This window comes from Embleya sp. L77, assembly GCF_055557415.1.
Genome location: NZ_CM145709.1, coordinates 5773940 through 5829664, shown reverse-complemented (window position 1 = coordinate 5829664; position 55725 = coordinate 5773940). Strand labels below are relative to the sequence as shown.

Below are 55725 nucleotides of genomic sequence, written 5' to 3'. Positions count from 1 at the left end.
ACCAAGTCCCGCACGCAGCAGGCAAATTCGATCCCACTACGCAACCGCAGGTGAACCTGCCGCCCCTGCACGTCCATAAGCACACCCTCGCGACCCGAATAGGCGTCGCGACACCACGCGTGCCGATAGCGCTCGAAAAACGCCCGCCCCCGATCGCGATCCCCCTGCGTACTCCCCGAAGCCCGCTGCCGCGTGCTCATCGGGCGTACCGTCCGTCCTGATACGGCCTGCACAACCATGCCGAGAACCCGCGCGCCCGCCGAAACCAACGCCAACCCAGGCGAAACCACGCGCGCCGAAGCGGCACCGGGGATGGAGCGAATGAGGGAGTCTCGGCGTCTCGCCCACCGAGCCACTCTCGGACCAGCAGGCACAACCGCTCGTCCTGCTCCTCGCGCTCCCCGCCGTTCGGCATACGCACCCGACCACGTTGCGTCCATCCGATTTGATCTGTCACAGGAACTCCCGAACCTTTCGGGCGAATTGGTGTACCTGTGAACCTAGAAACCGCGGGCTGGCAAGACCAGGGACGCCATGGGCCACCTTGCTCGCCGGGTAGGGCGCCACGTCCTACCCGGCACCGATCTGTAGGCGGTCGGCTAGGGAAAGGATTGGGGCCGTGCGGCGACGCTCGCGGGAAGCGAGGTCTGCGACTACTCGGCGAGACGTCGCGTGATAGCGCATCCATTCGGGGGCGGTGTGTTCTGCCTTGAGCATGGCGCGGGTTGCCCGGTCGTCGTTGGCGAGGTCGATGTGGGCGAGGGCGCGGTCGACGTAGTAACGCGCCTGCCACGTGGGCGGCAGGCTGGTCAGGTCGGTAATGCGCCGTGCTTCGACCAACGCCTGCTCGGGCCGGTCCATTTCGACGAAGGCGTTGACCGTGGCGACGCCGGCATTGGTGGGGCCGAATGGCGTGGCGTAGTCGATGCGGTCGGTGCCGATCCGGGCGGCGGCGGCATTCGCGAGCCGCAGGAGTTCGGCGGCGGTGTCCTTGCGCTCCGCGCGTACGGCGGCCGAGGCGGCGCGTAGGAGCAGAATGCCCCACAGCGCCACGTCGATCAGCGGTGTCTTCGTCCACGACGGCTCGATCTTCTCCGCGGTTGCCTCGGCCACCCGCTGCGCGTCGTCTATCCGCCCCTGCTTGCTGAAGATCCACGACAGCGTCGACATGCCCATCACTTCGAGTCGGGGGTCGTCGGAGCGCCCGGCCGCGATCCTGGCCCGCTCCATCGCCGTGTATGCGGCGTCCTCCTTGCCGAGCGCGGCCAGAGTCGTCGCCGCGACCTGGTATGCCTCCGCCAGGACGGCGAACGAGGCGGCGCGGTCGGCCCCGGAGTGTTCGCGCGTCGCGGAGCGAGCATCCGAGATGAGGCGCGGCAATACGGCGGCGATCTCCGACAATCTCCCTTCACGCCGGATCGCCTCCGTGGACCTCAGCGACGCCCGCAGATCGAGGACGGACGGCGATTCCCCGTCTGCGACCTCCATTTCGTCTTCGATCAACTCGGAGACCGGGGTCACAGCCCGCCGAAGCGCCAACAGGCTGGGTAGTGGATCCCGGTGCGCCGCGCCCTCGAACGTGGTCGGCTGCCCGATCAGGATCGACGTCTCCACATCGAGCGCGCTCGCGAGTGCGTTGAGCGTGGAGAGCCGGGCCGTGAGTCGTTGGTTCTGTTCCAGCTTGCGAACGACGTCGACCGAGACCCCCGCAACAGCGGCAAGCGACTCCTGGGTGTGGTCCCTACGCACACGCAACCGCGCGACGCGATCCCCGATGCTGTCTTGCATGGTTCCGACTCCCGGCAAGGTAGGCGCTCACCCCACGATACGCCCGCAGATCGGCCAAAAATTGCGGGAACCGACCACCGGTTCGCGTCCTACGATCGGTTACGCGCCCATGCCCTTTCCCCGCGGGAGTCGGCAGCGATGATCCGGGCAGTCATCAAGGAGTTGGAAGCATGCAAGGGACCCGAGACGCAAGCATCACAACGTGGCGCAAGAGCACGTACAGCAACGGAGATCAAGGTGAATGCGTCGAGGTCCGCGACGATCTCCCTGGCCTCGTCCCGATACGCGACTCGAAGGGCCCGAGCATCGGGCACCTGACAATCGGCACGGCATCCTGGACAGCACTGATCAACGCCCTCCGGAACTGACTCGACCCCGGCCGCACCCGCGTACTACGCGATGCGCAAGCGGTCGGCGAGCGCGAGGAGCGGCGTCGGCTCGTGGCGCTCGCGGGAGGCGAGGTCTGCGACTACTCGGCGGGATGTGGCGTGGTAGCCGCATCCCTTCCTGCCGGATGACCTCAGTCGGCCTCGACGACACCCGGAAATCCAGTGCCGCGTCAGGCGACGTTCGCCGTGCCGGCGTACCGAATCACGCGCATGGCTGCTTCCGGGTGATCGCGCACGCAGTCACGGCGCGCCTGGGACGTCGTGCCATGGCTGGACGGTCATGCTTTCGGCGTTATGCCGGTTCCGGCGGTACAAAACGCGCGCGTAGGAGTCCCGTGTCGAGCGAAGAGAACAAGAGATTGGTGCGCCGCTTCTACGCGGAGATCGACAAGGGCAACATCGAGGCCATGGACGACCTCGTGGCCGAGGATTACCAGGATCATTCACCGCCACCGTTTCCGGGGCTCGGGTCCGGTCGCGAGGGGCTCAAGCAGGCGTTCCGTCTCTTCTGGAAGGCCACGCCCGGGACCCACGAGATCGAGGACCAGATCGCGGAGGGCGACAAGGTGGTGACCAGACTGACGGCCTACGGAGTGCACGAGAGAGACCTTCCCGGCATTCCCGCCACCGGTAACCGGCTCACGATGACGGCGACGGTGATTCACCGCATCGAAAACGGCAGGCTCGCGGAGAAGTGGTCGGACAAGGATGTATTCGGTTTCCTCCAGCAGCTCGGCGTCATCCCGGCGCCCGGCGGTACGCCGGAGTAGACCGGGCGACACCGGGACCTCGGACCCGGCGGACGGAATGCCGGACGAGTGGGGTCCGCCCACGGCGGCGTACGTTCTTCGCCGCGACCGCTACCACGAAATCCAGCCCGCGGGAATCGAGTTCGTGCGGGAATCGCCGACCTGCCCGTAGCCCACGTCCCACGTCCCACGTCCGCCATGAACGGGCGGGAACCGCGGCCCACCCGAGATGGCGCTGTCAGCTGTTGCTCGGCCACAGGACGGGGGCGGCGCACTCGTCGTACTGCTGGTTGCAGGCGATGTTGCAGTCCTGCCACTGCGGATACTCCGTGAAGACCGCGCACTCGCTCTCGCAGGAGTCGTAGCGTTGGCCGCACATGATCAGCAGTTGCCTCTCCTCCTCGGTCCACATCGGAACGATCCGGTCGTCGGCGGCTGCGTGCGGTGGGCGCGACGTGTACCGGCCGGTGCTGCGGTAGACGGATGCTTCGGCGTGGAACCCGGGCGTGGTCATAGTGGTGCTCCCGTCTGCGTGGCCGGGCACCGAAGCCCTCGGCCACCGGTCGGCCGGCGGCGACGCGCCGAACGCCCCGAGTGCCGTCCGCGCGACCGGCCCCTCCCTGTCAAGATTACGCTCGCCGGGCCTGCCCGTCTGCCGCCCGCGGCGGCGTCACCCGGCCGTCCCGGGCAGCGGCCCGCGGTCCCGCCCGAACTGTCGATCGGAAAACTCGCCGCGAGGATCGACCGAGGCTCCGAGGTGCGTACCGGGGCGAAGCGGAGCAGGCTGAAAGTACGAGCGACCCGGAAAGTGTGGGCGACTCACCACCGCGTGACGTCCGGTCCGTCGCCCACTGTGACCGCGTACCCATCGAGGAGCGCGTACCCACTGAGGAGTGCGGGAGATGAGCAAGGACGAGCCGCAGGGCGGCCCCGTCCGCAGCGGCGAGGCTCGGCCCCGCCGAGTGCGGATCCCCGGGTTCATCCAGGACGAGGAGATCGGCCTCGGCGACGCCGTCAAGCGCGTGACGTACGCGATGGGGGTCAGGCCCTGCGGTGGTTGCGAGCGGCGCGCGGCCGCACTCAACCGCCGGGTGGTGCTGGGGCGTAATCCGGGTCCACGGTCCGGGAGTTACTGAGTTCGGTTACCGGCTGCCGAGTCACCCAGTTCCAGGAGTCACCCAGTTCCAGGAGTCACTGATGGAGCAGGAATACCAGGACCAGGAATACCAGGACCCAGTGGACGACGAAAGGACAGGCGAGCCCGACCGGTTCCGACCTGCCGAGGCAGCCGAGGCTGCGGCCCCCGCGCCCGACTGTGGTTGCCGAGGCGAACTGCGGGCCTGTGGCGAGAGACCGGGGCGGGACGCTCCGGGGCTCGACCCTCCGACGCCCTCCTACGTCTACGTGCTGGGCCAGATCGACTTCCGGTTCCCGAGCCTGTCGGTCGAGAAGGAGGTCGCTCAGAATGTAGGGCGGGCCGAAACCGAGAGGCTGACCGACCGACAGGCGGTCCGTGCCGTCATCTCGCAGCCCGAGAACCGGTACCTGGCACGGCAGTTGTGCTATGTGCTGAGCGTTCAGGGGATCGACACGTACCTGCTGCGTCCGCGCGATCCGGTGGAACTCGATCTGCTGATCGAGGCCGTTCGCCCGGAGCCCCGCGCCTCCGATCTGGACCTCGTCATCGGAATTCGCGGGCCGCTGGCACCACCCGGTCTCTGCAACGGTCTGACGATCCCCGTCGTGACCTTCGACCAGATCTACTCGTTCGACACCGGGGAGTTGGTGAAGGCGATCGAGCGGCCCGAGCAGATGAGCCCCGAGGACTTCGAGCCGGCCTCCCACGACCTGCTGCGGCGGGTCATGCAGTTGGGCGACAACGCCGGCGACACCGACGAGCATCGCGCCCTGAACTACCTGGCGGTCCGCTATCCGCGGATCTACCAGAAGACCGTGGAAGCACACGCGGCGGACGCTTCCCTGAGTGCGGTCGGCTTCTGCGACTCCCGGCTGAGCGGCACCCGACGGATCATCGACGTCCTGTTCTCGTACACGAGTCGCCGAACGGACGTCACGGAGAAGTGCTTCGTACGCGTGGACGTCACCGAGGAGTTCCCCTTCCTGGTGACCAAGCTGTCGCCGTACTACGACCGCTGAACGGCGTACGAGGCGAGCAACGAAAGCAGAGGTGAGCAGACGTGCGAATTCCAGGCTTCAACGCCCAGTCGGCGCTCTACCGAACAGGCGGACACTATCGATCGGGTCGGTACGGTTTCGCAACGAGCCATCCTGCCGTCGGACCGCAGGGTGAGGCTCTCTTGTCGATCTGCGAGCTGGAGTGCCGGCAGATCTGCCGGAGCATCTGCATGCGGCACCCCGGAAGCAGGGCCTGCCGGGACTGCCGGAAGGACTGCGTGAACGAGTGCGAGTCCCCGTTCCTCGGCTGATCAGGCGGCGGAGCGGGTCGGATCAGGCCGGGGCGGATCGCACCGGCGGGGATGGCAGCGGGTCGGATCGCGGCGGACCGGATTCGGATCGGAGCGATCATTCGGATCACCTCACAGGGACGGTGCACCGGTGGAACCGTTGGATCTGATCAGGCTCGCTCCCTTGATGGCGCGCACCTCGGGCCGGCCGGACGTCGGGGTGGGGATGATCGACGGATCGGTGGCCGCCGAGCATCCGGGGCTCGCCGGCCGGAGGATCCTCGTGCTGCACCGGGCCGGTGGCGGCCGCCGCGGCGAAGACTGCGGTGCGGCGGGAGGCGGTTCCTCATGCCGGCACGGCACCTTCGTCGCCGGCGTCCTCAGCGCCGGGCGGTCCTCGGTGGCGCCCGGCATCTGCCCGGGCTGCACGCTGCTGGTCCGCCCGATCTTCGCGGCGGACCGGCCGGGCCGCCGGGTGGCGCCCAGCGCGGGGTTGGACGAGTTGGCGGCCGCCATCGTGGAGACCGTCGACGCGGGTGCCCGGGTGCTGAATCTGAGCGTCGCTCCGGAGCGGCCCTCCGGCACGGGGCACCGCGCGTTGGAGGAGGCCCTGGACCACGCGGCGAATCGGGGTGTCATCACGGTCGTCGCCGCCGGGAACCAAGGCAGGCTCGGCACGTCCGCGATCACTCGGCACCCGTGGACGATTCCGGTCGTCGCGTACGACCGGCGGGGACGGCCGATGAACCTGTCCAACCTGGGGGGATCGATCGGCGGCGGCGTCGGCGCACCCGGCGAGGGCATCGTGAGTCTCGGCGCCGACGGCCGTCCGCTCACGCTCACGGGTACCAGTGCGGCCACCCCGTTCGTCGCCGGCACGGTCGCCCTGCTGTTGTCGGAGTTCCCGGCCGCGTCGGCCGCCGAGGTGCGCGCGGCCGTGCTCCGGGGCGGCTCGGCGTCGCGGCGCACGGTGGTGCCGCCCCTGCTGGACGCCTGGGCTGCCTACACCTCCCTGGGTGCCGTCCGCCGCCACCGGGCGTGACCGTCGTCGTTCGGTTCGCGCTCGTTGCCGTGCACAGGCCCCACGGGCCACTCTTGCGTTCGCAGCCGAAGGGGACTCGTGCCACCCGGCGAGCCCCGCCAACGCACTTGATCGCCGTGGCGCGCGGCATAGCGGGGATGTACATCGAGTGGCGGCGCATGGAGCGGTCCGGACTGCGCCAGGCGCAGGAGTCGGTCCTGCCGCTGTGGGAGCGAACGCGGCGATTTCGCGCGTACTCGTCGTGGCTGATCCCTGGCCCCCTCCAGACTCGCGCCTACACCCGCGCTCTGCTCTCGGCGATTCGGGACCGACGTGTGGTGCCCGACGACCTGGAGGCCGCCGTGGCGGTCCGCATGGACAAGCAACGGGTGATCCACGAAGGCGGGCGCCGCTTCGCGATCGTCATGGAGGAGAGCGTCCTGCGGCATCGGATCGGCGGGGCGGACACGATGGCCGGACAGCTCGGCCACCTCCTCTCCCTCGCGTCGTTGCCCTCCGTCAGCCTCGGCATCGTCCCGCTGTCGGCGGATCGGACGGCGCTGTGGCCGGTGGAGGATTTCTGGATCTTCGACGGCGAACAGGTCAACGTCGAATTGGTGTCCGCCTTCCTGACCATCACCCAGCCGCACGAAATCGGCATGTACGCGAGGACGTTCGCCGAACTCGCCGAATTGGCGGTGTACGGCGTGTCCGCCCGTTCGCTGATCACCGCCGCCGTCGACGCGCTCCGGTGAATCCGCGCAAGTCCGTGCACGTTCGTTGAGCGCGGGCGCTGCCCTTCCTACCGTCGAAGTCATGGCGGCAGGCAGCGAACACACGGGACGGCCCCAGGCGGCCGTACGCGCGTTGCGGGCCTACGTCATCCGAAAGGCCCGCCGGCAGTACGCACCACGGAGTACACAGGAGGCAAGCACATGACCAGGTACGAGTACCGCACATCGAGCCGTTGCGACTACAACAACAATCCCCGCTGCGTCGAGGTGGCGACCAACGTACGTGGTGTCGTGGCTGTCCGGCACAGCGCCACGGGTAGCGTTCAGGAGTACACCCCTGCCGAGTGGAACGCGTTCATCGAGGGCGCCAAGGCGGGAGAGTTCGACCTGACGGCGTAGTTCGCCGGACAGCGAGAGGAGCGCCCGCGTGACGAGATGCCCCGTGTGCGGTGCCGAGACCATCCCGGATCCGGAATGGCCGACCGCGCTGTTCTGTCTCGTCTGTACGAAGGTGACGAACACACTTCGGCGACGACACCCGATGAACGAGGTGCCACGCTACAGCGGGGCTGCGCGAGCACTCCGGGAACTACGCCGACTCACCTGATCCGGTCCAGCGCAAGGCCCCCCGCTTCCGAACGGAAGCGGGGTTTCAATCGACGCCGAACATCTCCCGGCACCGGTCCAGGCCCTCGATCCCGGTGCGGATGGTGCGGTGTTCTCGCCATGCCTCTCGGGTCAGGCGGAGGCGGCGGAGTGGGCGTGGGGGGCCGGATTCGTCGGCCGGGAGGATCTCGATGCCGTCGTCGGCGTAGCCGAGGCGTCGGGAGACCGCGAGGGACGGGGCGTTGTCCGGGAAGGCGGAGGAGATCGCCCAGCGGGCGTCGAGGCCGGTGAAGGCCAACTCCAGCATCGCGGCGCGCATCTCCGTGCCGAAGCCGTGGCCCTGGTGGGCCAGGCCCAGCCAGGAGCCCGAGCCGACTTCCCGCCGACGGGCGAAGTCCTTGGCGCCGCAGTCCTGCGTACCGACGATCACGCCCTCGTACACGACCGCGAGGATCAGTCGCCAGTCGTCCGGCTCCCAGTTCGCCCACGAGGCCCAGTAGTGCTTGAGGCCGTTGCGGGCGAAGGCCGGTTGCGGTTGACGTGTCCACGGCTCGTTGAACGGCATCCGGTCCGGGGCGTGGATGCCGCGCGCGGCCAGTTCCACGAGCGCCACCAGGTCGTCCTGGCTCGCCGGTCGAAGCTCCAGTCGAGGCGTGATCAACCGTAGGCCGAACACCGGCCAATGGTCAGTGAGCATGGTCGATTCTCGACGGAACGCCCGGCCCGCCGCGAGCGAATTCCGTCGCCGTAGCCGCCGCGCCCACCCGCTACCGCTCCCCCGTCGTCGGCGCCAGCCCGTGCAGCAGCAAGTCCGCGAACACGTCGCCCACCTCGCGCGGCGACATCGGTCCGTCGAGCTGGTACCAGCTGTTCAGGTGGTGTACGCCGCCGAAGAAGTTGTGCGTGGCGATGTCGGCCGACACGTCCGCGCGCAACAGACCCTCCCGCTGGCCCTGTTCGATCAGCGCGCGGAAGCGCTCGTGGTAGCGCCGCCGTTCGGCCCGGATCTCGTTTCGCTTGTCCGGTGCGAGCAGGTGCATCGAGCGGAAGTAGACGACCGCGTCGTCGATGTTGTCCAGCGTGGTGACCACCACGTCCGCCGCCGCCTCGCGCAGTCGGTCCACGACCGGCTCGGGGCCGTCGGCGATGGTGTTCAGCCGCTCCGTCTGCATCGCGAGCATCCGGTGATAGATCTCCACCAGGAGGTCGTCCTTGGACGCGTAGTAGTGGTACATCGCCCCCTTGGTCACCCCGGCGGCGGCCACGATCTCCTGGACCGAGGTGCTCTCGAAGCCGCGCTCGGCGAACATCCGCGAGGCGATCCGCAGCAGCCGCTGCGGCAGGGGTGTCCCATCGGCCTCGGACAGAACCGGTGTCGCGTTGTCGCGACCTCTAGCCGCCATGATGTCCAACCTTTCGAGGGAGCGTTCGACGCTACCCTAGCCAAGATACCGACCGGTCGGTACCGTATTTCGCGCACGGCACGTTTCGCGCACCCTACGGCCACGAAACCCGAGGCCACGAAACGTCCCCGCCGTCCGCGACCAGGGAGAGGAAGGCGTCGGTGGACTTCAGCTACGACGCACGGACCGAGGAACTGCGCGAGCGACTGCTCGCGTTCATGGCCGAGCACGTGTACCCCGCCGAAGCCGTGTTCACCGAGCAGGTGGCCGAGCCGGGTGCGGATCCGTGGGGCCGGCCGCCGGTGATCGAGGAACTCAAGGTCGAGGCCCGCAAACGCGGCCTGTGGAACCTGTTCCTGCCGGGCGCCGAGGGCGCGGGTCTGACCAATCTCCGGTACGCGCCGCTGGCCGAGATCGCCGGCCGCAGTCCACACCTGGGCCCGGAGGCGCTCAACTGCGCCGCGCCCGACACCGGCAACATGGAGCTGCTGCACGACTTCGGCACGCCCGAGCAGCAGGAGCGGTGGCTGAAGCCGCTGCTGGAGGGCACCATCCGCTCGGCGTTCTGCATGACCGAGCCCGACGTCGCCTCCTCCGACGCCACCAACATCACCACGCGCATCGTCCGCGACGGCGACGAGTACGTTATCGACGGCCGCAAGTGGTGGTCCTCCGGGGCGATGGCGCCCACCTGCGAGATCCTGGTCGTGATGGGCAAGACCGACCCGGACGCGCCGCGCCACCGCCGGCAGAGCATGATCCTGGTGCCGCGCGACACCCCGGGCGTGCGGATCCGCCGCGGGATGCACGTCTTCGGCTACACCGACGGGCCGCACGGCGGCCACGCCGAGGTGGTCTTCGACAACGTACGGGTGCCCGCCGCGAACCTGGTCGGCAACGCCGGCGACGGCTTCGCCATCGCCCAGGCCCGGCTGGGCCCCGGCCGGATCCACCACTGCATGCGGCTGATCGGGATGGCCGAGCGCGGCCTGGAGCTGATGTGCCGCCGGGTGGTCGCCCGCGAGGCGTTCGGCGGGCCGCTCGCCGATCAGGGCGTGATCCAGGAATGGATCGCCGAATCCCGGGTGCGCATCGAGCAGTTGCGCCTGCTCGTGCTCAAGACCGCGTGGCTGATGGACACCGTCGGCAACCGCGGCGCGCACCGCGAGATCCAGTCGATCAAGATCGCCACGCCGCTCACCGTCGAGTGGATCCTGGACAAGGCCATCCAGGCGCACGGCGCGGGCGGCCTGTCCCAGGACTTCGTGCTCGCGTCGTTGTGGACCCACGCCCGCACGCTGCGTCTGGCCGACGGCCCGGACGAGGTACACCGCCGTTCGCTCGCCCACCGCGAGCTCAAGTCCTACCGAGAGGCAGCCGCCCAGTGAGCGACTCGTCCCGTCCCGTAGCCATCGTCACCGGCGCGAGCCGAGGCATCGGCCTGGGCATCGCCCAGGCCCTGGTCGCGCGCGGCGACCGGGTCTGCGTGACCGCGCGCGGCGCGGACACGCTCGCCGAGGTGGTCGCCTCGCTCGGCGGCCCCGAACATGCGATCGGCGTCGCCGGCAAGGCGCACGACCCGGTCCACCAGGACGCCGCGGTGACCGCGACCCTGGAGGCGTTCGGCCGGATCGACATGCTGGTCAACAACGCCGGCATCAACCCGGTGTACGGCCCGCTGGTGGAACTCGACCTGGACGCGGGGCGCAAGATCCTGGAGGTCAACCTGCTCGCCGCGCTCGCCTGGACCCAGCGCGTGCACAAGGCGTGGCTGGGCGAGCACGGCGGCGCGATCGTCAACGTGTCCTCGCTCGCCGGCGCGCGGCCCGCGCACGGAATCGGCTTCTACGGCGTCAGCAAGGCCGCGCTGACCCACCTGACCGCCCAGCTCGCGAGCGAACTCGGGCCGCGGGTGAGGGTGAACGCGGTGGCCCCGGCCGTGGTCAAGACGGTCTTCGCGACGGCGCTGTACGAGGGCCGCGAGGAAGAGGTCGCGGCGGCGTACCCGATGGCCCGGCTCGGCGTACCCGAGGACGTGGCCGGCGCGGTGGCGTTCCTGCTGTCCGAGCAGGCGAGTTGGATCACCGGCCAGACACTGCTGGTCGACGGCGGCGTGAGCCTGTCCGGCGGTGTCGGATGACCACGCTCACCGGCGCCAATGTGGTGATCACCGGCTCCGGTGCCGGGATCGGCGCGGCGCTGGCCCGGCGCTTCGCCGCCGACGGGGCACGGGTGGTGGTCAACGACCTGGACGCGGACGCGTGCCGCGCGGTCGCCGCCGAGATCGACGGGATCGCGCTGCCCGGCGACGCGGCGGGCGAGGAGGGCGTCGCGGCGCTGATCACCGGTGCCCGCAAGGCGCTCGGCGGCGAGATCGACATCTACTGCGCCAACGCCGGCATCGGCGAGGGCATGGGCCTGGACGCCTCCGAGGATGCCTGGGGCCGCTCGTGGGACGTCAACGTGATGGCGCACGTGCGCGCGGCGCGGCTGCTCACCCCGGCCTGGCTGGCCCGGGGCCGCGGCCACCTGGTCACCACGGTCTCCGCCGCCGGCGTGCTCACCATGCTGGACGCGTCGGCGTACTCGGTCACCAAGCACGCGGCGTACGCGTTCGCCGAGTGGATGGCGATCACCTACGGCGCCAAGGGCATCACGGTCCAGGCGGTCTGCCCGCAGGGCGTACGCACGCGGCTGCTCGGCGCGACCGGGGAGGCCGCCCGGGTGATTCTCGACGACGGCGCGATCGAGCCGGCGGAGGTCGCCGACGTGGTCGCCGAGGCGGTCACGAACGGCACGCCGTTCCTGGTCCTGCCGCATCCCGAGGTGGCCCGGATGTACGCGGCCCGGGCCGCCGATCCGGACCGCTGGCTGGCCGGAATGCGCAAACTCCAGACCCGTCTGGAGTTTGCGAAGGAGGGCCGAGCGCAGGAAGGCTGACCACCCGGTCCGAGCCGGCGCCGCCGTGCCGCCGGCTCGGACCGGCGCGACGCAGCCGCCGCAGCCGAAGGAGTCGCAGGTGCCGGTGAACGAGATCGAGACGGTGCTCGAGCCGGTGCCCTCCGCCGCGCTCGGGACGACCCTGATGCACGAGCACATCTTCGTGCTGACTCCGGACAGCCAGGCCAACTGGTCCTCGGACTGGGACGAGAAGGCCCGGGTCGCGGACGCGGTCGAGCGGTTGCGAGCGCTGCGCGCGGCCGGTGTGACGTGCTGAACGACGTGCTTCCGGCGCTGCGGGCGCACGGCGTGCCCGAAGAGGAATTGACCACGATGCTGGTGGACAATCCGCGCCGGTGGTTCGAACGGGCGTGACGCGGGCGTCGATCGTGGACCCGGGCGCCGAAGTGGAGCTTCGGCGCCCGGGCGGCCGTCCCGGCTACGGCGTCCTCGTTCGAGGAGCCCCCCTCCGCGGTGTCCTCATCCGCGGCGCAGCGCGGCCAACTGCTCGGCGAACGGGACCACTTCCTCGTATTCCGCAGCGGGCACGGATGCCGCCCGAGGCAGTCCGGCCGCCAGGTCGGCGAGTTCGCCGCCCGCGCGGGCGATCCTCGCGGCCAGGTCGTCGCCGCCGGACCCCGCCGCCGCGCCCCAGTCGTCGGTCGCCGCGTACACCGAGGTCGGTACGACCGTGGCCCGCAGGTAGGCGAACAGCGGGCGCAGCGCGTGCTCCAGGGCCAGCGAGTGCCGCGCGGTACCGCCGGTCGCCGCGATCAGCACCGGCTTCCCGGCGAGCGCGGTGTTGTCCAGCACGTCGAAGAAGGACTTGAACAGCCCGCTGTAGGAGGCGGTGAAGATCGGCGTGACCGCGATCAGGGCATCGGCGCGGGTGACCGTCTCGATCGCGGCGCGCAGGCCCGGCGGCGGGAAGCCGGTGACCAGGTTGTGTGCGATGTCCACCGCGACGTCGCGCAGTTCGACCGTGTGCACGTCGACCTCGACGCCCCGATCGACCAGCTGTCGTCGGGCCGCCTCGGCCAGTCGGTCGCCGAGCATGCGGGTGGACGAGGGCTTGCCCAGTCCGGCCGAAACGACCACGAGCTTGACCGGTTGCGCCATGGTGACCTCTTCTTCCTTTCTCTCGCGGGTACGGCCGGTCAGAGCGCCGGCGCGCCCTCGTTCGCCGCGGCCTGTGCCGCCGTCTCGTCCCGCCGGGCAACCAGCGCCGCGTGGGTCGGGCCCGCGGGCACATCGGCTCCGCGTCGGGCCGCGAACTCCTCGCGCAGCACCGGGAGTACCTCCTCGCCGAGCAGGTCGAGCTGCTCCAGCACGGTCTTCAACGGGAGTCCCGCGTGGTCCATCAGGAACAACTGGCGCTGGTAGTCGCCGAACGAGTCGCGGAAGGTCAGCGTCTTGTCGATGACCTCCTGCGGGCTGCCCACGGTCAGCGGCGTCTGGTCGGTGAACTCCTCCAGCGACGGACCGTGGCCGTACACCGGCGCGTTGTCGAAGTAGGGACGGAACTCGCGCACCGCGTCCTGCGAGTTCTTGCGCATGAACACCTGTCCGCCGACGCCGACGATGGCCTGCTCGCGCGTGCCGTGGCCGTAGTGCTCGAAGCGGTCGCGGTAGAGGTTGATCAGCCGGATGAAGTGGTCCCGGGGCCAGAAGATGTTGTTGGCGAAGAATCCGTCGCCGTAGTAGGCGGCCTGTTCGGCGATCTCGGGGCTGCGGATCGAGCCGTGCCACACGAACGGCGGGACGCCGTCCAGCGGTCGCGGGGTCGAGGTGAAGCCCTGGAGCGGGGTCCGGAACCGGCCCTCCCAGTTCACCACGTCGTTGCGCCACAGCTCGTGCAGGAGCGCGTAGTTCTCGATCGCCAGCGGGATGCCCTGGCGGATGTCCTGGCCGAACCACGGGTAGACCGGCCCGGTGTTGCCGCGGCCCATCATCAGGTCCACCCGGCCGTCGGCCAGGTGCTGGAGCATCGCGTAGTCCTCGGCGATCTTCACCGGGTCGTTCGTGGTGATCAGCGTGGTGGACGTGGAGAGGATGATCCGCTCGGTCCGCGCGGCGACGTAGCCGAGCAACGTGGTCGGCGACGAGGGCACGAACGGCGGGTTGTGGTGCTCTCCGGTCGCGAACACGTCCAGGCCGACCTCCTCGGCCTTGAGCGCGATCGCCACCATCGCCTTGATCCGCTCGTGCTCGGTGGGCTCCCGACCGGTGGTGGGGTCAACGGTGACGTCTCCGACGGTGAAGATCCCGAACTGCACGATGATCACTCTCTCAGTAGTTGAACTCTCAATCACCTACTAAAGCGAGATCCCGAAGGAGCTATTCCCGAAGCACACGCAAGGCGCGGCGCGGGGGTCGCGAGGCGGGCCGGGCAGAGCCGAGGCGCGAGGTTGCCGCCCGAGACCCGGGGCTTGGCGGCCTGGGAGGCGGGGGCGGGCGCGGTGATCAGGCCCGGCGTGCCGGCGCCTAGTCGCGCAGGATGCGGAGGCTTACTGCCAGTTCTGCTTCGGTCACCCGGCCGGCTGTTTCCGCGTCGCCGGCTCGGATTGCCGCGACCATGGCTGCGTGGGCGTCGGCGCCCGGGTCCGCCGATGCGCCCCGCAGGCCCTTCTCGTCCATCACCGCGAGCAGGTCGAGCAGGCCCGGTCGCATGGTCACCTGGAAGACCGCGAACAGGTCGGTGAGCACCTCGTTGTGCGCCGCCGCGACGATGCTCGCGTGGAAGGCGATGTCCGCGTCGATGTACGCCGCGTCGTCGCCGAGCGCGGCGGCCCGCGCGGCCAGGCCCGCGTCCAGCGCGGCGAGGTCCTCGTCGGTACGCCGCTGCGCGGCCAACATCGCGGCTCGCACCTCGATCAGGTTGCGCACCTCGTAGACCTCGACCGCCGAGGCTCGCCGCAGCCGTGCGGGCAGGTCCTCGGCCGGCTCGGTGGCGATCACGAAGACGCCGGACCCCTGCCGGGACTCGACCAGACCCGCTCCCGCCAGCGCGCGGATCGCCTCGCGGACGGTCGAGCGGCCGATGCCCAGTTCCCTGCCGAGCGCCACCTCGCCGGGCAGCTTGGTGCCCACCGGCCAGCGCCCGGCGGCGATCTGGTCCCGAAGCCGTTCGGCCGCCTGGCCGACCAGCGGGCTGCGGCGCAGGGGGCCGAACGTCATCGTGTCGTCACCTTCACGTCTCAGGTTGTCCGACGAGCTGCACGAAGCCTAGTGCCGCGGAAGCACGCCCACCCCCTCCCGCTCCCCCGCACGCGCCCGGTTCACCGCCGACACCGTCGCCTGCACCGAGGCGGCCAGGATCGAGGTGTCGATCCCGACGCCCCACCGGGTGACCCCGTCGACCCGGCACTCCACGTACGACGCCGCCTGCCGGTCCCCACCACCACCGCCGGCGCCGGCCACCGCACCCGCCCCGATCGAGTGCTCGACGTAGTCCAGGATCTCGACCCGCATCCCCGCCGCGTCGAACGCCGAGGTCAGCGCGGACAGCGGCCCGTTCCCCTCGCCGACCACCGGACGCCCGCCGGCCGGGTCGGTCAATGTCCCGGTGAACACGTGCCGGCCTGGTGCGGCCTCCTCCGCCCGCCACCCGGTGACGTCGATCGGCGAGCGCCGGTCCAGGTACTCCCGCCCGAACAGCTCGCCCAGTTCGGCCGCGGTGATCTCCTCGCCGCTGTCGTCGGTGGCCTCCTGGACCACCCGGGAGAACTCGATCTGGAGCCGGCGCGGCAGATCCAGACCGTGCGCGCTCTGCATCAGATGGGCGATGCCGCCCTTGCCGGACTGGCTGTTGACCCGAATCACCGCCTCGTAGTCGCGGCCCACGTCGGCCGGGTCGATCGGCAGATACGGCACGTCCCACGGCGCCTGCGTCACGGACCGCCCCAGCCGCTCGGCCTGGCGCGCATGCTGCGCGAAGCCCTTCTTGATCGCGTCCTGGTGGGTGCCGGAGAACGCGGTGTAGACCAGGTCGCCGCCGTAGGGGTGGCGGGCGTGCACGTCGATCCGGTTCGCGTATTCGACGGTGCGCCGGATCTCGTCGATGTCGGAGAAGTCGATCATCGGATCCACGCCCTGCGTGTACAGGTTCAGCGCGAGCGTGACCAGGTCCACGTTGCCGGTGCGTTCGCCGTTGCCGAACAGGCAGCCCTCGACCCGTTGCGCCCCGGCCAGCAGCGCCAGTTCGGCGCAGGCGACCCCGGTACCGCGATCGTTGTGCGGATGCACGGACAGGATCACCGCGTCCCGGCGGGCCAGATGGCGGTGCATGTACTCGATCTGGTCGGCGTACACGTTCGGCGTGGCGATCTCGACCGTGGCCGGCAGGTTGTGGATCACCGGCCGGTCCGGGCTCGCGTCCCACAGCTCGGTGACGCTGTCGCACACCTCCAGGACGTAGTCGGGTTCGGTCAGGTTGAACACCTCGGGCGAGAACTCGAAGCGGATGTCCGCCCCCGGCCGCGCATCCGCGCCGCGGGCGACGTCCTTCGCGCCGGCCAGGATCAGGCCGTGCAGCGCGTCCCGGTCGTGCCCGAGCACGACGTCGCGCCAGGTCGGTGCGGTGGCGGTGTACATGTGCACGACGGCGTGCGGCAGGCCCTCGATGGATTGATGAGTACGTTCGATCAGGTCGGTGCGGGCCGCGGTGAAGACCACGATCGTCACGTCGTCCGGGACCGCATCGCTCTCGGCCAGGTGCCGGACGAAGTCGTAGTCGGCGCGGCTCGCCGACGGGTAGCCGACCTCGATCTCCTTGAAGCCCATCGCCACCAGCAGGTCGAACATCCGCCGCTTGCGGGCCGGGTCCATCGGCTCGGCCAGCGCCTGATTGCCGTCTCGCAGGTCCACCGGGACCCACAGCGGGGCCTGTTCGATCCGCCGAGTCGGCCAGGTTCGGGTATTCGGGTCGATCTCGACCCGAACCCGCTCGTGCGCCGGGCGGTAGCGGTGATGCGGCATCGCGCTCGAACGTTGCCGGTTCCAGTGCGGTCGGCCGTCGGGGATGGGGCCGGCCGGGGTGCGCAGGGTGGGGAAGGTGCCGTCGCTCATGGTGCGGAGTCGTCCTCGCCGTTCGAAGGGTTCGACCGGCAGCACCGAACCCCGCGGCGGGGTGCCGGTCGGATCAGACCCCGCCGCGGCGGCCGAGAAGGAGGGCGCGCAGCTTCATGGGCGCCGACGCTAGCACAACTTGTCTGACAACCTGATGCCTCAGTCGGTACGGCTGCCCACCGAGCCGATCCGGCGAGTACCGCTCGGGGCGCGTGGCCGGAAACCGACGACAAAAAACTGACGACGGACAGCGCCGCACCCGGGGCGGTGTCGCGCAACGAAAGGAGGCGCCGGCCCGGTTACCCGGGGGCGCCTCCCCTATGCCGACCGCGTGGAGTCGGGATGTTCAGAGGTTGCTCAGCTTCGCGTAGGGACGGCAGATCCGCTCCTGACGCGACCCGAAATCGACAGTGACCGCGATGTCCTCTTCGACACCGACGATCCGACCGAGTCCGTACTGATCGTGCGTCACTCGTGCACCGAGGTCGAAATCCTCGATGATGGGAGCGACCGGGACATTGAAGGGACTGGTGGGCAGAATGCGCCGGGTCACGGCTGACGTCGTCATCCCCATCAGTATGCTCCTGTCGGGTGACGCGCGGGGCGTTCGGGGGCGGTATAGGCGAAGCCGTAACCGGAAAGTGTCCCCACGATATGGCGGTCCGAATCCCGTATGCGCCCCTCGAAGCCGACCGAAATGCCCCTCGCCCGCCTCTGCCGCAGGTCACGCGGGATCCGGCTCGGACCGGGTTGCGCACCCTGTGCGAACAACGCCCCGGCAGACCCGATTGGGCCGATCGGGCGACGTCCGAACACATCGCCGACGCCCGCTCGAAGCACCCTTCGTGTACCGCCACCGCGGTCACGACGGGGCCGCGACCGGGCACCGGGGCGGCCCCGGGCCGCCCGTTCCGACCGCTGCCCGCCGATAGGGTCGCGGCATGAGCGACAGCACCGCCCCGGTGGACATCGAGCTGGTCAGGCCGCCCGAAATCCTGCTTGCGCACGAGGAGGTAAGGGTCTTCCACGGCGGCATCCTGCGCACACCGGCCGGTCTGTACACCACGATCGGCCTGGAGACCCTGGCCCGACCCGCCGGTCCGCGGCCGCCCGCGCCGCCGCTGTTCGGGCAGTACGGGGTGTCGGTGACCCGCTCGGGCGACCGGTTCGCCTACTCGGCGCTGGCCACGACGCTGTCGGCCGGGCCGATCCGGTTCACCTCCTGTCTGTTCGGCCACGTCCCGGACGGGGATCTCGTCCTGGACGTGGTGTTGCCGACCATCCCGCGCCGCCTGGTGTTGCGCTTCGACTCCGAGCGCCACGACGGCACCGGATTGGCACTGGTCACCCCACCCGCGATCGTGCACACCCAGGCGGGTGTGACGCTGTGGCACGCGGGGGTGTTGGCCACCGACGCCGGTCGGCTCACGCACGTGGAGGCGACCTCCGCGGACGACCGCGCGCTGGGCGGCGCCAAGTGGGACGTCGAGCACAAGCCGTTGACGGTGGCCTGGGACGACCCGACGCCGGCCCGCGAGGCGCACCAGCGGGGGCGGGACTTCGTCAGCACGGACAGCTGGATCGCCGCACCCCACGCGCGCGGCACGCTGTCCTGCGGACCGCTGGACCTGGCGCGGGAGTTCTGACCGACGCCGGCCCGCCCCGGGTGGGCGGGCCGGCGGCCGGCCTCACCGAGCCGATCCCAGGCCACGATCGGCGGCCGAACCGGCGAGCATGAGCGTGGTCTCCTCGATCCGGCGGAACCGGCCGTCCGGCGCGAACTCGCCGAACAGGTACACCTCCATCTCCACCGTGGAACCGTCCGTCTTGCACACCTCGACGGTGTGCCGGTCGGCGTATCGCGATCCGTCGGACAGTTCCTCGTGCAGCCGGATCCCACCGCCGACCACGATCGAGCGCAGGTGCGCGATGTGCTCGACGAAGCCCGCGCGATCCGCCCAGACGCCGTCGGTGCGCTGGCGGTAGTCCGGCGCGAAATGCCGGTCGATCGCGGTGTCGAGGTCCAACTCGGGACGGAACAGGATGTCGGTGAGGGCGGGAACGATTGCGGTTCGAGACATGGCGGGGCGACTCCGATCGAAATGGTCTTCCGAAGTGATGCGTGCGCTGCGCACGCTTTTGACGATAGCCCATATGCGTGCGCAGCGCACGCTATTCTGGGGACATGGAACATTCGACGGGACACGAGGTGGCCGACGCGCTCGGTCGCCTGCTTCGCCGCAGCACCCGCGCCAACCTGTACGCGAGCCTGACCGAGGGCCTGGGGCCGGCCGTGGACGACGTGACCTATCCCGTGCTCAGCGGCCTGGCCCGGACCGGCCCGTGCAGCGCCGCGGACCTGGCCGGCGAGATCGGGCTCGACCGGTCCGGCGTCAGCCGCCGCGCCTCCCGCCTGGAGGACGCCGGCCTGGTCCGCCGTGAACCCGACCCCGAGGACCGCCGGGCCGTACTGCTCGCCCTGACCGACGCGGGTGCGGACTGCGTGCGCGAACTGCGCGAGCGGCTTGCCGCGCGACTGGAGGCCACACTCGCGCAGTGGCCGGCCGACGAGGCGCGGATCTTCGCCCGCGGCTTGCGCCGGTTCGTCGAGGACGGGCCGTTCACGGAGGCGTAGCGCCATGAGGCGGTAGGCGCCGCTTTGCCAATCCTTGGCTTTACAGCCGTATAGCGACGGCCTATGTTTACATTCGTAAGCACACAGTCGTTAAATCAGGGGGTACCTCGTGAGCAGCCCGGAAACCCGATCGGCCGGCGCCGACCCCGCCGAAGCTCTCGAAGCCGCGGGCCATCCGCGCCGATGGGCCGCGCTGCTCGTGCTCAGTTCGACGCTGGTCGCGGTGACGCTGGACAACTCGGTGCTCAACACCGCGCTGCCGTCGTTGGCGAAGGGGCTGGACGCGTCGACGTCGGATCTGCAATGGATCACCGACGCCTACACGCTGGTCTTCGCCGCCCTGCTGCTCCTCGCCGGCAGCCTGGGCGCCCGGTTCGGCGCCCGCCGCGCGCTGCTCGGCGGCCTCGCGCTCTTCGGCGCCGGATCGGCCGTCGCGGCGGTGTCCTCGACCGTGGCCGAACTCATCGCCTGGCGGGCGGTGATGGGCCTGGGAGCGGCGTTCGTGATGCCCGCGACGCTGGCCATCATCATCCGGATGTTCCCGCCGGTCGAGCGGCCCAAGGCGTTCGCCGTCTGGTCGGCCGCGGCCGGCGTGGGTGTGCTGATCGGCCCGGTCACCGGTGGCGCGCTGCTGATGCACTTCTCCTGGTCCAGCGCGTTCTGGATCAACGTCCCGCTCGTGCTCGCCGCGCTCGTCGGCATCCTGCGGATCGTGCCGAGCATCCCGCGCCAGGGCACCGCCCGACTCGACCTGCCCGCCGCCGTGTTGTCCATCGCCGGCCTGGGCACCCTGGTCGACGCGATCATCGAGGCACCCGAGCGCGGCTGGACCGCGCCGGTCACCCTCGTCGAGCTGGGCGCATTCGTGCTGTTCACCGCGGTGTTCGTGGCCTGGGAGCTGCGCCGCGACGAACCGATGGTGCAGGTCCGCCTGTTCGCCAACCGGGGCTTCGTGCTCGCCGCCGCGACGCTGACCGTGACCTTCTTCGCGCTCTTCGGCACGCTGTTCGTGCTCTCCCAGTACTTCCAGCTCGTGCACGGATACAGCCCGCTCGAAGCCGGCCTCTCCGCAATGCCGTTCGCCGTGGCGATGGCCGCGATGTCCGGGCTGTCGCCGGTGGTCACCGCCCGACTGGGCATCCGCGGCACGCTCACCGTCGGACTCGGCGCGATCGCGGTCGGCCTGTCCGTACTCGGTCTGACCACCGACAGCAGCACCCCGTTCGTCGCCCTGGCCGGGGAAATGGCCCTGGTCGGCGCCGGGATGGGGATGATGATGGCCCCGGCGAGCATGGAGATCACCGCGTCGGTGCCGGTGCGCTTCTCCGCGATGGCGGGTGCGCTCAACAGCGTGGTGCGCGAACTCGGCGGTGTGCTGGGCATCGCGGTGGTCGGCACCCTGGTATCCGCGCACTACCGCGGCGAGATGGCCGACCGACACCTGACCGGCCCCGCCGCGGTCGCCGAACACGACCTGCCCAGCGCGCACGCCGTGGCCGAGCACCTGTCCCCCGAGGCCGCCGACCGGCTCACCTCGGCCGCCGACCACGCCTTCACCACCGCGATGAACAACGGCGCCCTGGTGGCCGCGGCGGTCGCCGCGATCGGCGCGATCGTGGTCGCCTTCGGCCTCCCGCGCCGGGCGGGCAGCACCCCGGTCGCCGCCGGGCAGCCCACCGAATCGGCCGACAACCGGGCGGTACAGGCTGCCTGAGGGAGCATCACGTCCATGCACGGCGACCGGCACCCCGGTCGCCGTGCACCCGCCGTTCGGCGAACCGTCGTCGACACACCCGAGGAGGCACCATGCCCGCCGGCGCCGCTTCCACGCCTCGTACGCTGACGACCATGGACGACGATCAGGGGCCGAACCGCCGACGCAACCGCCGCGGCCAGGGCGCGCTTCTGCGCGACGACATCCTCGCCGCGGCGACCGCACTCATCGAACGCGACGGACACTCCGGCGATGTGACGCTGCGCCGGATCGCGCGCGAGGCCGCGATCACCGCGCCTTCGATCTACGCGCACTTCAACGATCTCGACGACATCCTGGACACCGTGCTCAACGGCTACTTCGACGAGTTGCAGGCGGCCATCGCGGCCGCCGCCGCCGAGGAGACCGAGGCGGATCGTTCGCTGCTCGCGGGTTGTCGCGCGTACGCCCGCTTCGCGATGGAGCGCCCCGGCCGCTATCGCGCGCTGTTCCACCGGATGCGCCCGGCCGCCGCCGATCCGGCCGAGCCGGCTCCGCCGCCGGCCGAGCTGCCCAGTCGCATGGACGTCTTCCAGACCCTGATCGACGCGATCGCCGCCACGGCGGCGGCCGGCCGCTCGACCGGCACCGATCCGTTCGAGGACGCGCTGGCCGTGTGGGCCGCGATGCACGGCGCGATCCTGCTGCGGATGACCGCGCCCGTCTTCGACTGGCCGCCGCTGACCGACTTCATCGACACGCTGGTCATCCGTACCGCCCGACTGACCTCGGCGGGCTGACCTCGCCGGGCCGGCCCGGAGGGCCGCTGTGCGAGGTCCGCCGCTCGGCGGCCGACCGGTATGTCCGCTCTCGCGGGCGTCACCCGGTCCGGGCGTGCCATCCCGGGCCCCGGCATGGAAGGGTGTCCCCACGGATCGAATCCAGTTCGAGAGCAGGAACGCACCATGGCTGACGAGACACCCGCGAACGAGACACCCGAGGAGACGGTCGTCGAGGCCACCGAGCCCGAGACGCCCGAGGACGAGACCAAGCGCAAGTTCCGCGAGGCACTCGCCCGCAAGCGCGGCACCAAGACCGACGGCACCGGCGAGGGTCCCGGCGGCGACGGGTCGAAGATCCACGGTGCGCACGGGCCCGCCGCGCAGCAGCGCTCGTTCCGCCGCAAGAGCGGCTGAGTCCCAGCGCCCTGCGCACCGATTCGCATCACCGGATCGGACCAGCGAGGGACTGCCTTCGCCGGGTTACCGGGCAGTAGGATCGCGAGATCTCGTGGCATGCCTCCTGCCCGCCCGGCGAAGGGTCCCCCCGTGTTCGATTACGACGTTCTGGTCATCGGTTCGGGTTTCGGCGGTTCGGTCGCGGCGTTGCGGCTGACCGAGAAGGGCTACCGGGTCGGTGTCCTGGAGGCCGGACGGCGCTTCGCCGACGCCGACTTCCCCAAGACCTCCTGGCAGTTGCGCGACTTCCTGTGGGCACCGGCCCTGGGCCTGACCGGCATCCAGCGCATCCACGTGCTCAAGGACGTGGTGGTGCTGGCCGGGGCGGGCGTGGGCGGCGGTTCGCTGAACTACGCGAACACGCTCTACGAGCCGCCGCAGCCGTTCTTCGACGACCCGCAGTGGGGTCGCATCACCGACTGGCACGCCGAACTCGCACCGTTCTACGCCCAGGCCAAGCGCATGCTGGGCGTGGTGACGAACCCGCACATGACGCCCGCCGACGAGCACATGAAGGCCGTCGCCGAGGACATGGGCGTGGGCGACACGTTCCACCTCGCGCCGGTCGGCGTGTTGTTCCCCGAGGACGGTCAGCGGCCCGGCGAGGACGTGGCCGACCCGTTCTTCGGCGGGGTCGGGCCGCGCCGCACCACGTGCACCGAATGCGGCTCGTGCATGACCGGTTGCCGGGTCGGCGCGAAGAACACGCTGCTCAAGAACTACCTGTACCTGGCCGAACGGGCGGGCGCCGAGGTGCACGCGGAGCGCACGGTGCGCCGGGTCCGGCCGCTGGGTCCGGGCCGGCACCCGGACGGGTCCATCGGCGGCTACGCGGTGGAGACCGTACACAGCGGGCCCGCGACGGCGCCGCGTACGCCGCGCACCTGGACCGCCGAGCAGGTGGTGTTCGCCGCCGGCACGCTGGGCACGCAGCGGCTCCTGCACCGGATGGCGGCCGAGGGTACGCTGCCGCACCTGTCCGGCACGCTCGGCCGGCTGACCCGGACCAACTCCGAGGCGCTGGTCGGCGCGGTCGCCCCCAGGACCGGGGTGATCGACGCGACGCGCGGGGTGGCCATCACGTCCTCGTGGCACCCGGACGCGGACACCCACATCGAACCGGTCCGCTACGGCAAGGGCTCCAACGCGATGGGGCTGTTGCAGACCCTGCTCACCGACGGCGACCGACCCCGGGTCCGCCAACTCCTGCGCCAGTCGTTGCGCGACCCGGCCAAGCTGCGGCTGCTGAACGTGCGCAACTGGTCCGAGCGGGCGATCATCGCGCTGGTGATGCAGTCCCGGGACAACTCGCTGACCGTGTACCGCAAGCGCGGCCTGTTCGGCCGGACCCGGATCACCACCCGGCAGGGCCACGGCGAGCCCAACCCGAACTGGATCCCGGCCGGTCACGAGGCCGTCCGGCGGATCGCGCAGCGGCTCGGCGGAGTGGCCGGCGGCACCTGGGGCGATCTGGCCAACGTGCCGATGACCGCGCACATCCTGGGCGGCTGCGTGATCGGCGACTCGGCCGAGACCGGGGTGGTCGACCCGTACCAGCGGGTGTACGGCCACCCGGGACTGCACGTCCTGGACGGTGCGGCGGTCAGCGCGAACCTGGGCGTCAACCCGTCCCTGACCATCACCGCCCAGGCGGAACGCGCGACGGCCCTGTGGCCGAACCGTGGAGAGCCCGACGCCCGCCCGGAGTTGGGCTCGGCCTACCGGCGAATCCCCCACACCGCACCGGTGGCGCCGGTGGTCCCGGCGGACGCGCCGGGGGCGTTGCGCCTGCCGATCGTGGAGGTACGGTCGGGCCCGCGGGCGGAGGACTGACAGCGGTCGGGGTCGGCGGTCGGCGGAACGGGTCTCGTGGGTGGAGCCCCGTCGCCAACCACCGTCGGATCGGCTGCCGCAGGGTGCGGTCGGGTCGCGAGCCCGCAGGGCGGATGCGGTGCCGGCCGGTGTGGCCCCGCAGCCGCCCGGACACGCCCCTAGACGCGTGCCGCGCGGGCCTCCGCTGCCCAGTGCTTTGCGCCCCAGGTGTCGGCGATTTCGGCGGCACGGTCGAAGTGTTCGTTCGCTTCCGCCTCCAGGCCCAGGAAGCGGGCCAGTTCGCCCAGGGTGTGGGCCGGTGGCCGGATCGCCAGGGACAGCCCCGCGCACGCCGGCGCCGCGTCGCGCAGCGGGAGCAGGGTCGGGTAGAGCGCGGCGGCCTCGTCGTGTTCGCCCAGCGCCACCACCGCCGCCGCGCGCAGGACGGACATCGGGGTGTGGAAGAAGTCGCGGCGGATCGGCTCGATCACCGACCGGATCTCCCGCGCCTGTTCGATCCGGCCGTCGGCGGCCACCGCAAGCGCACACAGGTCGGCCACGAACGGCCCGAAGCCGGCCAGGATCTCCGGTGCCTCCGGCGCGAGTTCGCCGATCCGGCCGCGGCCGAGCAGGATCGTGGCGAGGGCGAGCCGGCGCAGGCCGTACGCATGCAGCGAACCCTGCGCGATCATCGGCTCGGTGGCCCGGATGTAGCGCTCCTCGGCCTCCTCGTAGCGGCCGTCGATGTGCGCGAGGGCCGCGAGCGCGACGGCCCCGACGCCGATCGCGTCCGGCATCCGGTACGCCTCGGCGATTGCCGCGCTCTCGTCCACCAACCGGCGCACGACGGCCGGATCGTTTTGGTCGGCCGCGGCGGTGGCCAGGTTGTACCGGCCGTACCAGCGGTACTCCGGCAGGTCGAACTCGTCCGCGATCCGGGCCAGTTCGACGGAGACAGCGGCCCGGGCGGGTGCGTCCGGCAGGCTGTCCAGGTTGCCGGTGAGCGTGGTCAGGGTGAGGGCCCGCAGATCGGGATCGCCCAGGTCGGCCGCGAGCGCGACGGCCTCCTCGGCCGCCGCGCCCGGGCTCGGTTCGACGTCCTCTCCCCTGAGTTCGCCGGCGTAGCCGACCAGCAGCCGGCATCGGGTTTGCGGGTCGAGGTCGGTCCGCGCGATCAGCCGGCGCAGCGCCGCCGCCACGCCGAGGTCCAGGCTGCCGTACGGCCGGCTCTGCCACGGCGTGGGCACCGTCCACGCGGTGAACGCGGCGATCGTCAGGTCGTCGCGGTGTGCCGACTCGGCCGCTTCGAAAGCGCGTTGCCGGGTCTGCCGGGCCGCCGCGACGTCGCCGGCGCGGACCTGGGCGCGCAGCAGCCGGCCGAACAGGTCGGCCCGCCGGCCGTCCCGGTCGCCGGCGGTGTCGGCGGGAATCCGGTCCAGGCATTCCAGTGCGCGGGCGAGCAGGTCGACGGCCGTGTCGTGGGCGAAGCGGCGCTCGGCCAACTCGGCTGCGGAGATGCAGACTTCGACGGCCCGAGCCGCGGTGCCGGCGGTCGCCGCGTTGCCGTAGTGGTAGGCCAGCGCCGATACGTCCCCGGTGCCGAGCCGTTCCAGGGCGGCGGCGATTCGGGTGTGCATCCGGGTGCGGCGCAGCCCGCTCAGGTCGGCGACCATCGTGTCGCGGACCAGTGCGTGCACGAACCGCACCCGACCGGGGGCCGGTTCGGTGAGCAGGCCGGCGATCAGGCCGGCGTCCAGCGCGTCGAGCACACCGCCCTCATCGACCTCGGCCGCGTCCACCAGCACGTCCACGTCCACCTCGCGGCCCGCGACCGAGGCCAGCCGCAGCACCGCGACGGCCGGGTCGGGCAGCCGGGCCAGGCGCCGGCGCAGCACGTCCCGGACCCCCTCGGGCACGTCGGAGAGCGCGACCAGGGCCCCTTCGCTGTCCAGCAGGCGGGCGCTCTCCCGGATGTAGAACGGGTTGCCGCCGGTGCGTTCGGCCAGCGCGGTGATCGTCGCGGGGTCGACGGGCGTCTGCGACACGGCGTCCACGACCCGGGCCACGGCGGCCTCCGGCAGGCCGGTCAGCGCGAGCCGGACCGGCGATCGACGGGCCAGGCCGGCCAGGGTCTCGGTGAGCCGGCCGTCCACCTCGTCGGGACGGTACGCGGCGACCACGAACACCGGCGCACCCGCGGCGTCGCCGTCGGCCGCGGCGGCGAGCAGGGCCAGCGTCTCGGCGTCGGCCCGGTGCAGGTCGTCCAGCAGGACGGCAAGCGGTCGGCGCCGGGCACCGGCCGCGAGCCAGGACCAGACCGCACGGTGCAGCCGGAACCGGCCCGCCGCGGTGTCCGGTCCGGGTCCCTCGGCCGCGTCGTCGCCCAGCAGCGGCGCGAGTGCGGCGGCCGACTCGGGCGGCGGCGGCACGACCTCGGCGATCGACCGCAGCGCCTCCACCCACGCCCAGGCGGGCGGCGCGCCGTCCACCTCGGGACAGCGCCCGGTGGCCACGAGCAGCCCGGCCCGCTCCAGTTCGCCGCTCAGCCGGCCGAGCAGCGCGGACTTGCCCAATCCGGCCTCGCCGGTGACCAGCGCGACCCGCAGGCCGGCCGAAGCGACCTGGTCGGCCGCGCCCAGCAGCGCGGCGAGTTCGTCGTCTCGCCCGACGAACAGCTCGCCGGGGCCGCCGGGTTGCGGGTGGGAGTGGGTGTCGGCGACGGGGATCGGGCCCACCCGCGGCGCCGCGGCCGGGTCCGGCACGCCGTCGGCCCCCTGCCGGCCGGCGCGGGCATCGGGCGGGTCACCCCCACGATCGGCCCGGCCCGACGCACCGCCGCCGGCGTCACCGGCCGCCTCGCCGGCCGCAGGCCGGTCGGCGCCGGCTGCCGCGGCCACCGGCCCCGTCGCCGCGCGGAGCACGTGCATGTGTCGGCCCAGGATCGCCGCCTCCACCTCGGTGAGGGCGGGACCGGGGTCCAGGCCGACGTCGGCCGCCAGTACCGCGCGGGCCCGGCGCAGCGTGGCCAGCGCGTCCGCCTGGCGGTTGTCCGCCCACAGCGCCAGTGCGTGCAGGCGCCAGCCCTCCTCGCGCAGCGGCGCCTCGCGGGTGAGCCGTTCGGCATCCGCCGCCGCGCCCGCCGCGGCGCCCGAGCGCAGGCCGGCGGCGATGTGCAATTCGCGTGCGCTCAATTGCAGTTCACTCAGCCGGGCGGCCTCCGCGAGGGCCCACGGCTCGTCCGAGGCGGCGGCGAACGCCGGGCCGCGCCACAGCGCCAGTGCCGCTTCGACCAGGGTCCGCGCCCGGGCCGGGTCGGTCTCGGCCCGCTCCCGCGCGCTCCGGAGCAGCCCTTCGAAGCGCCACGCGTCCACCGCGTCGTCCGGCAGCCGCAGCGCGTAGCCGGGCGCCGCGCTGACCAGGATCGTGGCCGGGGCCCGCCGCGGCCGACCCGGTTCGAGCAGACGACGCAGGTTGGACACGTACGCCTGGAGGGAGGTGATGGCCTGGGCGGGCGGTTCGCCGCGCCACAGGTCCTCGATCATCCGGTCGATCGACACGACCCGCCCGCGGGCGGCCACCAGGAGCGCGAGTACGGCGCGCTGGCGCGGACCACCCAGTGGGACGGTCACATCGTGCACTTCGGCCTCGAACGGGCCGAGCACGCGCAGGTACACCATCTCTCCCCCTTCACCCGACCCGGTTCACCCGACCCGGTTCGCGCGGCCCGTCGTCGGCGAGCCGCTCGCCGGACAACCCCGCCGGGCGGCTCCATGTTCCTTCCAGGATTCCTCCAAGACGCCGGCACCAGGCTATGAGCATGCCCGGCGACACCGCGTCGAGGGCCCACCGAAGGGATCACCACCATGAGCGCCTCGTCCTCCTCGCCCGTCTCCCCCGCCTCGGCCGGCTTCGACACCCGGGAAATGGAGATCATCCACCGCGGGCTGCGCCGCGAATCGCGCCTGCTGATCGAGTTGATCGCCGCCGTCGCGCCGGGCGACACCGCCCGGGCCAAGGTGCTCGCCGACCACTTCGACCTGTACCGGCTGGGCCTGCACGGGCACCACACCGGCGAGGACGAGCTGCTGTGGCCGCCGCTGCTGGCGCGCGTCGACCTGGAGGCGGACCTGGTGTTGCGGATGGAGGCCCAGCACGAGCGGGTGGCCGGCTCGCTGACCGCCGCCGGGGAGCTGATCGCGGCGTGGGCGGCGGGCGCCGGGGCCGCCGAGCGCGACGCGGTGGTGGCGGCGCTGGTCGAGCACCGCGCGGCGCTGGTCGAGCACCTCGACGAGGAGGAGGCCGAGCTGCTTCCGCTCGCCCAGCGGCTGCTGACGAAGCAGGAGTGGCAGGCGATGGGCGACCACTTCGTGGAGACCACGCCCAAGCCGCAGATCCTGCTTCTGCTGGGCGTGGTGCTGGAGGATGCGGACGCCGTCGAGCGGGCCACGATGCTCGGTGCGCTGCCGCTCCAGGCCCGGCTGATCTGGCACCTGGTCGGCCGCCCGATGTACGCCCGCACCGTCCGCCGTGTCCGGGGGTGAACGGCCGAGCGCGAACGCGTCGCCGCGCTGCGGGTGCACCGTCCGCCGCGTCCGGGGTGAACACCACGCCCGCCGGGCGGCGAATCCGCTCCCGCCGGGCGGCGCGGCCCATCTCCCGCGCGCTCTCGGGCACGAGTGCGGCCGATTGGGTTGGATGGCCCCATGACCACCGCACTCGCCCTTCATTCCGCGCTGTCCCACCCCGAGTTGCTCGCCGAACCCGTGGCCCGTGCCCTGGCCGGTTGGCCGGCCGAGTCGGCCGGCCTGGTCGAGGTCGCCGCGATCGATCCCGAACTGGCGGACACCGCCGCGTTCTGCGCCCGCTACGACGTGGCCCCGGCCGATGGCGCGAACTGCGTGGTGATCGCCGCCAAGCGCGGCGGTACGGTCACCTACGCGGCGTGTCTGATCACCGCCACCACCAGGGCCGACGTGAACGGCCTGGTCCGCCGGCACCTGGACGCCCGCAAGGCGTCGTTCGCCCCGGTGGACGCGGTGCTCGCCGCGACCGGGATGCAGTACGGCGGGATCACTCCGATCGGGCTGCCCGCGGGCTGGCCGATCCTGATCGACGCCGCCGTCGCCGCCCATCCGCGCATCGTGGTCGGTTCCGGGATCCGCGGCTCGAAGCTGTGGGTGCCCGGCCGGCTGTTGGCCGAACTCCCGGGCGCGGAAGTGCTGCCCGACCTCGGGGTCCCCTTGTCCTGATCGTCGGGCCGTCCCGCCCGCGCCGATCCGGGCGGGACGACCGCGCCGTCAGCAGTGGTGCGTGAACAGGTTCAACCCGACCCCCGAGGGCACCGGAACGGGCATCTCCTCGACGGGCGGGTACACCGTGCGGCCCGCCTTGATCGTCTCCTCGACGGTGATCGCCGCGATCGCCTCACCCGGCACCGTCGCCGGATTCGCGCTCAGGATCACCAGGTCGGCCAGCTTGCCCACCTCGATGCTGCCCTTGTCCGCCTCCTCGCCGTACTGGTAGGCCGCGTTGATGGTGATCGACCGCACCGCGTCCGCGCCCGACACGCACTGGTGCTTGCCGAGCGTCATGCCCTTCCGGGTCTTCCGGGTGACCTGGCTCGACAGGATCGCGAGCGAACTCGGCCGGGCCACCGGCGCGTCGTGGTGCGAGGTGTAGACCATGCCGCGGGCCAGGGCCCATCCCGCGGGCGAGATGTCGAGGGCGCGTTCCTCGCCGAGCACCGTCTCGTAGTACCAGTCGCCCCAGTAGAACGTGTGCATCGAGAAGAACGACGGGATGATGCCCAAGCGGCGGAACTCCTCGATCTGGTCCTCGCCCGCCGTCTGACAGTGGATGCCCGTCGTGCGCCGATCGGCCGGCCTGGCCTCCTTGGTGGCGGTCTGCACGCAACGGATCAGCTGGGCGATCGCCTCGTCGCCGTTGACGTGCGCGATCACCTGCCAGCCGTATGCGAAGCCGGCCCGGACCTGGTCGAGGGCGACCTCCTCGTCCAGGGTCGGGTAGCCGCAGTAGTCGTCGCCCAAGTCCCCCGGCGGAGTCTTGTACGGCTTGCGCAGCCAGGCCGTCCGACCCTGCGGCGAGCCGTCCAGATGCAGCTTGATCCCGGCCGCCCGCAGGCCGTTCACGTACTCCGCGCTCGCCTCGACCAGATGCGGCGTCTTGATCGCGTCGGCCGCCTTCACGTAGACGACGACGTCCAGGGGCAGCGCCTTGGCCGCGGCCAGTGCCCGCAGGTCACCCAGCACCGCCAACTCCGCGGCGCCCTCCTGCACGGTCGTGAAGCCGTAACTCGCCGCCGCCTTCAGACCCTTGTCCAGGAAGCGCGCCCGGTCCTGTTCGGCGATGCCCATGATCGCGCGGCCGGAGGCGGGAAGCAACGCGGTCTCCTCCAACACCCCGTCCGGCTCGCCGAACGGCAGAACCGACTCGTCACCGCGTCGGATCCGCCCGCCCTTGGGATCCTTCGTGGCGGCGCTGTACTCCAGGACCTCCAGCCCCTTGCTGTTCACCGCGCCCAGATGGAACGACTGGTGGATGGCCAGCACCGGCCGCTCCATGGAGACCCGGTCCAGGTCCACCCGGGTCGGATGCGACTCGCCGTCCAGCAGCGCGTCGTCGTAGCCGAAGCCGACGATCCACGCGGATCGCCGGCCGACCTCACCGTCGGCGAACTCGCGCAGCTTGCGCACGATCGTGTCGATGTCCCCGACGTCGCCGTCCGGTTCGGGAAGCAGGTCGGCGATCGTCTCCTGGAGGCCGGTGCCCACCACGTGGCCGTGCGGGTCGATGAAGCCGGGCAGCAGCGCCCGGCCGGCCAGGTCGTACAGCAGGGTCGTGGGCCCCCGCCACTGCGCGAGCGCCTCGTCCAGGTCGCCGACGAAGGCGATACGGCCGTCCTTGACGGCGACCGCCTCGGGTCGTGCACCGGCCTCCCCGACGATCTCCCTCGGTCCGGGCCCGCCCGCCACCGTCTCGATTTCGCCGCCGTGGAAGATCACCTCGGCCGGGCCGGATCCGGCTCCCGTACCCGCTTCCGCGCCCGTCTCCGGCGCGAATCCCTCGGACATCGCCGCTCACCCTGTCCTTCGTTGCATCGACGATCGTGTCGCTACGCAGTCTGTCGGCGACGGACCGTCACATCGAAGGCGAAATTCGGACATCCTGTGCTTGTCGGGTGGACCCGGGGGCCGACCGGCGGGCCGGCCGGCACCGGGCCGACGCGGGCCGACCGACCGGCCGGGCGCCCGCTATCCCGTCGGCATGCCCCCGCGATCCCCGCGCAACAACTCCGCCAACCCCTGCCGGGTCGCCGCCAGCACCACCCGGTCGGTCGATTGGAGGAGGTAGCCCGGGTGCAGTTCCCACACCAGATCGCGCTGCGGCGCCGCGTCGGTGCCCAGATCGGCCCGGCGGTCCGCCGGATCGGCCACGTCCAGCGCGAGCACCCGCCACATCCCGGCCCGAAACGATTCCGCCACCGTGCGGCCCTGCAATTCCGGGCGGCCCGCGACCTCGATCGCCGCGAACAGCAGCACCTCGCGCTCCACCGAGATCGCGCCCAGGATCTGCCGACCCATCACGGCGCCGGCGAAGGCCGGCGCGGAGAGCGAGGACACGCTGCGGCTGCGGGTGATCGCGTTCGGGTAGGACTCGCGCAGCGTCCCGTTCACCGTCCTGGCGAAGTCGTCGTCGAACAGCCGTAACACCACCCGTAGTTCCGGATCCACCTCGCGGGCGTACAGGGCCGCCTCCAGGTTGATCGCGTCGTCGCTGGTCAGGGCGAGCAGTGCCCGGCTGGTGCCGATGTGCGCGGCCTCCAGGACACCCTCGCGGGTGACGTCGCCGATCACCACCGGCACCCGGCGCGCATGCGCGGTGGTGATGCCCAGCGCCTGCGGGTCGCGTTCCACGCACACGACCCGAACGCCCAGGTCGCACAGCCGATCCAGCACGCGCGTGCCGATCTTGCCCAGGCCCAGCAGCACCACGTGGTCGGCGATCGCCCGCGGCGGCGGACGCTGGGTGGTCGCGGTCCGGAAGGTGCCCAGGCTCTCCAGCACCACCGCGAACAGCACCGGCAGCAGGGCCAATCCGGCGAGTCCGGACAACACCTGGACGATCTGGCGCCCGGTGCCCTCGCCGAGCGCCGGTTCGCCCATCCCGAAGACGTCCAGGATCGAGCGATAGGCGGCCCGCAGCGGTGGGTCCCCGGTGACCCACCAGGTCAGCCCGGCGAACACGAAGAGCAGCGCGACCAGGCCGAGGATCGCGTAGCGCAACCGCCGCGGGAACAGCGTCGCGACGGGCAGTCCCGGCGGCAACCGGGGCCGGTTGACCGGCGGCGCGGGGCTCTCCTCCAGGCTGATCGTCTCCAGGACGGTACGGCCCCGCGTGGCCCGGCCGGCGGCAGCCGCGGCGTCGTCGGGCAACAACTCCGGGCTGCCGCCCGGCTCGTCCGAGGCCAGCGCGAGCGTGTACAGGTACGGCGCGGGGTCGCGCTCGTCGGCGGGTCGCTCGGCCGCGCGCAGCAGCAGCCCGTCGGCCTGGACGACCTTGCCCGCACCGGCGATCGCGGCGGCGACCAGGACCGGGGTGGCGGTGTCCGCGTCGGAGAGCACGGTCGTGGTCACCTCCCCGGCCGAGCCGTCGCCGACCCGGGCCGCCACCGCCCGGTCGAGCAGTTCCTGCAGATGCCGGCCCAACTTGCGGTTGTACAGCCGCACCACGAGCCGGATCCGCGGATTGATCCGCCGGGCCCGCAGCGCCGCGTGGATGTTGGCCCGGTCGTCGCGATAGACCAGCGCGAGCGCCGACGCACCCGACACCCCCGCCGAGCGCAGCGCGTCGTCGGTCGGCTCGGCGGCCTCGACCACGGACACCGAAAGTCCGCCGCCGCGCGCCAGATCATCGATCTGTGGACCGTGGTTGCGGTGCACCGAGGGCAGCAGCACGGTCACATGTTCCCCGTAGACGTGCGCGAGTTCGTACGACAGCCGCTGGGCGAGCGCATCGTCGCCGCACACCACGAGGTGGCCGGCCCGAGGCGGAGGAGTCGGATGATGCGGAAGTGTCGACACACCCCCACCCTGCCTGCCGGGCCCTCCCCCCGTCAGCCCCTATCCGCCCGTCCTCCCCGAACAGGCACCCCTCACCGCCGACCGTCGCCTACGTTGCCGAAGTTTCCGAAATCAGCAGGTCCAGCACGCTCGGCAGCCCCCCGGCCACGAACGCCTCACGCTGCCGATCGGCCCCCGTACCCTGCACGATCATCCGATCCACCAGGGCGAACACCCGTGTGGTGTCCCCGAATTCGTCCAACACCGGAGTGACGTGCGCGAGCAGTTCGCCGACCAGATCACCGGCCTGCACCCGCCGGGCCGCTCCCGCCGGCCCCACCGGCCCGAACAGATCCCCGTCCAGGCCGTCCCGGGCCGCCAACCAGCAGGCGGCGCGCAGCAGTTCCTGGTCGGGTGCGGCGTAGGTCACCTTCTCGTCGTGCTGGTGCAGTGCGGTGACCACCAGTGCCCGGACCAGCCCGGCCAGCATCACCGCATCGTCCGCCCGCAACTGCACGTCCGGACAACGGATCTCGATGGTGGGAAAGCGTTCCGACAGCCGCACCTGCCAATACACCTGACCGCGGTCCAGCATCACCCCCACCGCGAGCAGCGCGTCCACCCTGCGTTCGTACTCCTCCAGGTCCACGAACACCGGGGGTTGCCCCTCGACCGGCCAGCGTGCGTAGTGGATCGTGCGCCAACTCGCGAACCCGGTGTCCACCCCCTGCCACAGCGGCGAGTTGGCGCCCATCGCGACCAGCAGCGGCAACCACGGCCGGATCCGGTTGACGACCTGCACCCCCGTCTCCCGGTCCGGCACCGCCACATGCACATGCATTCCGTGGATGAGCTGCACGTCGGCCAGACGTCGGGCGTTCTCCGCGATCGCGAGATAACGCGGATGCTCGCTGATCTCCATCGGTTTCCCGTTGCCCGCGGGCGCGGTCCCGCAGGCGACCATCCGACAGCCGATCCGCTCGGCCGCCGCCGACAGTTCGTGCCGCATCCGGTACAGGTGCCCGCCGATCTCGTCGAGCGAGGAGCACACCGGCGTCGCCACCTCCAACTGTGCCTTCAGTAACTCGGGCTGCACGTCGCCGAGGTCGAACCCGGGCCGCAGACCCACCTCGGCCCGGACCCGCTCGGCCGCCGGTACCGGCAGTCCGCTGACCGGGTCCACGAGCAGGTACTCCTCCTCGACACCCAGGGTGGTCATCACCGAACCGTCCTTTCGAGCGGGCGAACCCGCCGGGCCTGGCCTCCGCCTGGACATGACCCGTCCGCGGCCGGTAGTGCGCCACGATCGCACCCTGCCACCCATCGGCCCCGGGAATGCCCCGGAACCCCACCAGGTAGGGCGGATCGCGACGCAGTACGTGCTCGACCAAGCTCCGGACAGGCCGTACTACTCGGGAGGACTCGATCGGTTGTACCCGTAATCACCGCGGGTGGACACGTCCACCCGGGTCCGCGTCCGGGCGAGACCGCCTCGCGGCGGGGCCGGCGCGCCCGATGTCCGGACGCTGTGATGGGGTGGAACCCGCAAGCGGAACGGGCGAGTACGGGGTGAGTGGTGTCACGGGTACAGGTCGCGAACAAGGCCCTTCTGATCGGACTGCTGTCGGAGGGTGCCGCCGTCGGCGACCTCGGCCGGATCCGCCATCGCGTCGGCGACGACGTGATCGGCGCCCTCCTGGGCGACCGGCCGACACCGGGCGTGCGGGCGCTCGCCGCCCGTGACCCCGACCCGTGGGTCCGCCGCAATCTCGCGCGCAACGGCAGGCTGCTCACCCCCGTCGACCTGGCCGCGCTCCTGGAGCAACCGGACCCGGTGGTCGACCGGATCGTCTACGCACATCCCGAGGCCGCCGGCTGGATGCGCCGGGCCGTGCTCGCCCCCGGCCGCTACACCGAGACTCCGCATCCGTTGACCGCGCTGCACGAGGAGTTGCTCGCGCAGTCCGCGGAGGGGGAGCCGCCGCGCGGCCCGGCCGCCGCCGTGGTCGCCGAACGACCCGATCTGGTCGCGCACGCGCTGCGCGTGTGTGCCGGCACCCTGACCGCCGCCGAGGAACTGCGCGGCCTGTTGTCGCTGAGCCGGCACGGCGGCGCCGACCTGCTGCCCGAGGCATTGCGCCACGTGCGGCCCGAGGTGGCCGCGCTCGCCGCCCGGCCGGCCGAGACGACCGATGCCGCCGGCGACGCAACCGACGCGCAGGTCGCCGTGCTTGCCGCCGCGGTGGCCGAGGCCGAGGGTCCCGCCGGGCTGATCGCCGAATTGCGCGCCGGGGTTCATCCGTCGACCTGGCGTCGGGAGATCGACTGGGCCGCGCTGTTGGTCGAGCACCGGCGCGAACCGCTGCCGGAGGCCGCCGCCGCGCTCCTGGCCGCCGACCCGGACTGCCCCGACGACCTGCTCGTCGCGCTGTACACCGCGCATCCGGCGGCGGTGGGCCCGGTGGCCCGGCCGGCGCTCGCGGTGCTGCGGGCGGCGATCGGCACCCCCCGGCACCCCGCGCTGACCCGGATCGCCGCGCTCACCCGCGACCTGGCCGAGCCCGCCGATGTGGCCCGGGTGCTGAACGAGGTGAGCCCCGCCCGGACGGCGGTCGCCGCGCTGATCGAACTCCCGGACTGCAGCGAATTGCGCGAGTTGTCGCACCGATACCTGGGCGCCCACGCGGACCGCTGGAACACCCTGCGTGCGGTGTTGCCCCGGCACCGCGACGCGCTGCCGGCCCTGCTGGCGGGCATCGCGGCGGGCACCGTCACCGGGCCGCCGGAGCAGGTCGGCGGCCCGCCACCGACGTTGACCAAGCCGTTCCGGCACCTGCTCGTCTCGGCCGACCCGGACGACCTGCGCGCGTTGTTGCCCGAGCTGGCCGACGGCCTGGTGCGCGACCTGCTCTCCAGCGGCGTTCTCCCGCAGCACGTGCGCGAGGCGGCGATCACCTCGACCGACCCGCGCGCGTGGGAGGCGCTGGCCCGCAATATCGGCCTGGACATCCGCGAACTCGACCGCCTGGTCGCCAAGCAGGTCCCGGCCGTGGACGCCGCCGCGTATCTCGGCATGCGCTCGACCCCGTCGTTGCGCCGCACCATCGCCCGACGCACACCGCTGGACCCGGGCCTGCGCGGCGATCTGCTCGCACACGGCGACCGGCGCACCCTGCTTCCGCTGGTGGCTTGCGGCGAACCGGAACTGGCCGCGCGGGCCCTGGGGTTCGGCTGCCGCAAGGTCGCCCAGCAGTACGCCTACATCAAGGTGTGGGAGCGGCACGGCCCGGACGGCGTACGCACGCTCCTGGACACCACCGGGACCGGCACCGCGGCGCAGATCCGCAAGCGGGTGGAGGCCGCGCTCAAGGCCGAGGACGGCCTGGCCGACCTGCGCGCGAGCGGCGAACCGTACGAGGATCCGGCCACGTTGCCGCAGCGCTTCCAGAGCCGGACCAGCCGCACCACGGTCCGCGACCTGGTGCACGAGCCGTACGCGCACGATTTCCCGCTGCTGATGGCGGCCAACCGCGAGCAGCCGTTCGCCTACGAAGCGATCGACGACCTGATCCGACACGAGCACGCCACCGACGAGGATCGGGCGTACCTGCGCCTGGCGATGGTCAACGCCCTGCGCACGCACGTGCGCCGGGCGATCGACACCCCGCCGCTGGAATGGTTGCGCACCGAGTCCTTCGACCGGGACGAGCGCTGGGTGAACGAGGCGGTGGAGCACGGTCTGCTGGATCCGGTCCGGCTGGTCGACGTGGCCCACCCGGCGCAGGCCGTGGTGGCGTCCGCGCACGGGTTGAACCCGGAGACCGTGCTGGCTCCGCTGCGGGCCCGACTGGCCGAGCTGACCCGAGAGCATCTCGCGGGCCACACCGACGCGTTGGCCGTCGCGGTCGCCATGGTCGACGGGTTCGCCGGGTCGCTCGCCGAGCTGATCGTGCTGGCCGGCCAGGCCGCGGGTCCGCGTCCCGGGGCCGAGGAATTGGCTCGTGCGGACGCCGTCGCGCTGGAGATCGCGCGGCGCGAGGCGGCCGAGACCGCGAGCGGGGAGCAGGTCTCCGCGCCGGAGCCGGCGGTCCGCCGCCGTGCGGCCCGGCCCGTCGAGCAGGATCGCACGTCCCGGCTGGTGGCGGTGCATCTGCTGCGCACGATGGCGGCGGGTTCCGCTTCGGGCCCGGAATCGGGGCCGGAGTCGATTCCGGTGCCCACGGATCCGAGCGTGCTCGCGGCGCTGGCCTCGGTGCGGATCATCGACGCGCCGGGCTTCGAATACCCGAGTTGGCTCTACGAGGCGTGCTTCGGCAGCGATTCGGTGGAGCCGCGCGTGGCCCTGGGGCGCCGGGTGTTCGACGAGTCGGTGGCCAACGACCTGATCGACCTCGGCGAACCCGAGGTGTTGGCGGCGATGGCCGAGAACAAGGACCTGGAGGAGCCGACGAGGGATCGCATCGCCTCGATCCTGGCCGGCACCCCCGCCGAACGCCCGGAGCAGTACCCGACGAAGGACACCTGGCCGGGCCCGGCCAAGCCCGCTTCGTTTCTGAGTTGGATCGGCGAGTACTACGAAGCAAAGCGTGGCGGCGGCGACTTCCTGGCCGAGGGTGTCTACCGGCACGGCATCGTCGGACCGATCGAGGTGCTCGGCGTGCTGCCCGCGCGGACCCTGACCCCGCTGCCCAGGAGGTGGCAATCGCGGGTCCTGGCGGGTCCGCTGAACCGGGCGGTCGATGCGCTGGTCGCCGAGCGGCTGGGCGTGGACCCGGACCGCTGGCTGGCCGCGCTGCTCGCGATGGGTTCGGCCGGCGACCGCCCGTTGCCCGAACTCCTCGACGCGGCCGTGAAGTCGGCGGCCGACGGCGGTGGCGACGGTGCCGGCGATTGGCGGCCGGTCCGGTCGCCGATCACCATCGAGTTCGCCGCGGCCCACGCGAACTCGTGGCGGATATCGCGCGGTTGGCAGTGGCCGGCGGGCGATTTGCTGCTGCGCGCGTCACCCGAGGCGCTCGCGGTGCTGCTGCCCCGCTTCGGCGAGCACGCCTACCCCACGCTGTCGGCGTACGCACGCCACGTCGAGCACTATTCGCCCGCGCTGGACGAGTACCCGTTCCTGGCGAACGACCGGGCCGGACTGCGGATCCTCGCGGCCCGGCACCGCGATCCCGTGGTCCGGAACCGGCTGTTGCGGCTGGACGACCCGGAGTTGAACGCGGACCTGTACGGGTCACCGCTGGTGCGCGAGGACGTCGCGGTACGCCGTGCGGTGTTGTCCCGGGTACCACAGGGTCGGCCCGCGAACGGGCCCACGGATCTGCTCCCGCTGGATCCGGCGTTGCGCGAGCGGTTGTCGGCCGACCATCGACCCACCGCGTCGGTGCTGCCGGCGCTGCGGGTCAAGGTCGAGGCGGCCGACCCGGAGCTGATCGAGCACGCGCTGCGTCAGTTGGGCAAGAAGGCATCGCTGCTGGAACGACTCCTGGGCCTGCGGGGCCTGTTGCGGTACGGCGGCGCGGACCGGATCGGCGGGCTGGTGGAGCAGGGCGTGCTCGGCGCGACCGCCGGCCGAGTGGTGCTCAAGGCACTCGCGACGGCCGATCCGGACGCGGTGCTCACCGAGCGGATCGACCGCGAGCGGGCCGCCGACAAGCTGGTGGCCAAGCTGCGCAGGTGCTTCGGGACAGCCGAGACCAACGAGGTGCTCGACCTGCCGTATCTGCGCGACTGGGACCTGATCGTCGCCGAGCACGAGCGGGAGCCGTTCCCGACGGCGGTGCTGAACCGCCTCGTGCTCCAGCCGGACTCGCCCGCGCGACTGATCGAACTGGGCCCGGTGCACTACCAGGTGGCCCGCACCGCCGCCGCCCTGGACCCGGAGCAGGCGCGTGCCTCGGTGGCCTTCGGGGGCAGCGCCCCCGGCGACGCCGCCTGGTACACCCACCTGGACGACCTGGTCACGGCCGGCCTGCTGACCGGCCACGACCTGGTCCACGTCGCCCGCGGCGCCGGCTCGGTGCTGCGCTGGATCGCCGAGGCCGGCCACCGCGTCGGCGTCGAACCCGCCATCCGCGCCGCCGCGGACGAGGCCCGCGCGGAGATCGCCGCACTGCTCGAAGCCCACCCGGGCACCGACCCGACCCGATGGCCCCGAATCTTCGCCGCCCTCGCCGGCTGCGACCCCACCTGGTCCCCGGAAACCCCTGGCTCCACCATCGAGGCCCTCTTGACCCGCTGACCTGCCGACCCGCCGACCCACCGACCCGCCGACCCGCCGACCCGCCGACCCGCAGCCGAACGCGAACCGGTTTCGGGGAACGGGTCCCCGCGCGGTCCGCGTTCCGCCCGGCGAACCCCGTCGGGCGCGACCTGGACCGTTCGGGGGACCCGGCGTGTACCGGGCGGCCGGGCCGACCACGTTCACCCCATGGCCGATCTGCCGGTGTATCCGCCCATGCTCGCCACCACGGGCGCGCTGCCGCCGGCCGCCGAGGACGATCGCTGGGCGTACGAGACGAAGTTGGACGGTCAACGGTGTGTCGGCTACCTCCCGGGGGACGGCACGGTGGTGTTGCGTTCGCGCTCGGGAGCGGACATCACCGCGGCCTATCCCGAGTTGCACGCACTGCGCACGGTGCTCGGTACCCGCTCGGCCGTGCTGGACGGCGAGGTGGTCGCCTTGGACGAGCGCGGACACAGCGACTTCGAACGCCTACAGCCCCGGATGGCACTGGTCGATCACCCGGCCGAGGCGGCTCGGATGCGCGACCGGGTGCCCGTGCGGCTGCTGCTGTTCGACGTGTTGTTCCTGGCCGGCCGGTCGCTGATCCACCGCCCGTATGCCGATCGGCGCCGGACGCTCGAAGGGCTCGAACTGCGTGGCCCGCACTGGTCGACACCGGCCGCACTGGTCGGCCACGGCGAAACCGCGCTCGCGGCGACTCGGGCGGAGGGACTGGAGGGGCTGGTCTGCAAGCGCCTGGACTCGGTGTACACACCCGGCCGGCGCTCGCCGAACTGGGTGAAGATCCGGCACGTGCAGACCCTGGACGTGATCGTGGGCGGCTGGCTGCCCGGGCGCGGTCGGCTCACCGGGTTGCCCGGCGCGCTGCTGGTGGGGGTGCGCGAGGAGGGGCTGTTGCGCTACGTCGGCGCGGTGGGCTCCGGCTTCGGCGATCGGGATCGGGAAGCGCTCGGCGAGTTCCTGCGGGTGTCCGCGACCGACACGTGTCCGTTCACGCCGCGGCCGCCGGTGGTCGGCGCGCGCTGGGTGTTGCCGCGGCTGGTCGGCGAGGTCCGGTACGCGATGCGCACCCGCGCGGGCCTGTTGCGCCACCCCTCCTGGCACCGCCTGCGCCCGGACCTGGCCGAGGACTGAATCGCACCCGCCCGGCCGAGCGAGCCCCGCACCCGGCGGGCCGGGTCCGCGAGCCGCCTGCCCGGTGGAAACCCCGGAGAAAGCCCCGTGGGCGCCGCTGGACGCCGCTGCTCGCTGCGAACCCTGCGCTCCGGTGACGCCTATGGCAGCCGGCCGGTCGTCTCCGCGGCGAGCAGCGGCGCGAACCCGTCGCCGTCCCGCTCCACCCGCTCCAGCACCTGCGCCGGGCCGAACACCAGGTCCGCGTCCGACTCGATCTCGGCCCAGGACACCGGCGTCGACACGGTCGGTTCGGGCTGCGCGCGCAGCGTGTACGGCGCGGCGGTGGTCTTCGCACTCGCGTTCTGGCTCCAGTCCACGAATACGTGGTCGGTGCGCAGGTTCTTGGCCATCCGGTGCACGACCAGTTCGGGGTACTCCCGCTCCAGGCGCACCGCGAGCGCCTTGGCGTACGCGCCGACCGCCGCCTCCGGTGTCGGTTCCAGGGCCGCGTACAGGTGCAATCCCTTGCTGCCCGAGGTCTTGACCACGCAGGTCAGCCCGTCCGCCGCGAGCAGGTCACGGGCCAGCAGCGCGACCCGGCGGCACTCGGGCAGGCCCGCGCCGGGCCCGGGGTCCAGATCGAGCACGAGCCGGTCGTGGCCGTCCGGGTCGGCACCCCACTGCGGCACGTGGAGTTCGATCGCGGACAGGTTGGCCACCCACATCAGGGTGGGCAGCGAGTCGACGTCGACGTGCCGCCTGTTCTCGTCCCGGCCGATCACCTCGATCGTGCGCACCCAGTCGGGCGCGCCCGCCGGCACGTTCTTGTTGTAGAAGCGGCCGCCGCCGTCCACACCGTGCGGAAAGCGGATGAACGTGGCCGGGCGTCCGGTGACGTGCGGGAGCAGGACCGGGGCGAGCCTGGCGTAGTAGTCCAGCGCCTGGCCCTTGGTGTATCCGGTCTGGGGCCACCACACCTTGTCCAGGTGGGTGAGCGTCAGCGAGCGTCCCTCGACTGTCGTGGCGATGCGGTCCGGCATACCGGAAAGGTCCCCCGATGCGGTGTTTCGATGCATCGGGTCGACCGATCGCCGATGCGCCGCACGGGATCGGGCGATCGCCGGGTCGGCCTCGCGGACCTCACTCGGCCGGGAAGGCCGCCACCCGCTCGTCCAGGGGCACCGGTTCCTCGTCGATCCCGTCCGCCGAACCGCTCGCGAAGCGGGCGCACACTCCTCGGCACGCGAAGGTCTGCCGCCCCTCCACGTGTCCGACCGGCACCGCGTCGTGCGCGGGTCGCTCCGCCGTGGCCCGCAGGTCGCGGCCGCACATCGTGCAGGCCAGACCGTAGGTCATCTCGACCGTGGTCTCCGGTCGAGCGCTTCGGCGGTGTCCCGCGATCGAGTGCTGTGAGTACATGGGTTCGAATCCTCTGGTCGGTCTGGTGCGCGGATGTCCGGATCGCCGCAGACGACGCCGCCATGGATGACGGCATACGAGGTGCCCTCGGTCTCCCCAAAGTACTCCTACCGTTGCGCCGTCCAGACCCCTGCGCAAAATCGTTTCGACGACCCATCGCGCCCGATCGGGTACGCGGCGCACCGACCCGATTCCGGGCGCGGCGACGGGGCCCGTCGCCTGGACGGGCCCCGTCTCCGGTGGTTCGACGACGCGTCGGCTACCAGCGGTACCAACGCCCGCGACGACCACCCGCGCCGGCGCTGCGGAAGACGAACCCGAGGGCCCACAGCACCAATACGATGATGGCTATCCACCAGAGGGCCTTGAGGGCGAATCCTGCACCGAACAGGATCAAAGCGAGCAAAAGCACTACAAGCAGCGGAATCATCTTGAACCACCTCCGCCCGGACGTCTGCCCCGGAAGTTTTGGTTCACGCGGTGTGGTCGCAAAGTTATTCGAGGGCGCCTGCGTCGCCGCTCGGCGCCGGCTCCTCGGCGCGCGCCGGCACACCCGCACGCAGGTCCGCCGCCACCCGCGCACCGATCTCCCGGACCACGCGCGCGAACAGTTCGACGTCCGCCGCGGTGGTTCGCCAGTTCACGATCGCCGGTCGCAGCGCGACCCGGCCCTCGTACACGGTGGTGCCGGCGTACACCCGACCGTCCTCGTTGAGTTCGGCGCCGAGCCGGCGGTTCAGCTCGTCGAGTTCGGCCTCGCCGAGCGCCGCGTCCGGGCGGTGGCGCAGGCACACCACGCACAGCCGGACCGGGGCCAGCAGTTCCAGATCCGGGGCCTGCTCGACCAGCGTGCCGAGGTGGATCGCCAGGTCGTGGTGCCGCTCGATCATCGCCCGGTATCCGGACCTGCCGTACGCGCGCAGCGTGGCCCAGATCGGCAACGCCCGGGCCCGGCGCGAGGATTCCGGCCCCAGTGCGGCGTAGTTGAGGTGCGTGTCGCCGGCACCGGGCAGGTACGGGGCGTTCCACGCGCCGAACGCCCTGCCCATCAGCTCGGCGTCGCGCACGAAGGCGAAACCGCTCTCGTAGGGCACATTGAGCCACTTGTGCCCGTCGGAGGCCACCGAGTGCGCCCGCTCGACGCCGCGGACCAAGTGGCGCAGCCGTGGCGAGACGCCGGCGAACAGGCCGAACGCGCCGTCCACGTGCAGCCACGCGCCGTAGCGCCGGGCCAGGTCGGCGAGCGCGTCGATCGGGTCGAAGTCGCCGGTGTCGACCTCGCCCGCGGTGGCGATCAGCACCGCGGGTCCGTCGATCTCGATCAGCGCCCGCTCCATCGCGTCGATGTCCACCCGGCCCGCGGCATCGCGTGCGCACACCCGCAGCGTGTCCCGCCCGCAGCCCAGGATCTGCAGCGCCTTGCGGTTGCTGGGATGCACGTATCCGCTCGCCAGCACCGGCATGGTCGGCAGTCCGGCGAGCCCGTCGGCGCTCACGTCGACGCCGTGCTGCCCGGCCCACCAGTGGCGCGCGCAGGTGAGCGCGGTGAGATTGGCGAGGGTGGCGCTCGGGGTGAGCACGCCGCCGTACGCGTCGGGCAGCCCGAACAGGTCCTTGAGCCAGCCGAGCACCACCGTCTCGGCCTCGGTCGCGAGCGGCGACGCGGCCCACAGCCCGCCCGCCTGGTCCAGCAGCGCGGTGATCCAGTCGCCGGCCTGGGCGGCGGGCGTGGCGCCGCCGACGACGAAGTGGAAGAACCGGGGCCCCGAGGACTGCATCGCGGCGCGGGTGCCGATGTCGAGCAGTTCCTCGACGCCGGCCAGCGTGCCGTCGCCGCGCTCGGGCAGCGGTCCACCCAGCCGGTCGAAGAGCACGTCGGCGGCCGGATCCCGGACCGGCAGCTCGGGAAGCGCCTCCAGATAGGGCCCGGCGGCCCTGGCCACCAGGTCGAGGGCGGGCCGGGCGAGGTCGCGTTCGTGGAGGGGGTCAGCCATACCGGCAGGGGATCATGCGAACCCGGTCCGCGTCGAGTATTTCCGTACCGGGCAAGGACGTTGACGGTTCATCAGGGCCTCGGAGCGTGGGCGTGCGCGGGGCTGGGGAAGATCCGCCCGGGGGCCGATGACCTCTACCTGGAGGAAGCGTGGCAACCGAGATCGAGCGGACCCATCACCGAGGCGGCGACCTCGACGAGATCCGGCAGGTGCTGCTCGACGTCTATGCCGAGGTGTACGCGGCCGAGCTGGACCGCCCCTTCCACTCGGTGCACAGCTTCGCGGAGCGGTTGGCCGGCTATGCCGCCGCGCCGGGCTTCGAGTGCGTCGTGGGCTGGAGTCGGGACGTCCCGGTCGGCTACGCGTTCGGCTACACGCTCCAGGCCGGTGCGCGCTGGTGGATCGGACTGACCCATCCGGTACCCGCGGTGGACATCGAGGAGGACGGCCGGCGCACGTTCGCGCTCAACGAGCTGATGGTCCGCGAACCGTGGCGCGGTTCGGGCGCGGGCGCACCATTCACGACACGCTGCTGGCGGCCCGGACCGAGCAGCGGGTGACCCTGCTGGTGGATCCGACCCACCCGAGGGTCCTCGCGCTCTACGAGCGGTGGGGCTACCGGGTGCTCGGTGACCTGCGACCGGCCTGGCCGGACGCGCCGCTGCTCACGGCGCTGCTGCTCGACCGAAGCTGACCCCGCGCCGAGAAGCCTGCCGGCAAGAAGCTTGCCTCTGTTTAGTTTCAGCGCCCGTGCGTAGGGTGCGCGCCATGAGTGACGCGACCGCGAACAAGCGGCTGATCGAGCAGTTCTGGCAGGACCTGTACGCCCGCGACTTCGCCAAGGTCGCGGCCTATTTCGCCGCCGACGGCCATTACACGGACGTCGCCGCGCCCGGTCCCGGCGCGACCGGGCCGGCCGCCGTCGAGGCCCGGCTGCGGCTGGGCCTGGCGATGCTCACCGGCTACATCCATCACCACAGGAGCACCGTCGCGGAAGGCGATCTGGTGGTCACCGAACACGCCGAGGAGTGGCACTGGGAGAGCGGCGAACAGGTGGTCCTGCCGTTCGTGTCGATCCACGAGTTCCGGGACGGGAAGATCGTGCGCTGGCACGACTACTGGGACTTCGGCACGCTGATGAACGCCGCGCCGCAGTGGTGGCTCGAACACGTCGCCAAGGGTTACGCGCAGGGCGCCTGACGGGCGTCGCCCACGCCGGGAAGGTCGGGCCGCGCGGCACCCCGGTGACCGCCGAGGCATTCCCGGGAAGCCATCTCCCGCGAGCCGCCCGTGACCTCGGTCGCGGGCGGTTCGCGCCCGTGCGGCCGGCGGGTGGGCGTCGTGTGCGCCCGCGGGCGGCCGGGACGCGGGTCAGGGGCGGGGTTCGATGCGCTCGACCACGGTGTCGGCGATCTGCTCCAGCATCGCGATCTGCTCCGCGCTGAGCAGGTCGATCAGGTTCCGTCGGACCGAGGCGACGTGCCGCGGCGCGGCCTCCTCGATCACCCGCAGCCCCTCGGCGGTCAGCACGACCTCGGCGCCGCGCCCGTCCCGCGCGCACTCCTCGCGGCGGACCAGGCCGCGCTGCTGCATGCGCTTGACGTGGTGCGACATCCGGCTCTGCGACCACAACATGCGTTCGGCCAACTCGCCCAGCCTGCGCCGATGCCCGGCCGCCTCGGAGAGTTCGGACAGCACGTCGTAGTCGGGATCGGACAGACCCGAGTCGACGGCCAGATCACGAGCCACCCGGGTGTCCACGAGCAGCCGCAATCGCCGATATCCCCGCCACGCGCGCTGCTGCCCCGGGTCGAGCCAGGGCGTCTCCTCGATACGGGCCATGGCCACCAATCTAGCAGCTACTTGACATGTCATGCACTTGCCCGAGACGATCTACATGACACATCAACTACTTCCGCCGACTCGACGTCCGCAAGGTTCGTGACGTACGCGCCGGCGGTGTGGCCAGGAAGGCCCGATGCTCCGTGAGCACCCTCGATCGCCTGCCGAATCGGTTGGTCCGGCTGTTTCTCGGCCTGGCCCTGTTCGGCGTCGGCATCGCGCTGATGGTGCGGGCACGGCTGGGCCTGGACGCCTGGAACGTGCTGCACGAAGGCGTCGCGGAGCGCACCGGGCTGCCGTTCGGGGGGATCGTGATCGGCACCGCCGTCCTGGTGCTGCTGCTGTGGATCCCGCTGCGGCAACGACCCGGGATCGGCACGATCGCCAACGTCGTGGTGGTCGGCCTGGTGGTGGACGCGTTGCTGGCGCTGCTGCCGGCGCCGGAGAACCTGCCGCTGCGGGTGGGGCTGCTGGTCGCGGCGATCGTGGTGACCGCGATCGCCACCGGGCTGTACATCGGCGCCGGCCTGGGCCCGGGCCCGCGCGACGGGCTGATGACCGGGTGGGCCGCCCGCGGCCACTCGATCCGGGTGGGCCGCACCGTGATCGAGGCGAGCGTCCTGCTGGCGGGTGTGCTGCTGGGCGGGACGGTCGGCGTCGGCACGGTCGTGTTCACCCTCTCCATCGGGCCACTGGCCCACTGGTTCCTGCCCCGGCTGACGCTGAGGCCCGTAACGAAGGCGAGCCCGCACCCATGGACACGGAACTCCTCGGCACCGACCGACGCGGCGTCCTCACCACCCTCAAGCGGGACGGCCGCCCCCAGCTCTCCCCGGTCTCCTACCTCTGGGAGCCGGACCGCCGGTTGATTCGCATCTCGGCCACCGCGGACCGGGCCAAGACCCGCAACCTCGCCCGCGACCCGCGCGCGAGCTTCCTGGTCACCGCTCCCGACTACGCCGGCTACCTGGTCGCCGAGGGCCGCGCCGAGATCGGCGCCGAATGCCGCTCCCCCGACGATCCGACGGCCGACGATCTGGTCGAGGTCTACCGCCGGATCGTCGGCGAGCACCCGGACTGGACCGAGTACCGCGCCGTGATGGCCGCGGAGCACCGCGTCGTCATCCGCATCACCGTCGAGCGCACCTACGGCTGGTCCCGCACCTGAGCCATGCCCGAAAACGTCGCGCCCCCGGGCCACACGGGGGGTCCGGGGGCGCGACCCGCGCGGTCCAGAGGCCCGCGCCGACGACCCGGCACTGCGGGTGCCCGGCGGGCCGTGGCGCGCGCCGCCCGCACCGGCGCCGTGGCGGTGCGTGATGCGCGAGTGCCCGAACGCCGGCGCGCCCGGGCCCGCGGGCGCGGGAATTGGTCCAGGTCCCGGCACGACGTAGAGTTTCGCCGGGGTTTTGTGGTGGCGGCGAACACAGGAAACGGCAACGGCGATGACAGCGAGTAGCGAGATTCAGGCGGACACGAGCGTGGCGGAGGGGATCGACCCCGCGCGTATGGAGCTGTGCCTGAGCGTGCTCGCCGAGGTCGAGAACCTGGACGTCGAGCACCCGGACGCGGTGCGGATCCGGCGAGCCACCGCCGCCATCTACAAGAGCGTCAAGGAGCGGCGGCGCAAGGAGCGCCGGGACCGGGTGATCGCCAACGACGAGGCGGTCACCGCCGCCACCGCGACGGGCGCGCCGGGGCGGATCGACGACGAGACGCTGGGCATCGCCCTGACCACGGTCACCACGACCGAGATCGCCGGCGTGCTCGAACGCGCCCGAGCCTGCTACATCTGCAAGAAGCGCTACCGCGAGGTGGACGCCTTCTACCACCAGCTGTGTCCCGAGTGCGCCGCCGAGAACCGGGCCCGCCGCGACCAGCGCACCGACCTGACCGGGCGCCGCGCCCTGCTCACCGGCGGCCGGGCCAAGATCGGCATGTACATCGCGCTGCGGCTGCTCCGCGACGGCGCGCACACCACGATCACCACCCGCTTTCCCAACGACGCCATCCGCCGGTTCGCCGCGATGCCGGACAGCGCGGACTGGCTGCACCGGCTCAAGATCGCCGGGATAGACCTGCGCGACCCGGCCCAGGTGGTCGCCCTGGCCGACTCGGTGGCCGAGGCCGGGCCGTTGGACATCCTGATCAACAACGCCGCACAGACGGTCCGCCGGACCCCGCAGGCGTACGCCGCGTTGGCCGCCGCCGAGGCCGCGCCGCTGCCGGCCGGCGAGTTGCCGGAGATGGTCTCGTTCGGCCACATCGGCGGCAGCGGCCACGTGTTGCTGCCCGGCCAGTCCCGCTCGGAGGACCAGGCGCTGACCCCGCAGGCACTCACCGCGCTCGCGCTGACCAGCGGCTCGGCCTCGCCGGCCCGGATCGAGACCGGCACCGCGATCGACGCGGGCGGCCTGGTGCCCGACCTGGACCCGGTGAACAGCTGGACGCAGCGGGTGCACGAGGTGGACCCGGTCGAACTGCTCGAAGTGCAACTGTGCAACGTGACCGCGCCGTTCGTCCTGGTCAGCCGGCTGCGCCCGGCGATGGCCGCGGCCAAGGCCCGCCGCAAGTACGTGGTCAACGTGTCCGCGATGGAGGGCCAGTTCAGCCGCGGCTACAAGGGCCCGGGCCACCCGCACACCAACATGGCCAAGGCCGCGCTGAACATGCTGACCCGCACCAGCGCCGAGGAGATGCTCTCCGACGGCATCCTGATGACGGCCGTGGACACCGGCTGGATCACCGACGAGCGCCCGCACCCGCAGAAGATGCGGCTCGCCGACGAGGGCTTCCACGCGCCGCTCGACCTGGTCGACGGCGCCGCGCGGGTGTACGACCCGATCGTGCGCGGCGAGGCCGGCGAGGACCTGTACGGCTGCTTCCTCAAGGACTACGCACCGGCCGCCTGGTAGGCCGCCCACCTGCGCTTTCCGGCCCCGGCGAAGGTTTTCGCCGGGGCCGGTCCGGGTTCGGTCGGCAATCCTCGAAAAAAACTTTCGGCGACGTTGAACCCTCTTCGACCCCTCCCCCGTACTGCTGGATGTCGACGCGCAACGAGGCTCGCGCAACGACCGGCACCAGCGCCGGCCGACTCGGGAACGGAACCAGAAACCCGTCTCCCGTACCGGCGTTCGTCAAAACCATCGATCATCTCCCGGGGGTTCACCATGCCTGTTTTCAGCACTCGCGGCATCGCCGCCGTCGCCATCGCCGGTGCGCTCGGTCTGGGTCTGTCCGCCTGTGGCGGCGACTCGAAGGACGACGGCAAGGCCGCCGACAACACCCCCCAGCAGTCCCGGCCCGCGCAGACCACGCCCGGCACCCCCGCCGCACCCGGCCAGAGCGCGAACGGCACGGCGGGCAAGGCCGTGCTGAAGGCGGGCACCGACGCCAAACTCGGTGCGATCGTCACCGACGACGCCGGCTTCACCCTGTACCGCTTCGACAAGGACACCGCCAAGCCGGCCAAGTCGAACTGCGACGGCGACTGCCTCGTGAAGTGGCCCGCGGTCACCACCACCGGCGGTGTGACGGTCAACGGCATCGAGCAGTCCGCGGTCGGCAGCGTCACCCGCAGCGACGGCAGCACCCAGGTCACCATCGGCGGCTGGCCGGTCTATCGGTTCGCGGCCGACGCCAAGCCCGGTGACACCAAGGGCCAGGGCGTGAACGGCACTTGGTTCGCGGTGACCCCCGACGGCAAGAAGGCCGGCACCGCCACGAGCACGGCGCCGCAGACCGACAAGCCCTCGACCGGCAGCGGCGGTTACGGCAACTGATCGACCCGAGCACCGGCGGCCGGCTCGCGCCGTCGATGGCAGCCCCGGCTGTGCGGCACGTCGATCGAGACACCGTCCCGGCCATCGCCTTCCCGGGCGATCGCCGGACAGCACGGCCGAGTTACCGAGGCACACCGCAGCCAACCCACGGCACCGCGCCACCGCAGTACCCGGCACCACCACCGGCCCGCGCGCCCCCGCGCCACCGTCGCGGACGAGGCCCGGCCCTTCCACGCACACGAATTCACCGACCCATGTCCTCGGGGAGATACGTCATGCCCGCACGCAGGTACACGCTGCCCACCATCGCCCTCGCCGCCGGTCTCGCGTTAGCCGTCACCGGTTGCTCGTCCTCGGACGCCAAGTCCGGTACTACGAAGACCGATTCGGTCAACGTGGCCACGGGCGCCAACGACCCCGGCTCGCCGGGCGGCGAACACGGCTCGGAGCACGGCGCCGAACACGGCGGCGCGGTCCCCGCCTCCGACCGCACCGACACCGGCGCGGCCGAACCCGCGACCGGCGAGGAGACCTTCTTCGCCGCGGGCCTGTCCGGCGCGAACGAGGTCCCCGGCGGCACTGCGGCGGTCGGCGACAAGGACGGCAAGGGCACCGCGCTGGTCCGGATCAGGGGCGACCAGGTGACCTTCGGGATCCGCTGGGAGGGCATCGGCGCGCCGACCGCGGCCCACCTGCACCTGGGCGGCAAGGGCAGGAACGGCGAGGTGAAGGTGCCGTTCTTCGCCTCGGTGCTGCCCGGTACCGCGAACGCGGTCACCGGGAGCGTCAAGGTCACCGACGCCGCGCTGCTGGAGAAGATCAAAGCCGACCCGGCGAGCCTGTACTTCAACGTGCACACCGGCGAGTTCCCCGGCGGCGCGATCCGTGGGCAGTTGGTCGGGCTCGCCCGCCCGGTCGACGTGAACAGCGTGCTCAAGAACGGCACACTGCCCGCCGAGGCGACGGGCAAGCAGGAGGTGCAGAACGCCGAGGGCAAGAAGACCGGCGACCCGAACGGCCGCGCCGACACCTCGGTGCGCCCGTGGGGCAACTGCATCGACTGGTCGTTCGGTTGGACCGGCATGGCCCCACCCACGCTGGGCCACCTGCACAAGGCGGCGGCCGGCAGCAACGGCGACGTGGTCGCCCCGCTGTTCGACGCGAGGGGCGGATTGCCGCAGTCGGTCACCGGCCTGGCCGGCACCGTGGAGGGGATCGACCCGGCCGTGGTCGAGCGAATCGACGCGACGCCCGCGAACTACTACACCAACCTGCACACGGCCGAGTTCCCGGGCGGCGCGGTGCGCGGACAGCTGGAGCGGAAGGTGACTCCGAAGCCGCCGGCGTTGAACCTGTCGGTGGTCGCCGGCAAGCAGATCTACCGGTGCACGACCAAGAACGGCGTCACCGCGTTCACCCAGCTCGATGTGGCCGCCAAGCTTCAGGGCGACCTCAAGCACAGCTTCGTGAACCCGACGGCCGGGCCGCCGCAGTGGATCGCTCCGGACGGCAGCGCGGTGACCGGTGCGGTGGCGACCAGGCTGCCCAACGGCGACGGCAACATCCCCGAGTTGGTGCTGAACGCGACCCGGACCGGCAAGCCGGGGCTGCTCTTCGCCACCACCCAGGTGTTGCGGCTGAACACGCAGGGCGGCGTGGCGCCGGCCGGCACGTGCGACCCGGCGAGCCGGCCCACCGCCGAGGTGCCCTACCAGGCCGACTATCTGTTCCTCGGCTGACCCGAACTGCCGCCCCGGCGGCCCGGGTTGCCCTCTCGGAAAGGCCCCGAGGGGCCGCGCGTCCACCCGCACGCGCGGCCCCTCGGCAGGTCCCGATCCGTTCACCGCATCACTCCGGCAGGGCGACGACCATCTTCCCGGTGTTCTCCCCCCGCAACATGCCCAGGAGCGCGTCGAGGTTGTTCTCGATCCCCTCGACCACCGTCTCGCGGTACTTGAGCCTGCCCTCGCGCAGCCAACCACCGACCTCGGCGAGGAACTCGTCGCGCCTGCCGAAGTGGTCGATCACGATGAAGCCCTGGAGCCGCAGCCGCTTCCCGATCGACAGCGCCAGGTTGCGCGGCGCGGGGGTCGGCTCGGTGGCGTTGTACTGCGCGATCGCGCCGCACATCGCGACCCGCCCGTGCGTGTGCAGCGCGCCGATCGCGGCCTCCAGGTGCTCGCCGCCGACGTTGTCGAAGTACACGTCGATGCCGTCGGGCGCGGCCTTGCCGAGCTGCTCGGCGACCGGGCCGTCCTTGTAGTTGAACGCCGCGTCGAAGCCGTACTCGTCCACGAGCAGCGCTACCTTGTCCGCCGAACCGGCGCTGCCGACCACACGCGAGGCGCCCTTGAGCCGGGCGATCTGGCCGACCTGGCTGCCCACCGCGCCGGCCGCGCCGGAGACGAACACCGCGTCGCCGGGCCGGAACGAGGCGACGTCGAGCAGGCCCGCCCACGCGGTCATGCCCGGCATGCCCAGGACGCCCAGGTAGGCGGACAGCGGCGCGAGGTCGGGGTCGACCTTGAGCGCGCCCGCCCCCTTGCCGTCGACCACCGAGTACTCGCGCCAGCCGAGCCAGTGCTGCACCGCGTCGCCGACCTCGAAGCCGGCCGCCCTGGATGCGACGACCCGGCCGACCGCACCACCCTCCATGGCCTGGTTCAGCCGGAACGGCGGGGTGTACGACTTGACGTCGTTCATCCGGCCGCGCATCGCCGGGTCGACCGACAGGAACAGGTTGCGGATCAACATCTGCCCGTCGGCGAGTTCCGGGATCTCGACCTCGCGCAGGGCGAAGTCCTCCTCCTTCGGCCAGCCCTTGGGACGGGCCAGGATGTGCCATTCGCGGCTGGTGGTGGGGGTCATCGGAAGTGGCCTTTCTCGACGGTGGGAGTGGGTCGGGAGGCGGGGCGTCGGTGCGGCGGTTCGTCTGTCGGTGTGGCTGTCGGTACGTGCGGGCGGCTGTCCATCCATCCGGGTGGCTCGTCCGTCTGCCCCGGTGACGGCCCGTCCGTCGGTGTGTGGCGGTTCGTGCGTCAGGCGTCCACGGACTGCCGGTCCTGCGATACGGACACGACCACGGGTTCGGCCCTGGCGGGTACCCGCTTGAGGCCCGCCAACGCCACCCCGACGACCAGGAGCAGCATCACGCCGGCGATCACGAAGCTCAGCGTGAACCGGCTCTCGGCCGGGATCGGCGGGACGCCGGCAGGCAGCCCCGGGACCGACTCGGAGGCGAGCAGCGAGGTGATCACGGCGCTGGCGATCGAGCTGCCGACGCTGCGCGAGATGGAGTTGATGCCGTTGGCGATGCCGGTCTGGTGGTGCGGCACGTTGGCCACGATCAGCGCGGGCATCGCCGCGTACCCGAAGGAGATCGCGATACCGGTGAGCATGCCCGCGAGGATCACCGACGCGGACGCGCCGTGGCCGAAGGCGAGCCACGCGAAGCCGGCGATGCCCACCAGCGAACCGATCGCCAGGGTCGCCCGGGCGCCGATCCTGCCCACCAGGAGACCGCCCAGCGGGGCCGCGAGCAGCGAGATCAGCGCGCCAGGGAGCAGGTATTCGACCGAGGCACGCAGCACCGACGCGGTGAATCCGTAGCCGGCCACCCGCTCCGGCATCTGGACCAGGTAGGAGATGCCGATGAACTGGCTGAACGCGGCGAAGCCGACGAACAGGCCGGCCAGGTTGGTCAGCAGGACCGGGCGGTGCACGAACATCCGCAGGTCCACCAGCGGGTCGGTGACCCGGCGCTCGACCTGGACCCATACGCCCGCCATCAGCACGGAGCCGACGAAGGCGCCGATGGTCCGGCCGGATGCCCAGCCCCATTCGCGGCCCTGCGAGATGCCCAGGAGCAGCAGCACCAGGAACAGGCCCAGGGTGGCCGCGCCGAGCAGGTCGATCCGGCCGCCCGCCTTGGTGCGACTGGCCGGTACCCGCAGGATCACCGCGAGCAGGGCGACCGCGGACAGGAGCGCGGAGAACCAGAAGACCAGGTGGTAGTTCGGGTCGTCGCCGCGGGTGAGCAGTCCGGTGGCCACCAGCGAGAGCCCGCTGCCGAACGCGAGCGTGCCGCTGATCAGCGACATCGCACCGGGCAACTTCTCCACCGGGAGTTCCTCGCGGATGATCGACAGCGCGAGCGGGAAGATCGCGGTCGCCGCGCCCTGGAGTACCCGGCCCAGGATCAGCAGCGGCAGCGAGGACGTGACGGCCGCCAGCACGGAGCCGGCGATCATCACGATCAGTACGCCGATCAGCGTCGGCTTCTTGCCGTGCTGGTCGCCGAAGCGGCCGAGCAGCGGGGTGAACACCGCAGCGGACAGCAGCGTCGCGGTGGTCACCCAGCCGACGCCGGCGGGTGTGGTGCCCAGCTCCTGCTGGAGCAGCCCGAGGATCGGGATGACCTGGGTCTGCGCCATCGCGACGACCATGGCGGCCAGACCCAGGGCGAGGATCAGCGGGGCACCGGATCGTCGCTTGTCGGCGGAGGCGGGGGCGGTGGCGGAACCGGGGCCGGAAACAGGGCCGGTACCGCTGCCGATGCCCTTGCCGGGCGGGGTGGGGCTCACGGGGTGCTCTTCCTGGGAGGGGACTTCGAGCGGGGCTCGGGACGGAGGCTTCGGGCGACGAGGCGAAGCTTGCCGGCATCGATGGTTGAAGCCTTCAAGTAATACGACGAATCCGACGGTAGACACTCGGAAATTGCTACGTCAAGTTCAAAGGTTGAAGTCCTCAACCTTTTTGCGTTAACTTGGATCCATGAGCAGCACCGCGGACACCGACGCCCCCACCTCCGACACCACGGTCGGCGGCGTCGATCCCACCGACCCGAGCACGGCCGAGATCATGGACGCCATGGCCGCCGTGGGGACCGCGTACTTCCACGACTTCGCCGCCGTGGTCAGCCGGCACGGCCTCACCTCGGTGCAGGCCAAGACGCTCTCCCTGCTCCGCCGCCCGCTGCCGATGCGCGGGCTCGCCGACCGCCTGGTGTGCGACGCCTCGAACGTCACCGGCATCGTGGACCGGCTCGAATCGCGCGGCCTGGTCCGCCGCGAGCCCAACCCCCAGGACCGCCGGGTCAAGAACGTGGTGGCCACCGACGAGGGCCACGCCACGATCCGGCGCATCCGCAGCGAGATGAAGACCACGCGCGCCGCACTCGACGCCCTCGCCCCCGACGAGCGCCTGACCCTGTTCGCCCTGCTCGCACGCCTGCGCCCGGCCATGGAGGCCCCGCACTCCTGACCGCCGCCCGGGCCTTCGTCGCCGCCGACCGGCCGGCGCGACAGGCGCTCGCCCGACCCCGGCCCGCGTGGCTCTCCCCCGTCCCGGATCCCGCGTGCGCCGCCCGACCCCGGCCGACGCCGGCCGCCGAGTCGACGGCGGTGTGGTGTCCGGGTCAGGGTCGGGGGATGTCGGCCAGGCCGCGGATGAAGATGTCCAGGCCGAATTCGACCCGGGCCATCCGGCCGCCGCTGGTCATGTGCGGCTTCAGCGCGGTCAGGGTCGGGAAGCGGTCCCGCGGTAGTGCCTCGATGACCTCGCCGAGATAGGCCTGGGCCATCGCCATCGGATCCTCGCCGTGCTCGGACCGGGACAGGTGCAGCGCGGCCTCGTAGACGTCGGCCGAGATGTAGAGCTGAAGCACGTCCAGCACCCACGCGCTGGCCTGCTCGGGGACACCGCCGCTGCGCATGACGGCCAGCAGCCCCTCGCTGATCCGCAGC

At 71.9% G+C, this 55725-nt stretch carries 53 protein-coding genes and 1 pseudogene (2 of these 54 only partly in view); 31 read left to right on the top strand and 23 right to left on the bottom strand.

The genetic code is table 11. The annotated features are described in order from the left end of the window. On the bottom strand, positions 1 to 200 hold the start of the coding sequence (locus ACZOOI_RS24960; protein WP_465277923.1) for a hypothetical protein. It extends 256 nt beyond the left edge of the window; only the first 200 of its 456 coding nucleotides appear in the window; its start codon is at positions 198 to 200; its stop codon lies beyond the left edge, outside the window. A gap of 370 nt (positions 201 to 570) precedes the next feature. Then, positions 571 to 1788: a helix-turn-helix domain-containing protein gene (locus ACZOOI_RS24955; RefSeq protein WP_465277922.1), complete on the bottom strand. Its 1218-nt coding sequence runs from the start codon at positions 1786 to 1788 to the stop codon at positions 571 to 573. 170 nt (positions 1789 to 1958) lie between these two features. Between ACZOOI_RS24955 and ACZOOI_RS24950 the strand changes: the two genes are divergently transcribed. Both ACZOOI_RS24950 and ACZOOI_RS24945 read left to right on the top strand, forming a co-directional pair. Then, positions 1959 to 2156 carry a DUF397 domain-containing protein gene (locus ACZOOI_RS24950; RefSeq protein ID WP_465277921.1) on the top strand — a complete coding sequence of 66 codons (198 nt, stop codon included), beginning with the start codon at positions 1959 to 1961 and terminating at the stop codon, positions 2154 to 2156. A 356-nt stretch (positions 2157 to 2512) separates the two neighbouring features. Next, positions 2513 to 2947, top strand: coding sequence for an ester cyclase (locus tag ACZOOI_RS24945; protein ID WP_465277920.1), 435 nt, complete (start codon positions 2513 to 2515; stop codon positions 2945 to 2947). A gap of 217 nt (positions 2948 to 3164) precedes the next feature. Here ACZOOI_RS24945 and ACZOOI_RS24940 read toward each other — a convergent pair whose 3' ends face one another. Further along, positions 3165 to 3440, bottom strand: coding sequence for a hypothetical protein (locus ACZOOI_RS24940; protein WP_465277919.1), 276 nt, complete (start codon positions 3438 to 3440; stop codon positions 3165 to 3167). A gap of 388 nt (positions 3441 to 3828) precedes the next feature. Here ACZOOI_RS24940 and ACZOOI_RS24935 point away from each other — a divergent pair, with 388 nt between their 5' ends. The 5 genes and pseudogenes from ACZOOI_RS24935 (at position 3829) to ACZOOI_RS24915 (ending at position 7506) form a co-directional block, all read left to right on the top strand. Further along, complete coding sequence (locus ACZOOI_RS24935; protein WP_465277918.1) at positions 3829 to 4062, top strand: hypothetical protein; 234 nt, start codon at positions 3829 to 3831, stop codon at positions 4060 to 4062. Positions 4063 to 4123: 61 nt separating this feature from the next. Further along, positions 4124 to 5083: a cyanobactin maturation protease PatG family protein gene (locus ACZOOI_RS24930; RefSeq protein ID WP_465277917.1), complete on the top strand. Its 960-nt coding sequence runs from the start codon at positions 4124 to 4126 to the stop codon at positions 5081 to 5083. Between the two features lie 420 nt (positions 5084 to 5503). Continuing rightward, positions 5504 to 6394, top strand: coding sequence for a S8 family serine peptidase (locus ACZOOI_RS24925; RefSeq protein WP_465277916.1), 891 nt, complete (start codon positions 5504 to 5506; stop codon positions 6392 to 6394). A 107-nt stretch (positions 6395 to 6501) separates the two neighbouring features. Beyond that, positions 6502 to 7128 (top strand): annotated as a pseudogene (locus ACZOOI_RS24920) (DUF5753 domain-containing protein); the annotation flags it as partial. Between the two features lie 180 nt (positions 7129 to 7308). After that, a complete protein-coding gene (locus ACZOOI_RS24915) occupies positions 7309 to 7506 on the top strand; it encodes a DUF397 domain-containing protein (protein WP_465277915.1) in 198 nt (65 codons plus the stop codon). Positions 7507 to 7759: 253 nt separating this feature from the next. Here the strand turns inward: ACZOOI_RS24915 and ACZOOI_RS24910 are convergent, their stop codons facing one another. Both ACZOOI_RS24910 and ACZOOI_RS24905 read right to left on the bottom strand, forming a co-directional pair. Beyond that, positions 7760 to 8410, bottom strand: a complete 651-nt coding sequence (locus ACZOOI_RS24910) for a GNAT family N-acetyltransferase (RefSeq protein ID WP_465277914.1) — start codon at positions 8408 to 8410, stop codon at positions 7760 to 7762. A gap of 70 nt (positions 8411 to 8480) precedes the next feature. Next, on the bottom strand, positions 8481 to 9116 hold the full coding sequence (locus tag ACZOOI_RS24905) for a TetR/AcrR family transcriptional regulator (protein WP_465277913.1): 636 nt from the start codon (positions 9114 to 9116) through the stop codon (positions 8481 to 8483). Between the two features lie 161 nt (positions 9117 to 9277). On the opposite strand from ACZOOI_RS24905, the gene ACZOOI_RS24900 reads away from it, so the two are divergent. The 5 genes from ACZOOI_RS24900 to ACZOOI_RS24880 all read left to right on the top strand — a co-directional run bounded on the left by ACZOOI_RS24900 (position 9278) and on the right by ACZOOI_RS24880 (position 12431). Further along, positions 9278 to 10504, top strand: coding sequence for an acyl-CoA dehydrogenase family protein (locus ACZOOI_RS24900; RefSeq protein WP_465277912.1), 1227 nt, complete (start codon positions 9278 to 9280; stop codon positions 10502 to 10504). Then, the gene (locus ACZOOI_RS24895; protein WP_465277911.1) at positions 10501 to 11256 is read left to right on the top strand and encodes an SDR family oxidoreductase; all 756 of its coding nucleotides are present in this window, start codon (positions 10501 to 10503) and stop codon (positions 11254 to 11256) included. Before ACZOOI_RS24900 ends, ACZOOI_RS24895 begins: the two co-directional genes overlap by 4 nt. After that, a complete protein-coding gene (locus ACZOOI_RS24890) occupies positions 11253 to 12056 on the top strand; it encodes an SDR family oxidoreductase (protein ID WP_465277910.1) in 804 nt (267 codons plus the stop codon). Before ACZOOI_RS24895 ends, ACZOOI_RS24890 begins: the two co-directional genes overlap by 4 nt. Positions 12057 to 12135: 79 nt before the next feature. Beyond that, on the top strand, positions 12136 to 12333 hold the full coding sequence (locus tag ACZOOI_RS24885; RefSeq protein WP_465277909.1) for a phosphotriesterase family protein: 198 nt from the start codon (positions 12136 to 12138) through the stop codon (positions 12331 to 12333). Beyond that, positions 12327 to 12431: a phosphotriesterase family protein gene (locus ACZOOI_RS24880; protein ID WP_465277908.1), complete on the top strand. Its 105-nt coding sequence runs from the start codon at positions 12327 to 12329 to the stop codon at positions 12429 to 12431. Before ACZOOI_RS24885 ends, ACZOOI_RS24880 begins: the two co-directional genes overlap by 7 nt. A gap of 105 nt (positions 12432 to 12536) precedes the next feature. Here the strand turns inward: ACZOOI_RS24880 and ACZOOI_RS24875 are convergent, their stop codons facing one another. The 5 genes from ACZOOI_RS24875 to ACZOOI_RS24855 form a co-directional block, all read right to left on the bottom strand. Next, positions 12537 to 13175 (bottom strand): FMN reductase, encoded by a 639-nt coding sequence (locus ACZOOI_RS24875; protein WP_465277907.1) that lies wholly within the window; start codon positions 13173 to 13175, stop codon positions 12537 to 12539. Positions 13176 to 13213: 38 nt separating this feature from the next. Further along, complete coding sequence (locus ACZOOI_RS24870) at positions 13214 to 14332, bottom strand: LLM class flavin-dependent oxidoreductase (protein WP_465277906.1); 1119 nt, start codon at positions 14330 to 14332, stop codon at positions 13214 to 13216. Between the two features lie 208 nt (positions 14333 to 14540). Beyond that, complete coding sequence (locus tag ACZOOI_RS24865; protein WP_465277905.1) at positions 14541 to 15233, bottom strand: FadR/GntR family transcriptional regulator; 693 nt, start codon at positions 15231 to 15233, stop codon at positions 14541 to 14543. Between the two features lie 48 nt (positions 15234 to 15281). Beyond that, positions 15282 to 17123 (bottom strand): 2-isopropylmalate synthase, encoded by a 1842-nt coding sequence (leuA, locus tag ACZOOI_RS24860; RefSeq protein ID WP_465277904.1) that lies wholly within the window; start codon positions 17121 to 17123, stop codon positions 15282 to 15284. 346 nt (positions 17124 to 17469) lie between these two features. Beyond that, the gene (locus ACZOOI_RS24855; RefSeq protein ID WP_391587705.1) at positions 17470 to 17691 is read right to left on the bottom strand and encodes a hypothetical protein; all 222 of its coding nucleotides are present in this window, start codon (positions 17689 to 17691) and stop codon (positions 17470 to 17472) included. 373 nt (positions 17692 to 18064) lie between these two features. Between ACZOOI_RS24855 and ACZOOI_RS24850 the strand changes: the two genes are divergently transcribed. Next, a complete protein-coding gene (locus tag ACZOOI_RS24850; RefSeq protein ID WP_465277903.1) occupies positions 18065 to 18769 on the top strand; it encodes a hypothetical protein in 705 nt (234 codons plus the stop codon). Between the two features lie 42 nt (positions 18770 to 18811). Here ACZOOI_RS24850 and ACZOOI_RS24845 read toward each other — a convergent pair whose 3' ends face one another. After that, on the bottom strand, positions 18812 to 19204 hold the full coding sequence (locus tag ACZOOI_RS24845; protein ID WP_465277902.1) for a nuclear transport factor 2 family protein: 393 nt from the start codon (positions 19202 to 19204) through the stop codon (positions 18812 to 18814). A 104-nt stretch (positions 19205 to 19308) separates the two neighbouring features. On the opposite strand from ACZOOI_RS24845, the gene ACZOOI_RS24840 reads away from it, so the two are divergent. From ACZOOI_RS24840 to ACZOOI_RS24820, 5 genes are all read left to right on the top strand, one after another. Then, entirely contained in the window at positions 19309 to 19758 is a 450-nt protein-coding gene (locus tag ACZOOI_RS24840; RefSeq protein WP_465277901.1) for a MarR family winged helix-turn-helix transcriptional regulator, read from the top strand. 109 nt (positions 19759 to 19867) lie between these two features. Beyond that, positions 19868 to 21472, top strand: coding sequence for a DHA2 family efflux MFS transporter permease subunit (locus ACZOOI_RS24835; protein ID WP_465277900.1), 1605 nt, complete (start codon positions 19868 to 19870; stop codon positions 21470 to 21472). Between the two features lie 134 nt (positions 21473 to 21606). Continuing rightward, positions 21607 to 22251 carry a TetR/AcrR family transcriptional regulator gene (locus tag ACZOOI_RS24830; RefSeq protein ID WP_465277899.1) on the top strand — a complete coding sequence of 215 codons (645 nt, stop codon included), beginning with the start codon at positions 21607 to 21609 and terminating at the stop codon, positions 22249 to 22251. 165 nt (positions 22252 to 22416) lie between these two features. Further along, on the top strand, positions 22417 to 22647 hold the full coding sequence (locus ACZOOI_RS24825) for a DUF5302 domain-containing protein (protein WP_020553912.1): 231 nt from the start codon (positions 22417 to 22419) through the stop codon (positions 22645 to 22647). Positions 22648 to 22746: 99 nt separating this feature from the next. Continuing rightward, positions 22747 to 24522, top strand: a complete 1776-nt coding sequence (locus tag ACZOOI_RS24820; RefSeq protein WP_465277898.1) for a GMC oxidoreductase — start codon at positions 22747 to 22749, stop codon at positions 24520 to 24522. A gap of 158 nt (positions 24523 to 24680) precedes the next feature. Here ACZOOI_RS24820 and ACZOOI_RS24815 read toward each other — a convergent pair whose 3' ends face one another. After that, positions 24681 to 28178 carry a BTAD domain-containing putative transcriptional regulator gene (locus ACZOOI_RS24815; protein ID WP_465277897.1) on the bottom strand — a complete coding sequence of 1166 codons (3498 nt, stop codon included), beginning with the start codon at positions 28176 to 28178 and terminating at the stop codon, positions 24681 to 24683. Between the two features lie 186 nt (positions 28179 to 28364). On the opposite strand from ACZOOI_RS24815, the gene ACZOOI_RS24810 reads away from it, so the two are divergent. Together ACZOOI_RS24810 and ACZOOI_RS24805 are read left to right on the top strand one after the other, a co-directional pair. Then, positions 28365 to 29042, top strand: coding sequence for a hemerythrin domain-containing protein (locus ACZOOI_RS24810; protein ID WP_465277896.1), 678 nt, complete (start codon positions 28365 to 28367; stop codon positions 29040 to 29042). 162 nt (positions 29043 to 29204) lie between these two features. Further along, positions 29205 to 29750 (top strand): YbaK/EbsC family protein, encoded by a 546-nt coding sequence (locus tag ACZOOI_RS24805; protein ID WP_465277895.1) that lies wholly within the window; start codon positions 29205 to 29207, stop codon positions 29748 to 29750. Positions 29751 to 29798: 48 nt separating this feature from the next. On the opposite strand, the gene ACZOOI_RS24800 is transcribed toward ACZOOI_RS24805, so the two are convergent. The 3 genes from ACZOOI_RS24800 to ACZOOI_RS24790 form a co-directional block, all read right to left on the bottom strand. Then, a complete protein-coding gene (locus tag ACZOOI_RS24800) occupies positions 29799 to 31592 on the bottom strand; it encodes an amidohydrolase (protein ID WP_465277894.1) in 1794 nt (597 codons plus the stop codon). A gap of 180 nt (positions 31593 to 31772) precedes the next feature. Further along, complete coding sequence (locus ACZOOI_RS24795) at positions 31773 to 33602, bottom strand: NAD-binding protein (RefSeq protein WP_465277893.1); 1830 nt, start codon at positions 33600 to 33602, stop codon at positions 31773 to 31775. Positions 33603 to 33690: 88 nt separating this feature from the next. After that, the gene (locus ACZOOI_RS24790; protein WP_465277892.1) at positions 33691 to 34800 is read right to left on the bottom strand and encodes a carboxylate-amine ligase; all 1110 of its coding nucleotides are present in this window, start codon (positions 34798 to 34800) and stop codon (positions 33691 to 33693) included. A 357-nt stretch (positions 34801 to 35157) separates the two neighbouring features. Here ACZOOI_RS24790 and ACZOOI_RS24785 point away from each other — a divergent pair, with 357 nt between their 5' ends. After that, a complete protein-coding gene (locus ACZOOI_RS24785) occupies positions 35158 to 39822 on the top strand; it encodes a hypothetical protein (RefSeq protein ID WP_465277891.1) in 4665 nt (1554 codons plus the stop codon). A 189-nt stretch (positions 39823 to 40011) separates the two neighbouring features. Next, positions 40012 to 40962, top strand: a complete 951-nt coding sequence (gene ligD, locus ACZOOI_RS24780) for a non-homologous end-joining DNA ligase (protein WP_465277890.1) — start codon at positions 40012 to 40014, stop codon at positions 40960 to 40962. 140 nt (positions 40963 to 41102) lie between these two features. Here ligD (ACZOOI_RS24780) and ligD (ACZOOI_RS24775) read toward each other — a convergent pair whose 3' ends face one another. The 4 genes from ligD (ACZOOI_RS24775) to ACZOOI_RS24760 all read right to left on the bottom strand — a co-directional run bounded on the left by ligD (ACZOOI_RS24775) (position 41103) and on the right by ACZOOI_RS24760 (position 44357). Continuing rightward, positions 41103 to 41984 (bottom strand): non-homologous end-joining DNA ligase, encoded by an 882-nt coding sequence (ligD, locus tag ACZOOI_RS24775; protein WP_465277889.1) that lies wholly within the window; start codon positions 41982 to 41984, stop codon positions 41103 to 41105. Positions 41985 to 42084: 100 nt separating this feature from the next. Then, positions 42085 to 42363, bottom strand: coding sequence for a hypothetical protein (locus ACZOOI_RS24770; RefSeq protein ID WP_465277888.1), 279 nt, complete (start codon positions 42361 to 42363; stop codon positions 42085 to 42087). A 259-nt stretch (positions 42364 to 42622) separates the two neighbouring features. Then, a complete protein-coding gene (locus ACZOOI_RS24765) occupies positions 42623 to 42793 on the bottom strand; it encodes a DUF5670 family protein (protein ID WP_391587688.1) in 171 nt (56 codons plus the stop codon). Positions 42794 to 42857: 64 nt separating this feature from the next. Beyond that, entirely contained in the window at positions 42858 to 44357 is a 1500-nt protein-coding gene (locus ACZOOI_RS24760) for a pyridoxal phosphate-dependent decarboxylase family protein (RefSeq protein ID WP_465277887.1), read from the bottom strand. Between the two features lie 149 nt (positions 44358 to 44506). On the opposite strand from ACZOOI_RS24760, the gene ACZOOI_RS24755 reads away from it, so the two are divergent. From ACZOOI_RS24755 to ACZOOI_RS24745, 3 genes are all read left to right on the top strand, one after another. Further along, positions 44507 to 44917 (top strand): hypothetical protein, encoded by a 411-nt coding sequence (locus tag ACZOOI_RS24755; protein WP_465277886.1) that lies wholly within the window; start codon positions 44507 to 44509, stop codon positions 44915 to 44917. Continuing rightward, the gene (locus ACZOOI_RS24750; protein WP_465277885.1) at positions 44914 to 45051 is read left to right on the top strand and encodes a hypothetical protein; all 138 of its coding nucleotides are present in this window, start codon (positions 44914 to 44916) and stop codon (positions 45049 to 45051) included. Before ACZOOI_RS24755 ends, ACZOOI_RS24750 begins: the two co-directional genes overlap by 4 nt. Before the next feature lie 74 nt (positions 45052 to 45125). After that, a complete protein-coding gene (locus tag ACZOOI_RS24745) occupies positions 45126 to 45557 on the top strand; it encodes a nuclear transport factor 2 family protein (RefSeq protein ID WP_465277884.1) in 432 nt (143 codons plus the stop codon). A gap of 171 nt (positions 45558 to 45728) precedes the next feature. On the opposite strand, the gene ACZOOI_RS24740 is transcribed toward ACZOOI_RS24745, so the two are convergent. Beyond that, positions 45729 to 46199, bottom strand: a complete 471-nt coding sequence (locus ACZOOI_RS24740) for a MarR family winged helix-turn-helix transcriptional regulator (protein ID WP_465277883.1) — start codon at positions 46197 to 46199, stop codon at positions 45729 to 45731. Positions 46200 to 46342: 143 nt separating this feature from the next. Between ACZOOI_RS24740 and yczE the strand changes: the two genes are divergently transcribed. From yczE to ACZOOI_RS24715, 5 genes are all read left to right on the top strand, one after another. Further along, a complete protein-coding gene (yczE, locus tag ACZOOI_RS24735; RefSeq protein WP_465277882.1) occupies positions 46343 to 47068 on the top strand; it encodes a membrane protein YczE in 726 nt (241 codons plus the stop codon). Next, positions 46954 to 47367 carry a PPOX class F420-dependent oxidoreductase gene (locus ACZOOI_RS24730; protein ID WP_465277881.1) on the top strand — a complete coding sequence of 138 codons (414 nt, stop codon included), beginning with the start codon at positions 46954 to 46956 and terminating at the stop codon, positions 47365 to 47367. The genes yczE and ACZOOI_RS24730 overlap by 115 nt, the downstream gene beginning before the upstream one ends. Before the next feature lie 277 nt (positions 47368 to 47644). Further along, positions 47645 to 49114: an SDR family NAD(P)-dependent oxidoreductase gene (locus ACZOOI_RS24725; protein ID WP_465277880.1), complete on the top strand. Its 1470-nt coding sequence runs from the start codon at positions 47645 to 47647 to the stop codon at positions 49112 to 49114. A 255-nt stretch (positions 49115 to 49369) separates the two neighbouring features. Continuing rightward, positions 49370 to 49981, top strand: coding sequence for a hypothetical protein (locus tag ACZOOI_RS24720; protein WP_465277879.1), 612 nt, complete (start codon positions 49370 to 49372; stop codon positions 49979 to 49981). Positions 49982 to 50256: 275 nt separating this feature from the next. Then, positions 50257 to 51720 (top strand): CHRD domain-containing protein, encoded by a 1464-nt coding sequence (locus tag ACZOOI_RS24715; RefSeq protein ID WP_465277878.1) that lies wholly within the window; start codon positions 50257 to 50259, stop codon positions 51718 to 51720. Between the two features lie 109 nt (positions 51721 to 51829). On the opposite strand, the gene ACZOOI_RS24710 is transcribed toward ACZOOI_RS24715, so the two are convergent. Next, entirely contained in the window at positions 51830 to 52849 is a 1020-nt protein-coding gene (locus ACZOOI_RS24710) for an NADP-dependent oxidoreductase (RefSeq protein ID WP_465277877.1), read from the bottom strand. A gap of 170 nt (positions 52850 to 53019) precedes the next feature. After that, positions 53020 to 54564, bottom strand: coding sequence for an MFS transporter (locus tag ACZOOI_RS24705; RefSeq protein WP_465277876.1), 1545 nt, complete (start codon positions 54562 to 54564; stop codon positions 53020 to 53022). 190 nt (positions 54565 to 54754) lie between these two features. Between ACZOOI_RS24705 and ACZOOI_RS24700 the strand changes: the two genes are divergently transcribed. Continuing rightward, positions 54755 to 55243, top strand: coding sequence for a MarR family winged helix-turn-helix transcriptional regulator (locus ACZOOI_RS24700; RefSeq protein ID WP_465277875.1), 489 nt, complete (start codon positions 54755 to 54757; stop codon positions 55241 to 55243). Positions 55244 to 55397: 154 nt separating this feature from the next. On the opposite strand, the gene ACZOOI_RS24695 is transcribed toward ACZOOI_RS24700, so the two are convergent. Continuing rightward, positions 55398 to 55725: the 3' portion of a TetR/AcrR family transcriptional regulator gene (locus tag ACZOOI_RS24695; protein ID WP_465277874.1), read on the bottom strand. The gene runs 443 nt beyond the window's last position; 328 of the gene's 771 nt are visible here — the last part of the coding sequence; its start codon lies off the right edge, out of view — the gene reads right to left on this strand; the stop codon is at positions 55398 to 55400.

Bases quoted from the DNA above. Each gene is read 5' to 3' on its own strand.
- ACZOOI_RS24955 (WP_465277922.1), bottom strand. From the start codon at position 1,788: ATGCAAGACAGCATCGGGGATCGCGTCGCGCGGTTGCGTGTGCGTAGG.
- ACZOOI_RS24950 (WP_465277921.1), top strand. From the start codon at position 1,959: ATGCAAGGGACCCGAGACGCAAGCATCACAACGTGGCGCAAGAGCACG.
- ACZOOI_RS24940 (WP_465277919.1), bottom strand. From the start codon at position 3,440: ATGACCACGCCCGGGTTCCACGCCGAAGCATCCGTCTACCGCAGCACC.
- ACZOOI_RS24935 (WP_465277918.1), top strand. From the start codon at position 3,829: ATGAGCAAGGACGAGCCGCAGGGCGGCCCCGTCCGCAGCGGCGAGGCT.
- ACZOOI_RS24930 (WP_465277917.1), top strand. From the start codon at position 4,124: ATGGAGCAGGAATACCAGGACCAGGAATACCAGGACCCAGTGGACGAC.
- ACZOOI_RS24915 (WP_465277915.1), top strand. From the start codon at position 7,309: ATGACCAGGTACGAGTACCGCACATCGAGCCGTTGCGACTACAACAAC.
- ACZOOI_RS24910 (WP_465277914.1), bottom strand. From the start codon at position 8,410: ATGCTCACTGACCATTGGCCGGTGTTCGGCCTACGGTTGATCACGCCT.
- ACZOOI_RS24905 (WP_465277913.1), bottom strand. From the start codon at position 9,116: ATGGCGGCTAGAGGTCGCGACAACGCGACACCGGTTCTGTCCGAGGCC.
- ACZOOI_RS24890 (WP_465277910.1), top strand. From the start codon at position 11,253: ATGACCACGCTCACCGGCGCCAATGTGGTGATCACCGGCTCCGGTGCC.
- ACZOOI_RS24875 (WP_465277907.1), bottom strand. From the start codon at position 13,175: ATGGCGCAACCGGTCAAGCTCGTGGTCGTTTCGGCCGGACTGGGCAAG.
- ACZOOI_RS24865 (WP_465277905.1), bottom strand. From the start codon at position 15,233: ATGACGTTCGGCCCCCTGCGCCGCAGCCCGCTGGTCGGCCAGGCGGCC.
- leuA (WP_465277904.1), bottom strand. From the start codon at position 17,123: ATGAGCGACGGCACCTTCCCCACCCTGCGCACCCCGGCCGGCCCCATC.
- ACZOOI_RS24855 (WP_391587705.1), bottom strand. From the start codon at position 17,691: ATGACGACGTCAGCCGTGACCCGGCGCATTCTGCCCACCAGTCCCTTC.
- ACZOOI_RS24850 (WP_465277903.1), top strand. From the start codon at position 18,065: ATGAGCGACAGCACCGCCCCGGTGGACATCGAGCTGGTCAGGCCGCCC.
- ACZOOI_RS24845 (WP_465277902.1), bottom strand. From the start codon at position 19,204: ATGTCTCGAACCGCAATCGTTCCCGCCCTCACCGACATCCTGTTCCGT.
- ACZOOI_RS24840 (WP_465277901.1), top strand. From the start codon at position 19,309: ATGGAACATTCGACGGGACACGAGGTGGCCGACGCGCTCGGTCGCCTG.
- ACZOOI_RS24830 (WP_465277899.1), top strand. From the start codon at position 21,607: ATGGACGACGATCAGGGGCCGAACCGCCGACGCAACCGCCGCGGCCAG.
- ACZOOI_RS24825 (WP_020553912.1), top strand. From the start codon at position 22,417: ATGGCTGACGAGACACCCGCGAACGAGACACCCGAGGAGACGGTCGTC.
- ACZOOI_RS24820 (WP_465277898.1), top strand. From the start codon at position 22,747: ATGCCTCCTGCCCGCCCGGCGAAGGGTCCCCCCGTGTTCGATTACGAC.
- ACZOOI_RS24815 (WP_465277897.1), bottom strand. From the start codon at position 28,178: ATGGTGTACCTGCGCGTGCTCGGCCCGTTCGAGGCCGAAGTGCACGAT.
- ACZOOI_RS24810 (WP_465277896.1), top strand. From the start codon at position 28,365: ATGAGCGCCTCGTCCTCCTCGCCCGTCTCCCCCGCCTCGGCCGGCTTC.
- ACZOOI_RS24805 (WP_465277895.1), top strand. From the start codon at position 29,205: ATGACCACCGCACTCGCCCTTCATTCCGCGCTGTCCCACCCCGAGTTG.
- ACZOOI_RS24800 (WP_465277894.1), bottom strand. From the start codon at position 31,592: ATGTCCGAGGGATTCGCGCCGGAGACGGGCGCGGAAGCGGGTACGGGA.
- ACZOOI_RS24790 (WP_465277892.1), bottom strand. From the start codon at position 34,800: ATGACCACCCTGGGTGTCGAGGAGGAGTACCTGCTCGTGGACCCGGTC.
- ligD (WP_465277890.1), top strand. From the start codon at position 40,012: ATGGCCGATCTGCCGGTGTATCCGCCCATGCTCGCCACCACGGGCGCG.
- ligD (WP_465277889.1), bottom strand. From the start codon at position 41,984: ATGCCGGACCGCATCGCCACGACAGTCGAGGGACGCTCGCTGACGCTC.
- ACZOOI_RS24770 (WP_465277888.1), bottom strand. From the start codon at position 42,363: ATGTACTCACAGCACTCGATCGCGGGACACCGCCGAAGCGCTCGACCG.
- ACZOOI_RS24765 (WP_391587688.1), bottom strand. From the start codon at position 42,793: ATGATTCCGCTGCTTGTAGTGCTTTTGCTCGCTTTGATCCTGTTCGGT.
- ACZOOI_RS24760 (WP_465277887.1), bottom strand. From the start codon at position 44,357: ATGGCTGACCCCCTCCACGAACGCGACCTCGCCCGGCCCGCCCTCGAC.
- ACZOOI_RS24745 (WP_465277884.1), top strand. From the start codon at position 45,126: ATGAGTGACGCGACCGCGAACAAGCGGCTGATCGAGCAGTTCTGGCAG.
- ACZOOI_RS24740 (WP_465277883.1), bottom strand. From the start codon at position 46,199: ATGGCCCGTATCGAGGAGACGCCCTGGCTCGACCCGGGGCAGCAGCGC.
- ACZOOI_RS24730 (WP_465277881.1), top strand. From the start codon at position 46,954: ATGGACACGGAACTCCTCGGCACCGACCGACGCGGCGTCCTCACCACC.
- ACZOOI_RS24725 (WP_465277880.1), top strand. From the start codon at position 47,645: ATGACAGCGAGTAGCGAGATTCAGGCGGACACGAGCGTGGCGGAGGGG.
- ACZOOI_RS24720 (WP_465277879.1), top strand. From the start codon at position 49,370: ATGCCTGTTTTCAGCACTCGCGGCATCGCCGCCGTCGCCATCGCCGGT.
- ACZOOI_RS24715 (WP_465277878.1), top strand. From the start codon at position 50,257: ATGCCCGCACGCAGGTACACGCTGCCCACCATCGCCCTCGCCGCCGGT.
- ACZOOI_RS24710 (WP_465277877.1), bottom strand. From the start codon at position 52,849: ATGACCCCCACCACCAGCCGCGAATGGCACATCCTGGCCCGTCCCAAG.
- ACZOOI_RS24700 (WP_465277875.1), top strand. From the start codon at position 54,755: ATGAGCAGCACCGCGGACACCGACGCCCCCACCTCCGACACCACGGTC.